This window comes from Natronoflexus pectinivorans (assembly GCF_004345615.1).
Lineage (GTDB): Bacteria > Bacteroidota > Bacteroidia > Bacteroidales > Marinilabiliaceae > Natronoflexus > Natronoflexus pectinivorans.
The window spans coordinates 1-57,671 of sequence record NZ_SLWK01000006.1 but is presented as its reverse complement, the minus strand read 5'-3'; the positions used below and the strand labels follow the sequence as shown (position 1 = coordinate 57,671).

The window sequence follows — 57,671 nt, the reverse complement described above, 5'->3', positions numbered from 1 at the left end:
GTTTCCATGTTTTATGTTTTTTGCAGCCGTAAAAATATTACTTTTTCAATAGTAATCAAACAGCTGGTTCTTCTATTTGTTTGACTTAAAAAAATAACGGTATAGTTATTGATATTACTGCCGCGACTATTTTTTGATACATGGAGCAATTGAATCAATAATTTGTCAACATTGCAGATTAATATTATACCAATAAAGTTTATACCTTTGTCTCTCTTAATATTTTGGCAGCATATATTGTGCCGTGATAATATTTTGTTTCCGTTTTCTTTAAAATGAGTACTAACTGTTTTCGTTATATCAGATGCTAAAGCACGGGATTGATTTTTTATACAGAAACATAATTGCAGGAATTATAAGCAAATACAGGGTTCCTTTCGCCTTGCTGGTTGTTTTTATATTAATCGTTTTCTTACCCGGTGGCTGTGCCAGCACCGGAATGCCAACTGGAGGCCCCCGCGATGAAGATCCCCCGGTTATGGTGAGATCTTTTCCACCTGAGAACTCCTTGAGTTTTACCGGACGTAATATTCGAATTGAGTTTGATGAATTGATTCAGGTTACAGATATCTTTCAAAAGTTAATGGTATCTCCACCGGTTAATCAGCAACCCACCGTTACAGCAAGAGCTAATGCTCTTGTGATTGAGTTTAACGAGGATCTTCAACCTAACACCACTTATACTCTTGACTTTGCCGATGCTGTAAGGGATAATAACGAAGGAAATATATTGCACGATTTCCGGTTCTCATTTTCAACCGGAGAGATCATTGACAGCCTTAAAATCAGTGGTCATTTATTTGATGCCACCAATTATGAACCTGTTTCAGGTGCATTGGTAATGGTACACAGCAATCATGCCGACTCAGCTTTTCGCAAACTGGTTCCCATCCGGGTAACCAAAACCAATCCTGATGGCAGGTTTACCATTCAAAATCTGGCCCCCGGTGAATACAGATTATTCGCTCTGGAAGATGCCAATAGAAATTTCAGATACGATCAACCAGGTGAGCGCATTGCCTTTTATTCAGACATCATTGTGCCTTATATCGGTTATCATGAAGTGATCGACTCCATCTCATCCGATTCTGCAATAGTTGTAAAACAGGAGGCATATCTCCCAGATAGTTTACAGTTGTTCCTTTTTCAGGAGGATAACATCCCGCAATATTTGAGGGATTATGAAAGACGAGCACGAAATCGCATCGATTTCGTGTTTGGCCGTACGCTTTTGGAACCAGTTAAGGTCGGTTTGGTAAACAGACAGGCGGAAGATTGGTTTTTATATGAGCATACTGCTGCTCACGATAGTGTCTATTTATGGTTGAAGGACACCACTCTGATAAACAGTGACACATTAAGGTTAAGTCTGGAATATCCCATGCTTGATTCACTAAGAGAAGTGACATGGAAAAAGGACACCATCAATCTCTACTATTTTGAGACAGGTGGAGGGCAAGGTCGTCGGAGACGAGGAGATGATGAGCCACCACCCACACCGGTGTTGCGACACGAGGGGTTAAAAGCCAATCTCGACATTTTGGAAGAATTGAGTCTGCGTTTCCCTACCCCTTTAAAGAATATAGATTACACAGGGTTGCGGATGTTTGAAATGGTAGACACCATCCCAAAAGCAATGGAGTTTGATCTTCGTCAGGATTCGGTGAGAATTCGCAGGTATGTATTTGAATTTAACAGGGAAGCCGGGGGGCGATATGTTTTAGAGGCTGACTCAGCAGCATTTACTGATATTTACGGTGTTTCAACCAATGCTTTTCGACAGGAGTTTTCCGTTCGGAAGGAAGATGATTACGGTATTTTCTATGTTGAGATAGAAAGTCCTGAGTCCACATGGTTAATTCAGCTAATGAACAGACAGGAAAGGGTAATCCGCCAAGCTCCGGTTCCACGAAATGGGCGGATAGCATTCAGGTATCTCCGCCCAGGGGAGTATATGTTGAGGATTGTTGACGATAAAAACGGCAATGGTAAATGGGATACCGGAGATTTGGAGAAGGAAATTCAGCCTGAGAGATTATTCTATTACCCCGAAGTTCTCAATGTAAGGGCCAATTGGAGCATCCATGTCCCCTGGAATCCCCATGAGTTTGACATCCATGAATTTGTGAAGACACATCGTCAGAGAACAGGTTCTCAAAGACAGCGACGATGATGTTAAGTGATAAAAATCTCTTTTTGCTTGAGGTATGTGTTGGAGAAAAATCCTGATTGTAGTTCTGCTATCTGCATATGTTCCTTTGTTTGGAGCCACCGGGTTTTGTGATACAGAAAATAACGCTTTTGGTCCCGGTGAAAAGGTTTACTACGATGCTTATTACAACTGGAAGTTTATCTGGTTGAATGCCGGGAAAGTCACATTTACTGTGGATGAGGCAAAATGGCGTGGAAAACCCGCTTATTTTATGAAAAGCATCGGAGTAACGGAGCGAGGATACGACAGACTATTCAGAGTTAGAGATACTTTTGAAGTTTATGTGGATCCTTTAAAATTAACTCCTTTTGAGTACCGTCAAATTACAAACGAAGGCTCCTATTCAGCATCCCATCATTACATTTTTAATGAGGATAACCGTTCGATACGCACCAATATAAGCAGGGAAAACAGCCCCTTTCAACTTTCATTTATTGATTGGCCCGAATGCACTTTCGATATTTTGTCAATGATATACAAAGCCCGGAATATAGATTTCTCCAAATACAAAAAGAACGACAAAATTCCAATCACCATGATTATTGACGGAGAAATTCATAATTTGTATATTAGATATTTGGGAAAAGAGGTGGCCAGAAACAGGGATGGCCGCAGATTCAATTGTCTTAAATTTTCTCCATTGCTGGTTGAAGGCACCATATTTTCTGCCGGAGAAGACATGACAGTCTGGGTTACCGATGACAAAAACCGGGTTCCAATAGTTGTGGAGGCCAAGATTTTGATTGGATCTGTTAAAGCTGTATTTACCCATGCTGACGGATTGAGACACCCTTTGACATCTGAAATTAAACGTTAGCAATCAAAGTAAAGGGGAGTCCTAAAAAACAAGTCGACAATATATTTTTTGATGAATCAGAAATTTTTTGTCAGGTGGAGAAAAACTTAATATATGCAATAGGAAAAGAGCAGTATGCTCTTTTCCTCGATAATTTCAACATGTCAATCCGGAAAGGGGAGTCTGAGTATATTCATCATTCCAGAGTGGCAATGAAAAGGCTGGTGGCCATAAAAGAATATCTTAATTATTCATGCTCTGACGATGCTAATGAAGCGCTCAACCAGATTGATCTTCCGGTAAAACCTGTGTACAAAGCTTCGGGTAAAGTCAGGAACCTGCAGGTTGCATTGTTAACCATCTCTGATTATATCAAAGCGAAACCACCTGCAGAGTTTATCGACTACATAATGCGAAAGCTTCAAAAACGAAAAAACAAATATTTTCAGGTTGCCAATGAAATTTCTCTTTTGGACGAAGATATGTTTAGCGCTTTTTTCTCCCAGCTGCTGAATCAGGCATACAAAGGAAACCGTGATCTGTTTTTCCAACATTTGGAAAGGAATGCAACTTTAGCAGGCAGCCTCATAGAAGCGCACCCACCGGGAAAAGAGTGGCACGATGCCAGAAGATGGTTTAAGCGGAACTATCTGTTGCTCCAGATGTTTGAATCCGATCTGTTGTCGCATCCTGAGACAGGTAAAGTTGTTTATTACCGTCACATAGAGCAATTGATCGGGCAATGGCATGATTTAATGTATCTTAAAAAAGTCACAGCAAAATTTGAAGCAAAATCGGGAGTTGAATCAAAGGAGTTGAAAAGTTTTAAAAATGAAATAGCGGATTCCATGCTTAAATTTGAACATGAAATCCGCCAATCTTTTTAAGAGAGAACTGTCCCTAAACGCTTATTCTTCTATTTGTTGGCTTCGTTATTGTTATTTCCGAGCCATTTTCACCAGCTTCATCCACATTTGTAAATGAATTCTGCAATGTTCTATTGCTGGATTTCCCGGGATAATTCATAAAAAGTTCATAGAACTTAACCTGTTCAAAATAGTTCAGTTTAATCTCTGTTGGACTCAGTAAGTATTTTCGTATCCAAAAGTTTGTTGTGTTACAAACGTTCATGCTCTGGAGCCCTTTTATTTTTATAAAATAGTCCAGAATCTGCTCATCGGAAAACCGGTGTTTCGTGAATTCATGAAACCTCTTCATAACATCTTTTTTCTGATCAGATCCATTTGGAAAAATAATGTTATAAAGAATAGCCTGTGCCTTCCTTTTGGTAATTACCGGCAGAAGATATTTGTAGAACCAAAGACTTACACCAACAATTATCACCAAAGGCAATAATATCCAATTCAACATGGTAATGTATTTAATATATTAGGTTGTTGATCACATTTACGATATTCCATCAAAAATGTTTCAATACGGTTAAGGCTGAACACCTTGATCCCTGTCAGCTTTTATATGTAGTTTGTGGCGAAAGGTTGTTTTTATTTGACCAAACTTCAAAAATTCATGACAAATGACTATTGGTCAGGGAATGGATAGTAGAACAGATTTAAGAATGTCATTCCTTTTAAACATGCGCTGATCGTTGATATTAATACTGTTTATGTATTTTTTGATATTTTTTGCATCAATCGCATTTTGTTTCACAACAAAATGACGAGGTCGATTATATTCAGAAAGGTATACTTGTTCAGTTTGCCCCGGTGTTGGAATCAGCAGTGCTGATTTGTTTACAAACCATAAATCCATGATGGTCGTATAGCCTGATCTGGTTATAATGTATGGAGTTTCCCTTATGAGTTGTTTTATTACATTTCGTGGTAGATGATTGATTCGTCGGATCAATGAATCCGACTCTGATTTTTCATCATCTGAGTGATTTTTTAATTCCGGTTCGCCTCTCAGAATAATGACTTTCATTTTAAGACTCTGTAGTAATGGATAGAGTCGCTTTTCCAACATTGTTTTTTGAGGTTCAGGCCCGGAAAGGATGACGAGAATATCGGTTTTCAATGTAGATTGATTCAATTCATCATCCTGAAACATGAAATCTGAAAGGACACCTGTAATCTTTGTCATTGCCGGAAGGGGATACTTAAAAGCGAGGTCGCCGGCGAAAGATGATCCGGGAGGATTATCGGGAATCCAGCACTCATTAAATTTCTCCACCAGAGATTTGATAAATCGGTGAACCGGGTACTCCATGAATCGACTCCAAACCGGCAATTTTAGCATCAACTGGTGCGTAATGATGATGCTCATCACTTTACTGTGACGAGCGCCATAACGGTTGTCTGAAATAATGCATTTGGGGTTGTGTTTATTTACCAGTTGCGCAATCAATTTACGCTCTGCAAAATACCATTTAATCCAGGTTGGGATTTGAAAAAGCAATTTTGGGATCAGTAGCCAACCATATTTTGTGTAGTTGATTTTTGGTCCGGGAAAATACTCAAATTCCAAATCCGGGAATTCCTGGCTTAAAAACTTTTCTATTTTAGGATCCGTGGCAACAATAACGCGGTGTCCGGCTTCTTTCAGAAGCCGGATTATTGGAATGTCGCGGGCGGCATGTCCCAATCCCCAATTGAGTGGGCAAACAATCACCGGTTTTTCCTGATTTTGCCTCATCTGGAAGTAAATTATTCGGAAACTTTTGTTTTTAAGCCGGCGGCTCTAACCATCTCAGCAATCTCGTTCAGTCTGCTTAACGGTACTTTCTCAAGGGTGTTCACCGGCGTGTCGCGGGCAATGGTGTACACCATGACTTCCGACGGAGCAATGAATTTTAATAGATTAATCCATGGGAAAACCTCTTCATCGGTGCTGTTATCAATGGCTGTGCCATTGAATGTTCCTTTTACAAACAGAGTCTGGATGATTACATGCCCGTTGAACTTTTTCAGGTTCTTTACCGTTTCTTCCAAGTCGAAGCGTCCCTGTGGCCGATCGAGTAGCCTGATGGTATCGCAATTGGCTGAATCCAATTTTTGTATGTTGTCTTCTATCTTTAAAAGTGCATTAAATACAGCCGGTGAGTGAATTCTGGTTGCATTGGATAAAACGGCAATTCGGGCATTGGGGCTATATTTGTCCCTGAGCAGAATGGTGTCATCTATTATTCCGGGAAAATGGGGGTGCAAAGTTGGTTCTCCGTTTCCGGCGAATGTGATAACATCCGGCGGATTGTTTTTAGAAATCATGTTCTTTAATTGCACTTCCAGTTCATCGTACACCTCATCCCGCGAAGGCAGCGTTGAAGCAGGAGCATCCTTCCCCGGATTAAAACCGCATTCACAATAAATGCAATCAAACGAGCACACTTTCCGGTTTCCCGGCAATAAGTTTATTCCTAACGAAACCCCTAGCCGGCGACTTTTTACAGGTCCAAATATGATATCATCAAAAAGAAAAGTAGGCATGATGCTTTTTGTACAAAGATACTGTTTTTGATAAGAACGGTTCTGAAATTTTAAAACAGGAGTGAATGGTTTATAGGGTTCATGGCATCAGGGGTGTTTCTGTTTCCAATAGGACTGTTTAAGTGAGTTGAAACCGGATGCGCCTGCATCCCGGATTCGGGAAATGGCCTCATCATTTGTTTTATCTCCTCTGTTACTATATCCGGTTTTACCCAATTCTTTTCATCATCCCGCGAAATTATAAGCGGCATACGTTTCTTGGTGTTATGAATATCTTCCATCATGGGATTGGCTGCGGTGGTAAGAATACTGAATGAGTGAATTATCTTGCCTTTGGGTTGTATGAAAACATCATAGAGACATCCAAGTGAGAACAGATACTGGTTTGAAGGGTAGATGTAGTAGGGATACTTCTTTTTATTGATGGTTTTCCATTCGTAAAATCCATCAATTCCCAACAGGCACCTTTGTGAGTTTAGGGCTTTTCTGAATGATGGCTTTTCAAATGCCGTTTCACTTTTGGCATTTAACGTCATTTTCATGATTTCCGGAATTTTGTTTTCATCTTTTACCCAATGGGGAATTAATCCCCATTGGCTGAAGTGCAAACCATCGTTTGCTATTACTGGCAAAACAGGATGCTCAAAACCGCTTACGAAATAGTAAACCGGCATGTCTTTCTCAACCAATTTGCTGCTGGGCAAATCTTGCGGCAGGAGGGGCTCATAACGTTTAATATAATTTGCCAACCTTTTTTGAAGAAATGCAATGTTGTAACACATGGAATGGCTTTTTATTTCGTCTTGTACAAGTATACTTATAAAACTACGTTTTACAATTGGGGAAATGGGCGGCAAATTGCGATACAAATTCCAGCAAGAGACTGTTTAAACTTATAATAAATCTACATTGAAGATTTTTAGTCCCGAATTACTCGGGATTAGACTGATAGACAAGATAAACAAAAAATAAGATTTATCTAATTATCTTTCTCAGCTACTTTATCTATCTAATCCCGAATGCCTCGGGATAACAGTCTTCGGGTCTACAACATGTTTTATAAAATAAATTTAAACAGTTACTAAACATACCAAACTTTTATTGGTTCCACTTGACGAGACACGTTTCATTTGCTAATATTTCAATAAAATGATATTACACCTTAGCTCAAATCAATCCACTTTTTTATCTGGGCTTGAAAACTTCTTCCGGAATATAGCTTTGTTCTAAACTTGTCATTCATGATAAACACATACTTGCAGTTAAAGTAATTTTGTAATTCTCTAACAGATTTTTTATTGACTATTATGGATCGATGTATTCTAATGAATGAGTTTGGCAGCTTTTCTGCCAATTCTTTTAACGGCTTTTCGGTAATATGATTTTCACCATGAACTGTTTGAATTTTTACATATCTCTCATCAGCTTGAAAATATGAAACATCATCCAGTTTTACAAAAAACAGCTTGTTCCCCTTTTTTATTGTTATTGAGGTTATTTCAGGCTCCTTTATTTGCTCTTCAAACTGTTTAATAAGATTCAACAATCCTTTGTGATCCGCTTTGGTTGTAAATCGCTTTAGTTTATCAACAGTCTTAGCGAATCGTTCTGAACTAACGGGTTTTAACAGATAGTCAAGGCTATTGGTTTCAAAGGCATCCAATGAATAGTGGTCATAAGCCGTGCAAAACACAATTGTTGGGATACTAACTAATTGCTTAATGAGCTCAAAGCCGTTCATTCCGGGCATTTGAATATCAAGAAACAGGAGATCGGGGTCTAAGCGGTGGATTAATTCCAAACCCCTTTTGCCATTTTCTGCTTCCCCAATTATTTCAAAAGTATTTGGATATACAGCCAATAGTTCTTTTAATCTTTGCCTTGCGGGTTCTTCATCATCGATGATAACGGTTTTCAATACTTTCTCCATAATTGCTTTTACTTATATCGTTGAATTAACTTCAATAGTAACCATTTTTTGGGGTTCATTTTGCCAACTAAATTCAGCTTTCCCTTTATAGTATAGTTGAATGATGTCCTGAACGCATTTTAATCCAAAACCACTGACTAATCCATCGGGAAAATCGGGGCCATTATCTTTTACACTAATTAAAAACCCACCATCAGATTTTTTGACTGATAAATATATCTCTCCAACTCCTTCTATTTTAGAAATACCATGTTTTACCGCATTTTCAACTAATGGCAGAATGAGGTTCCGAGGTATCTCTATGCTTTCCGTAACAGCATCAATGTGTATTGAATAATTTAATCGGTCGGTGAATCTTATTTCCTCAATTTCAAGATATGCCGAAGCCATTTCCACTTCTTCACGAATGGTGCTATATTGTTTTGAAGTTCGATCTATGTTATATTTGAATAAATCGGATAATGCCACTGCCATTTTTTCTGTTTTGTCGGGATTAATATGAGCCAATCCAGCAATTGAATTTAATGAATTGTATAAGAAATGAGGATTTATTTTGGCATTCAGTGACTGCATTTCAGCTTTAACCTTTAAGTCCTCAAGTTTTAGTAGCTCAACATCCTTTTGACGAATAGTAGAATCTCCTACCTCTTTTATATATAACAAAAACCCACGACCTAAAGCTACAACAAAACCAAATGTTATAAAATTTATCAACATGGCTGTGCTAAATCCGGGAATTGTAAATCTCAGAATGAAGGAAGGAATGCTTATAATTATAAAAAAGAAAATAACTTTTAAAAATGTCTTTGTATTAAAGGAGCTATATGGACGAATAAACAAAAATTCAGCACCATACAATATTGTAGCCAAAAGGACAGAAACAATCAGAAATGCTAATGAGATTATGATATTTGTACTTAATCTGTACACTCCTATTGATGCAATATGTTGAAGTATCCAATGTATTATTACAAAAGTAGCACCTAATATCAATGCTATATTGATGTAGCCAATATATTTGTATTTATAATTCCTGAAGAGTAATGTCTTATAAAACAATGCGATGACTAACAATGTTATTATGAGAGAGATGAGCGTTTTAATAGAATTATATTGATCCTTATAAAGGAAAGCTCTGTAATATCTGCGCGAATAATTATCGATTAGATAACGTTTAAACTTTTCATCAAAGTCCTTAGAATAGAGTTTTTGAATCAGGAACTTATCAACTTCAGAGAATTCTGTACCATAAGGCTCATAGTCAAACCCATTAAATACGGCATTAGGGAAAAAAGTACTTGCCTCTTTCGGCCTCCCTTTTATGGTGCATAACGACCGTAATACAGCAAATTCGATATATCTTTTTCGTTCTGCGAACGTTACTGAATCACTCAATTTAATATGGATGCCTTGCATGTATATTTCAGGTTGATATATTCCCTTAAATCCAGTATAGAAGATCTGGTTACCATTAATGTTTTTTGAACTTCTAAAATCACGATTTGAGAACATCGGAGCTTTATTAATTCCCAGAAATATTACTTCTTCTGCAATATTTATTTCGGGGTTCTCATATGTTGACCGTAAAAACTCAATTTTTCTGTCAGGAATTAGTTTTTGGAGTACTTTAATTAAATCATTCACAATAACACTATCATCGCTGCAATCGGTTGTAAGTTGTATATAAATGTTTTTCTGAAACTTTGATGCAATGTCATTTTGTCCATCAAACAAACGATCTTTAATAAATCTCCAATACGTCTTTTCGGTATGGGGATCTATCTCTAACATGCTTGCTTCGAGCTGAAAAAAGCAGGCAAATACTAATAGTACAGAAATTAGAGCTCTTGTTTTCATAATTTTCAAGTGTGAATTTAACCTTTTGTTTCATACACAAAAGAATATATTATTGTTTTTACATTAATATTAAATCGGATAAACTGCAAATGTCTGCGATGAATTGCATGAATCGACCTGTTCCATCCACCCCTTCTTACAAAAAGCAATCTCATCAATTCAAAAAACTTTCAAGATAGATGCGAATAAAATCTGATTTATAAAATAATTTTGTATTTTTGCACACGCAAAATGGTCGGTTGGCCGAGTGGCTAGGCAACGGTCTGCAAAACCGTCTACGGCGGTTCGAATCCGCCACCGACCTCCATAACAGGACACTTCGTAAGGAGTGTCCTGTTTTTGTTTGACGCACTCTTTTTTGTTCTCCCCTATCATTGACACGTTAAATCTCAATTTTATCTGCATAAACCGGGAAATTCTTTTATTTTTATGGCCGAAATTCTCAAACAGTAAAAAATAAACACAATGATATTTTTCTGGGTAGTAATAGGATACCTGATTGTATTAATGGGTATTTCCGTGTGGAAAAGCTTCATGGTGAAAAACCAGGAAGACTTCATGGTTGCGGGGCGCAAGGTTTCAACGCCTAAACTTGTTGGAACTCTTTTGTGTACATGGCTGGGCTCGGGGAGTCTTTTGGCCGGTGCAGGATTGGCCGCCAACGTTGGGTTTGCAGAATTGTGGATGGCCGCCGGTGCATGGCTTGGAATCATCATCGTTTTCTTCCTTGCCGGGAAGGTACGACGCATCGCTGAATTTACCGTTCCGGACATCCTGGAACTCAGATATAACAAATGGGCCAGAATTCTTGGAACCATGGTGATTGTGATTGCTTATACAACCATTGTAGGATATCAGTTCAGAGCGGGTGGTTTTGTTCTGGATCTGGTGGCCGGCATTCCCGAATGGCAGGGAGTGTTGTTAACAGCTGCCTTCATAGTTGTTTTTACCGCCTTTGCAGGAATGCTGTCCATTGTTTCGGTAGACATCATAAATGGAACGGTAATAACCATTGCCATTGTTATTGCGGCCCCCATTGTCTTTTTCAGCATTGGAGGCAGCGAACACCTCACTGCCACGCTCGATCCTTCACATTTCCAGATTTTCGGGGACAAAAGTTTTTTCTGGGCCATGGGGATTTTTCTCCCAACATTTTTCCTGTTACTCGGAGAATCCAATATGTACCAAAAGTTTTTCTCTGCAAAGAATGAAAAATCGGCAAAAAAAGCCGTAGTGTGGTGGGTAATAGGAACCATTATTGTTGAAACAGCTCTGGCCAGTCTGGCCATATTTGCATTTAGCCATTTCAACGCATTAGACGCCATGTCCGAATTTTTCCTCGGTAGTGAAAACTCAGAAAGAATCATCCTGCATACTGCTCGATACAGCACCGAAGTAGGCCTGCCTATTTGGGCTGGTCTTCTATTGATTATGGCATCTGTTGCCATTATCACTTCAACAGGAAACAGCTTTCTCCTTACCCCATCTACCAATCTGACACGGGATATTTACCAGAGATTTATCAATCCCAATGTTTCCGGACAAAGAATTATTTTGATGCAACGCATCATGGTGGTTTTGCTTGGGATAATGGCCTACCTCCTATTAACTCAATTCTCAACCATACTGGCCATGGCTTTAACAGCATACACCATGGTAGGCGCAGGATTGACCCCGGCTTTGCTGGCTGCATTTTTATGGAAACGGGTGACTGTAGCCGGCGGTGTCGCATCAATCGCCACCGGTATGGGTGTTACACTTTTTATCACCATTACCAATTCGGTTATGATGAGCCTAAGCGATACCCAGCTTCTCAATGAGCAGTACATCATTTTGCCAGCAGCAGCTCTTTCAATTACAGTATTGATTGTAGTATCATTGCTAACCCCTCCCGATCCGAAGAGTAAATGGGGAAGGTTTTATGAGAAGGGGGTGTGATGTCGGCTTCTAAGTTTCATGGCTAATTTCTGTGGACTTTTCATTCTCCTCTGGAGACCTGTTGAATGCCACAGAAATTAGTGTTCCGAGGAAATAAGCAAGGATTCCACTCTCCAGTACATTGGTAAAGATTCCATAAACAAAAATAAAAGTGGCCATCATCAATAAATTGATATAGATGTCGCTTTCTTTTAATTTAAATATCCTTCGAAGTAATATCGCCAATAAAACGATAAACGGAACACCAAATACAATGAGAACATATAAATAGAGATTATCAACCGGATTATAATTCTCCGGGTTATATATCATTGAAGCGACTCCAACATTACCGGCTCCCTTTCCGGTTATATAATCATTCCAATGAGCAAAATTTTCCATAGCCTCTGGCCAAACATCTGTGAGTCGCATCTCAAATGACAAGAAAATGACCCGCATCACGATGTCATACAGATCTAAATCATACATTACCCATAAAGTACTGATTGGCAATACAATCCCAACCATTAAAGACATGCCCAATGTGGCTTTGAAACCAAAATTAAATAAGAATCGGGACATCCACCCGGCAATAAACAACAAAGCTAAAACAATATATACCAACATCACTCCTTTCGTGGTGGAAAGGCTAACGACAAAGAACGAGGCAAGGAATAATAAAAAGTATGCAAAATGATTAATCCTGCCATATAAAAGAATTAAGAAACAGACCGTTAATATGGCAAAATTATAAGAAGTTCTGGCAAAACCTGATAACCGCTGGATACCCAAGGACGCCCAGCTTCTGCTTGCTTCAATTTCAACTCCTCCAATCTCGTATGAAAAGCCTTTCCATGGTAATTCACCCATCCACTCCATTATAACACCAGCTGATAAAATAAATATCATGATCAGTGCGAGTCTTTTGATCAGGATGCTTCTATAAACAAGGTCTCCGGTTTGTATGCCAAAAAAGAAAGGAAAAAAAACGTATATGGCAAATAAAGCAGGTGTTAGCTGCCCTAGGTTCAGGAATCCTACAACACTGGAAATTATTACCATAACAATTATCGCTATGGACGAGAAATATGGAGTGCGTTTCAGCTCTGCCCAAAAATTGAACACAACGTATATTACTATCAGAAAGATTGGGACATAAGTGAGCGCCACTAAATTAATCGATGCTAAATAATAGCGGATAATAGCATCCAGACTCTCCTTCAAAAGAAAAAGAGCCAGAATTATTATTCCTGCATTTTTAAAACTTAAATTCACCCTAGTATCTTTTTTATCATTTCCAAATATTGATTAGTAACAACATCCCTATCAAAATGATGTTTACACAATCTATAATCATCATCATTAAATTTCAGTTCTTGTTCTGCACATGTCTTTAATAACTTCTGCAGCGCACCTTCATCTGATGGATCATACAGAGAAAGATTCCCAAATTCGACAAGTTCAGTCATCCCTCCACTCTTCGCAGCTATCACATAAACCCCGTATTGCCATGCTTCAATTACAACCCGGCCAAATGCTTCTTCAAGTATTGATGGAACGATCAAATAATCAATCTTTTCATAAAACTTTTCGGAAGATACAAACCCTAAAAATTCTATGTTTGAATTCTTAACAGATGCCTTTATGGCTTTTACATATTGTGGTTCTCCATCTCCTCCAACCAATAGTTTATGTCGAACATTGCAATTAAATGCAGCATATTCCTCAATTAAATAACCCAAACCCTTCTCATCACAAAGTCGTCCAAAATAACCAAAAGTAATTGAATCTTTGGTTCTTTCTTTTACGTGATCTCCATTAAACGCAACGCTATTAGGAATTACTTTACATACTTTATGATGAATAAAATAATCAGCATTAAGATGTCGCTGTAAAATATAGTTACTGATGCCTATAACTCCGTTGATATTTTTACTTAAATTTTTCTTTGGCAAAGACATTAAACGACACCTCAAACATTGATTTACACAACGTTTACCATCGGTAAACATTGTTCCTTTGGGACAAAGTAATGCATGATCCCTTAAAACATGTATCACGGGGATCTTTTTCCTTTTAAAAAATTGCCACACCGAAACAGAAAAGCCAGGCAAATTATTGGATAAAACAACATCCGGGTTAAAGCCATCTATTATTTTTTTATAGGAGGTAAAATAAAACGGGTTAAACATGTCAATAAGGTGCCATATCATTCTAAGAATAGAAGGATATTTCTTTACCTCCAAAAAAGGGATGATATTTCGGGTTTTAAAATATCGAACATTAACACCATTTATAGTTGCCTGATTATTTAAATTACTGTTGGATAAAACCAACACCTCATGCCCACGGTTAAAAAACCCCTCGCAAAGTAACTGAACAGATTTTTCAGCGCCACCTTGAAAGTCCGGATAATACAATGTATTTACCACAAGTATTCTCATTCCTGATTTTTTACCTCATTTTGTCTGAAATCCTTTGCTTTATAAACGTACTCTTTCCGAGATATAAACGACCACATATGTTGACTCTGAAAATATAACTAAAGAAACCTTCTCTTTAGATAAATATATGGTTTAAACGTATTTAAATAATAACGCCATGAGCGTGATCTTTCGTATCTTTCACATAGCTCAAGCACGTTCTTTTTCTTCAGTTCATCAATAAAAGCAACATTCTCAAACAATTCATATAAAATAAGAGAATTTTTATTCCAATCGAGTTCTTCTACAGCGCGGTTACGCGCGTTGTTACCCATCTGCTTTACATGCTCCGGGTTTTCTGCAAATTCAGAAATGATCTCCGCCAAATGATTTTCATCGCATATGGATTGTGGCCAGTAATAACCATCACCTCTGTATTTCTCCTCTTTTACTCTAACTAAACTTCCAGTTTCATTACTTTTAACAAATTCTGACATTGGCCTTTCATTGGTAGTTATTACAGGCAAACCACATGACAAAGCTTCCGCAATGGTAAGGCCGATCCCCTCCAGGCGAGTAGGATATACATACACATCTCCCATATGATATAAACCGGGAGCTGAAACGGTTTTTTGAATGATTTCTAGCTTCCCATTATCAACTATCTTTTTGATGACCGGGGTTAATTTCGGGAAAAACTCTGACAGGTCAACCTGGGTATGAACGACTGCTTTAACGTACTCATTTTTCACCAAATCCATTGCCTTTATAAACAGATCAGTCCCTTTACGCAAGGGGTTCATACCTGCTGAGTGGAAAAAAATCATTTTCTCACTATCTTCCACCCGCTTTTTCAAAGGTTTGTATAATTCAACATCCGTTCCCCATGGAACGAAGTAACTTTGGGAATGGTTCTTAAAGACACTGAAATGTTTTTGGGTATTACAGATTAAGAAGTCGTAAGCAGAAAAAAACTCTGCTGTCTCTTTGGTATAATAATCTATATATGCACCGGCTGGAATCTTCATTTCATGACACCATAGAAGTGGAGTCCAAATCTGTTGTTCGTTGAACAACAGGCAGTCAATCCGATTCTCTTTAATCCAGCGCAAAAAATCATTTTTGTTTATTTTTGAAGAGACCAACATAGGGTTTCGTTTACCCCAATAAACATTCTCATGATTCCATTTAGGATCATTTTTGGCATATGCTTCACCACCACGTGCATATATGAAAACATTATGCTCCTTCTCGAGAACCTCCATAAACTGTCGGGACACATAAGCTGCTCCTCTTTCAAACCATGTGGTAACGATTCCTATGTTTCGCATCTTCTTATTTATCTCTTCTTAATTAAAGTTTTTTATAAACAGGATTAACTATGGTGTGTCTATCTTCGACTAAGGCTTCGTTGTACATACCAACTCTGCCATAAGGTGTGCAAAGCATAGGCAATAAGATGAGCCAGAGCCAACGCCATACTTCCATAACCACGCCACAGGAACAACTGCGCAAAAAACAAAAAGGCCAAAGCCCAACCAAAATTAAAAAACACTCCAAGCCAAACCTTCCCCTGACTGTTTAATGCCTGGCCTACTACACTGTTGACAGATGCCAAAATGCTCGATAACATCAAAACGACTAACACAAACTTGCCTGATACAAAGCTTTCACCATAAGTTTCCATGATCATGCCGCTCATTAATGAAATGATTAAAGCCACAATGGAAGCCACAGTAAAATTAATCGACACATTTAATTTTAAAATTTTATAGTAATCACTGAAGTTTTGGAGTGAATGGAGTCCGCTCAAAAACGGAAGTGATACCTGCGCGACAAGCGCAGGTATCATTAATACAAAATTTCTCCAGGTAAAAGCGGCGCTATAAATCCCCATTTCACCCGTTCCTGCGTATTCAATTAATAATGCATTGCCTAACCATGCTACGGGGACAATTAAAATCCCATTTACAGCAGCGGGAAGACTAAATTTGAAAAAAACACCCCGCAATTCGATGTAATCACGAATTCTGAAAACAAAAATTTCAAACCCATTTATTCTGGCATTACTTACGATTAACATCAACAAATTAATCACCAAACTAACCCCATACCCTGCTATTGCTCCGGACAAACCTGCATACCAGGCACCGACTACTTGCAGAACCAAAGAAAAAAAGGCTGTTCCGATGTTAATAAACGCCAATGGCCTGAATAGTTTTCTCCCCGTGAGAATTCCCTGAAAGCATCCATTCAGGGAACTTATAACAATAATCAACCCGGCTATTCTGACTTCATTTATGAGGGTTGTATCATTGCTGATAAAAGTTGAAAGAGGTCCGGCAAATACAAAAACAAGAAGTCCAAGCAGTAAGCCTGTAAAAAACGATGTATATATTGAAAACCTTGAAACCTGAAGAAGTTTCCCCTTAAGGTTTTCTGCCAGATACTGGCTGACAAATTTGGATGCCGTTAAACCGATGGCATCTCCCCCGAAAACGACAAACATCAGGATGGTAGACTTAATGAAGCCATATTCACCAAATGTCTCTTTTCCTAAAATGCGAGCAATTATTATGGAAGCCAACAGTAATGCAAAACGAGAAAATCCGCTGCCAAGGATTGTCCAGAAGGCCCCTTTTATCATTGGGACTGAATTTGATCCGGCAATATTCCTTATTCGATGAATTACGTTAACCACTTTTTTCTAAGTTGCTTTGCAATTATAAGTTCTTTTCAACAAACTCAACTATGCGTTGAGAGGCTTTTCCGTCTCCATAGGGGTTGTAACTGGTGCTCATTTGATGATACAATTCCTTATTGTCGAGGAGCTCTAAAACACCCGTCACTATTTTATCAACATCGGTTCCTACCAGTTTAACTGTGCCTGCATTTACCGCCTCTGGTCTCTCAGTGGTTTCACGCATAACCAATACCGGTTTCCCTAATGAAGGAGCCTCTTCCTGAATACCTCCACTGTCAGTCAGAATGATTTTTGATCTGTTCATCAGCCAAAGGAATGATTCGTATGGCAGAGGTTCTATCAAGACCACATTATCCAAACCACGCAAAGATTTATTTACCGGATCCTGAACATTGGGGTTTAAATGCACAGGATAGACTATTTTCCCCTTAAACTCAGATGATATTTCCTTTATTGCAGTACATATATCGTTAAAGCCTTGTCCAAAATTTTCCCTCCGGTGTCCGGTGATTAAGATCACATCACTGTCTCCTGTCAATTGCCTGAGGCGTCCTATGCCCGCATGGTTTTTAATGTTTTTAATGCGCTCAACACCTTCCATCAAAGCATCTATAACGGTATTGCCTGTAACGGATATGGCATGTTCTGAAACACCTTCTCTTAACAGGTTGTCTTTTGCTTTTTCAGTAGGGGAAAAGTGAAAATCGGCAAGCCGTCCGGTCAACTGCCGGTTCATCTCCTCAGGGAAAGGTGCATATTTATTGTAGGTGCGCAAGCCAGCTTCAACATGGCCCACTTTTGCTCCTGAGTAAAATGCTGAAAGCGCAGCAGCCGTAGAGGTTGATGTATCTCCATGCACCAATACCAAATCTGGCATAAAAACATCCATTACCTCCTTAACTCCGGTAATGATGGCACTGGTTAACGAATGAAGATTCTGACCCGGCTTCATTAGGTTGAGGTCAAAATCTACATCCAAATCAAAAAAAGAGATCACCTGATCGAGCATCTCCCTGTGCTGTCCCGTAACACAAACCTTCGTTGTATATGCGGAATGGCGCCTGAATGCTTTAACAACAGGCGCCATCTTTATAGCTTCAGGACGGGTTCCAAAAACAATTAGTATATTTTTTTTCATTCAAACATAATTAAGCTGTTCCAGATGCATCATCGTTTGCCCATAACTTTTTGAAGTTATAGTAAACAATAACTCCATAAAGAGTGATAAAACCAGCTGCACCGCCTAGCAATACAGAGACTATCATAATAACTGCCCGACGGGGAGAAGATTTCATAACCGGAACTTTTACAGGCTCAATAATTGAAAATGCAGGAGTCTCCTTTTTAACGGCAAGTCTGGATTGCTCAAGTTGCTGTGCAAGCCCTTGATGTACGGTTTTCATTAAAAGATATTCATCATTTAATTGGTGAAACCTTAAACTGATCCTCTCCTCTACAAAATTACGATGTGCATCACGAAATTGATATAATTCCTTTTGAATGTTGTTAAATTGCTCCTGTACCTCGTTAAAACGCATCTCGACAAATTTCAGATTTTCAGTGACCTGTTTTGTTTTGTATTCAACGATGTATTGCTGCAGTAATTCAACGGTTTTATTAGCGATTTGTGCTGATGCAAAAGGATCTTCATGGACAACACTAACATAAACCAACCCCGTCCTGGTACTTACTTCTACTGAGATATCCCCAAGCACTTCTTCCATGTGCTCAAGGGTTTCTTTCCCTACAAAAACAATCTCACCATCTGCTTCTGAGCTCTCTATATCATAGATGATTTCTTTGGGTGGGAATATTGCATCTTTTAGTGTCCAGGGTAAACGAACAGTATATCTTCGAATGAGTCGAATAACACCACGGTTTCCCTCCTCAATCTTATATTGATATAAATTTAAAGGTTCATCGTAATTCTTAAACCTGAATTTAGTGCTCATTAATTCATGAAGGAATGGGTAACTCCCTACTATATTGGGGTACAAATCAGGAGGAATTCCTGTAGCCTCACCAAACATCGACGCGAGATTTACCCCTGCCAAACTGGCTAAATTACTAAACTGTCCAAGCTCTTTTTGCCCTTCTACCTGTGGCAACAGAACTGCTCCTGAACTATATTTAACCGGAGAAAACAGTGCGATAAACAATCCAACTACGACAAAAAGAACCAATATAGAAAGTACAATCTTACGACCTAGCCAAACATTCTTAAAAAGGGCTAAAAGGTCAACTTTGTCTCCATTCATTACTTTTCGAAAGTGTGCTCCATCTGGCAGGTATCTTCTCATAATTTTATAAAGTAAGCTATATTTTAAATATAACCCATGAAAAGGGCTGATGAAAATTTAATAATGATATTAAACCAGCGAATATTTAACCTGGCGGTTTGCCAAAAAATTAATGGTCTCAATTGATGGATCGACAAGATAATTAGATTCCAGAGACTTTTCCATTAAAGGAAAATCGTCGTGGTGATCGGTTATTACAACATTTATACTGACACCTTTATTTGTCAGAAAATCTTTTACGTAACTTAACTTATTTTCCCGTATGTTCTCCTTCCACTCATCGATGTTTGATATGGCAGAATCTGTAGCACAAACCGCATCAAACCCAAAATATGTGCCGATTAATTTAGCATAATGAGCAGGCGCAGCAGTTGCCATGCAGGTGTAGTATCCCTTTAGCTTATAATTCTGATATAAACTTACAACTCGTTTATTGGTGTGTATCATCACATTATCAACAAACATCTGAATGTCACTTCTTCTTACAAACTTATTGCTTACACCAAGAACTTTTCTTTTAAAGGAAGAGTGACTTATGATACGAAATTTTCTTATGAGTAAGAGAAAACCAAGGTATACGGCATTTTTAATCCGTAAACGGATTAATGACAACCGAAACAAAAAGAAATAATATCTTTCAAATGTATTCGTAGTAAGAAATGTTCCATCCAAATCCACTACAACTCCTTTTAACTTCATACTAACGTCTCCTGTTAATACTATTTCTCCAATCTATAAACATATACCAAGTTACAAAGGTTCAGGTTACACCTCAGGACTCTTTTTTTTGGTATCGAAAGACCAGGGAAACCTAATTAAAACACGATTGTAAAGCAAATAATCGACATTTACCAACGGTTTTTTATGTGCTTTGGTGATGACGGCACAGCGCAAATTATGTTCAGGGCCATACTCACCGATAAAATAATCAATTATATACTTTAAAGTGGCACCGGTGTCAACACAATCATCAACAATCAGAATATTTTTTGGCCCACTCTCCAATAGCTCCCGTATTTCATGCCCCATCAGGATTTCTCCTTGTCGTTTTGGGATTCTGATTTTACTCATTAACTCCAGAACATGCACTTCCAAAACCCTTAAAAAATTAAGTACCGGATTTGGAAGTTTCCGAAGTATACTTTTTATATTTATTTTCCTCTTGATTTCTGTACTGCCTCTTGCGACCCGAACCTCACAGTAATGAACACTTATACGCTTACTTATTTCCTTGTAAACACGCTGTCCTACACATCCTCCTCCGGTGAGAACTCCTACTATTAAGTCCGGTTTGTAACCTTCCTCTATCAGGGAAGTTAACCTTATGCACTCTTTATCGAAATCATCTTCAAGTAGAGTTTTAACCTTCATCCAATACCTGTTTATATAATTTATACGTTTCATAGGCGCATTGCTCCCATGAAAATGCTTTTACTCTCTCTAGTCCTTTTTGTTGCATTGACGACAATTTTTCTTCATCATCAATCAGCTGATCCAATGCGGCAAAAATCTCTTCCTTGTCTCCCGGATTTACTTTAAATGCGGCATCTCCTCCTATCTCATCACAAGATGTGGTATTTGATGTAATTACCGGACACCCTGCAGCCATTGCCTCTAATATTGGTAATCCAAACCCTTCCCCATGACTGGCAAAATAGAACAGCCTGGCCCCATTGTAAAATAAATTTAATTCATCGTTACTCAAACCCTGAAAAACCCTGACTCCGGGATTGTTGTTTATCATCCCTGAAAGTCTTGCATTGGGAAATGCTGGATCTATTTTCCCCACTAAAACAAGATCAAGACCCTTTTGGTTGATCTCTCTGTCCAGGTACCATTCCAGTAAAACCTCAAGATTCTTCACGGGAGCAAATCTACCCACATACAAAAGATAATCTCTTTTAAGACTAAATTTCTCCAAGAGGTTGCTTTGTAACTCCTGTCGATTATTCAAAAAACTGTAATTGCCGGCTGCTGCCTCGTAAATAACCTTTATTCGCCCTTTTAAAAACGGGTAATACTTTTCAAGCTCACTCCTGGTATAATGACTTACTGTTATGATATGGTCTGCCTTTGGCAAACTAAACCGGGACAATGCATTAATTCCGGCTCTTAAACGACACGGAAAATATTTTTTATGAGTTTTAAAAAGTATATCATGTATGGTTATTACTTTTTTTGCTCTGCTCTTATAAACTGATGACAGATAATTAGTGTGTATGACATCGAGTTCATACTTTTTAGCTGCCTGATGATACCCCCACAAGACGTTTATCGGTGTAAAGTTCGATACAAGCCTGCCATGGTCAAAAACATCTCCCTGTTTAAAAAGTCCGGGCAATTGATTTTTATTGAGCAGTACAATCTTGTCATTCTCAATAAAAGGCTTCATTGCCTCCAGCAACTGTGATGTATAGCTGGCTGTTCCCTGCTCAATTTTTGTTAAAAACCTGGCATCAAAACCAATGACCATCCATATTCATTTTACCGGTTATACAAGAAAATCATTTACAAATAAATTGCTTAATCCATTGGTCAAATGAGTTTCGCAAAACAAAAACTCACAAATGTCCCGATGATTTCGGCATCGACCCCGTCTCCCGGAAAACAGGAAAGGAAGCTGATCTCTCACTCACGTGCATATCATCATTTTAAAGCCAAAGCACTTACATACAGGATCAGATAATTAAAGGCAAATCACAATATTTGCACGTAATTTAAACGCAAATCTTTATTATAAATTGTAGCCTTATTAAAAATTAATAATGACCCACATTCCCTCTCACAAAAAACCTCCTGCAAAAATGCAAGAGGTTCATAATGCTGTGCAAAAATAGCTAAAAGTTACTGTTAATTTGCTTCGACCTGGTACTTTCTTATCTAATAAAGAAAAAACCGGTAGTTTTCACATTGTTGTGTGCGGGAGGGTGAGAAATAATTATTCGAGATAGATTCTTGACAAGCTAAACGATAAAACAGAGCGGCATTGATTTTCAGAGACTAATATTATTGAGAATCTGTGTTAATCTGTGTCATCTGTGGTGAATAAGTACTCTCCCGTTGCAACAACAGACAAATCTACATGCGTACTTATTATCGACCTTATCTCCCGTAATACGACCATAAGAATTTGCCATACCGACAACCTCCAATCCAAACCCCTTTAAACTTTTTTACTATCTTTGACGAATCCATAAAAACAAAAAACGACTTGCTATCATGATCAATGGTTCATCCAAATCTCTAATATATTCAATCATTCTTCTGTTATTCTGCTCAGCTACACACTCACAGAGTTTCCCGGTAGTCATTAATGAAGTTATGTCTTCCAATTTAAACACCATTGCAGATGAGGATGGCGATTACGAAGATTGGATTGAGCTGCACAACAGAGGTGATGAACCTGTGAATTTAGAAGGCTGGGGTTTATCGGATGACGATTTCACCCCATATAAATGGGTATTTCCGGATGTAACCATTCATCCGGATGAGTATCTTATAATTTGGGCCTCGGGTAAGGATCGTACGGAGGGTGAGCTGCATACCAACTTTTCCATCTCCTCCGATGGAGAGCCCATTCTGTTCACACATCCTGAGCAAGGAGTCGTCCAGTTTGTTCCGGCGGTGCCGATACCCGGGCAAGTTTCTTATGGCTTAAACCCTAACCAGTCCGGATTCTTCTATTATAGTCAACCAACACCGGGAGCCCCAAACATCACCAAAGCTTACTCGCAATTATTGAATGCCGAACCCATTTTTTCTCACACCGGAGGATTTTATACCGAACCTTTTGAACTTACCATCTCCACCGATATTCCTGGCGCAAAAATCTACTATACGCTGGATGGCTCCGAACCTGATCCGGATAACCTGGAAGGAACTACCTATCAGTATAAGAATAGTTATCCGCATGGTGAATTGCTAACAAGAGAGGTTAAAACCTATTTGTATGAAGAACCACTATATATTTACGATCGGTCTGAGGAACCTTATGAATTGGCGGCGATTAATACACGATACCACACAACATTCACACCAACTGAGGCCACATTAAAGGGTACTCCCTTAAGAGTTGCCATAAGAAAAGAAGGCGTTTTAATCCCCAATTCATCAACTCAAACATACTTTGTAACACCCAATGGCCGAAATCGATTTAATCTACCAGTGCTATCTATTGTTACTGATGAAAGAAACTTATTTGATTATGAAAAAGGGATATATATTGCTGGGGAAAAAAGTGTGAATTGGTTCAATTCCAATCCTGATGCTTCCTGGCACTGGAGCGTGCCAGCCAATTATCATCAGAGAGGGCGTGAATGGGAAAGACCTGCCAGTATTGAAGTTTTTTATAATCCAAAAGAGAGATTCAACCAAAATATTGGTATTAGAATCCATGGCGGTGCAACCAGATCTCTACAAATGAAGTCCTTAAGACTCTATCCACGAAATGCCTACAGCACAAGCAACTTTTCATTAGACTTTCCTTTTTTCCCAAATTTGAAAGCACAAGGAGATTCGAACAAAAAAATTGAGTCTTTCGAAAGATTAATATTAAGAAACTCAGGGAATGACTTTAGTCGGACCCTATTTAGAGATGCACTAATGCAAGATTTGGTGAAACATTTACCTATTTCTACACAAGCTTATCAACCAACGGTACACTTTATAAATGGAGAGTTTTGGGGAATAATTAATATAAGAGAGCGATATGATGCTGACTACCTTAGCAGTCATTTTAATATAAAAAAAGAAGACATTGCTATCTTAGAAGCCTGGATTTCACAGGACACAGGGCCAGCTCAAGACAGACAGCAATTCTCAGCCATCCGCAATTATGCAGAGAACCACAACATGAATGAACAGTCTCATATTCAATGGGTGGAAAACCATATTGACATAGACAATCTTTTACATTATTATGCAGTTCAAATATATTTCAACAATACTGACTGGCCACAAAACAATGTAAAATATTGGAGAAAAAGGACATCAACAAATAACATAAATACTCCTCCCGGGCATGATGGAAAATGGCGCTGGATGCTTTACGACACAGATTTTGGAATGGGACATACCGGGAATTACACAAACAACAGCCTTTTACGTGTCTTACAAGAATCAACCAACGATCATGCAACCAGAGTTTTCAAAGCAATAATGAAAAACGATAGCATTAGATCTCGGTTTATTAATACTATTGCGGATCACTTAAATTCAACCTTTTTACCGGACAGGGTAATAACAAAAGTCGATGAATTTAACTCCAGAATACATGATGCAAGATTCGATCATTTCTTACGTTGGAATAGTGGAGATGATAAAGGTGATGTAATTAAAGAATTTGCTGATAAACGCCCCGGATATTTACGCAATTTTGTTATGGAGCAATTTGATGTTGAAGATCCTATATCCATTGAACTAAATAGAATAGGAAACGGAATTATTTCAATAAACACCTTAATAGTGGATAAAAAACTACCCGGGATATCTGATGAGTACAACTTATATCCATGGTTTGGCAAATATTTTAAAGATGTTCCAATTATCCTAAAAGCCATTGACCAACCCGGCTACAGTTTTTCTCATTGGGATGGAGTACCTGAATCATTAAAATCAAAACGCAAAATAGAAATCATACCTGAGAGTGACATTTCAATTACAGCCATTTTTGAAGAGGCACCATTAATTGAAACAATCCACCATTGGCACTTCAATCATCTCGAAAATGAGATATTTTACCAGATAAAATCCGATAACTCTAAGACTGAAAAACACGGAATAATTACCTACCCGGGTGAAGGTAACGGCTATATGGATATAGTTAAAGATGGCACCGCTATCAATTTGAGAGAAGAAACAGATACAGGAAATGCATTAAGGGTTCGAAACCCTTCAAAAGATAGAGAACTAATTTTTCAACTCCCCACTACCGCATATGAAGATGTTACCTTTAGTTATGCAACATCCCGAACCAGCAATGGAGCAGAGTTTCAGGACATTTATTATAGAACGACGGAAGATGGAGAGTGGAATCTAATAAAAGAGAGAAATCTCATCATTGAAAGCTATTATAGAATATCGGTTGACTTTACGGATATTAATGAGGTTAACAACAATCCTGAATTTGCTGTAAAAATTCGTTTTACTGGAGAAAAAGCAATGAATAGTTCAGGGAACAACCGATTTGATAATATTATGCTGGAAGGATTTCCTGTTAATCAGGAAGAAAACAAAGAACCTCCAACCAACATTACGAAGAATTTATCATTAACGAACGAACTCAATATCTATCCAAATCCGGCAAGTGAATATATCTATATAGAATCAGAAAATGAGATTCAGGAGATACACATAAAATGCCTAAATGGAATTATACTTGTTAAAAAGTACAACTTAAACCAAAAAGATATAAACTTTAACGTTTCAAGAATTCCTTCTGGGTTGTATTTCGTATCTGTAACTACCAAATTTGGAATAACTATTGAGAAGATTTCTGTAAAATAGCTTTTTCAGCGTGCTCCAGAAAAGGAAGTGCTAAATCTTTGTCGGAAATAATTTCTTTGTCTTTTGGAATCCCCCAATCAATATTCAATTCAGGATCAGTATACACAATCCCACTCTCCGACTCTTTATTATAATAGTTATCACATTTATAATGAAACAGGACTTCCTCACTAAGTACCGAAAACCCATGTGCAAAGCCTCGAGGGATATATAGTTGCAATCTGTTTGTTTCTGACAATTCAATGGAAAACACTTCTCCGTAAGATTTTGACCAAGGCCGCAGGTCTACAACGACATCAAGAACTCGCCCCTTCAATACTTGAACCAACTTAGCCTGAGCATGTTCCCCTTCCTGGTAATGTAATCCTCGGATAACACCATAAGATGATATGGAAATGTTATCTTGAACAAAAGAAGATTTAATTCCCTGCTTTAAAAAACTTTTAGCATTATAACTTTCAAAAAAACAACCTCGGTTGTCCTTGAATACGGATGGCTCAATCACCACTAAACCTTCTAGCATACTAATTATCTTTTAACATATAACAACCTTTAAGATACTGGGGCAGTTTTCTCAATATTTTGCAAAAAAGAGTTCGATACCCACTCAAATTATACTTTTGTATAATTTCTAAATCTTCAGCAGACTTCATCTTTTGCAGTTTTAAAGTAGTGCTTTTTCCACCCAACCTCATTTTCACAAGAAAACTATCCAAATAGTTCTTGGAAATTTTTTCATTTAAGAACCATCGAAGAGTGATTTCATAATCACTGGCAATTGAATAATTCGTGTCATACAACCCATATTTATCGAACACCTCTCTTTTTGCATAAATACATGTGTGAAGAGGAACCCAGCCATACTTTAATTTTGCATTCTTAAAAGGAGAACTCTTATATATCCGCCTGATTTGATTCAAATTACTTCTGCTCGTATAAACGCCATTTCCATATACAATATCTGAACGGGATTTTTTAAAAGTCTCAACGACTCTTGACAAAACATCAACATCATAAAATACATCGTCAGAATGAAGAATCCCAACAACATCGCCAGTAGCGTGAAGAACCCCCTTATTCAAAGCATCATACAACCCCTTATCCTTTTCAGATACAATTACATCAATCTTATCACTATAAGAATTAACAAGATTTAAAGTCCCATCAGATGACAGACCATCGATAAGTATATACTCTACATCAGAATATGTTTGAGCTAATACCGAATTAATGCAATCTTCTATAGTGTCTATATTATTATAGACTATGGTTATTATGGAAACTTTCACCTTGAATTAATATATAATTGATTTAATAAACCTTTCAACATTATCAATATAATCATTTTCCGCAAAATCATTCTTTATTCGTTCATAACCATTTATTCGGATTTTATTATAATTCTCCATTGAAGAAGTTAAATAATTTATAGACTTCTCAAAAGAAGAGTAATCATGAAATAAACATCCGGAATGATGATCTTTTATAATCTCAGAGGTTCCTGCATTATCAAATCCTATAACAGGCACCCCATAACTCATTGCTTCAACTGTAACACGCCCAAACCCCTCAGATTTTGAAAACATTAACAAGATATCGATGGAGTTGTATATTATGTCACTCTGAAAAACAAAACCGTGAAAAACAACCTTCCTTTCCAATCCGAGAGTCTTAATGAGTTGCTCAACCTTCTTTTTATAACCACAATCCTTATCTCCAAAAAGATGAAGTGTTGCATCAGGGTAAGTCTCTAATATTCTTGAAAAATATTCCACTGCAACATGTTGCCCCTTTGCTTCATCAAAAATACCAACCAATCCGAACCTAATGGATTTTAGATTTAAGTTTTCTTTTTCAGCTAAAGCCTTTGGCATCTTTATTCCATTGTATATTATTGAAAAAGGCTTTTGAAATGAACCAGAGCAAACATAATTTTTAACAGCATGCGAAACGAAAATTACCCCGTCACTTAAACCAATAAATCGTTTCTTAGCGCTTTCTCCAAATACAAATCGAGCATTATAATCCAATGACATAAACTCCCGTATGTGGCAGATATGTTTTTTACCCAACAAGCAAGCAATAAAGATTCCTACATTTTCTAATGACGAGTTAGAGTATATGACATCAGGCCTTACTCTCCACGCTTTAAATAAAACGATAGGAAATACGAAAATATTCAAAAAAAATAATGCGGGTATAATTATGTGTTTTAACAAAAACTTATAGTACAAAAATCCAGAGTAAAAAGGAACATAGATCACCTTCACTCCTGCATTTCTCAAACAAGTAAGCAACTCTCCTTTTCTTGGAACAAACACTGAAACGACATGCCCTTTATTTTGCAATTGTATTGCGAGAGATAGCAGAGACCTGTTAGAACCGTATAGATCCCCATAACTAGTAAAAAAAAGAACATTCATGAATTGCTAATTACAATAATAAAATTCAAAGTCAAAATACAATCTCCCTAAACCGATTTAAACATTACTAATCTGTGACAGAGTCTTCCTAACAAAAAGTGACCAATCATTATCTCTAAGAAAATGCTCTAATTTTCTGTAATTTATTTTTTTATTAGACTCAACCCTCTCACAAATTTCATCGTAAGTATTAAAAGTAAAACACAATTCTTGAATTCCCAAATCTTTAAAAGCCCCTTTATTTGGTCCAATGATATTACCTCTAAGCATTAATGTATCCATTAATGCCCCCGAACTTGATACCGAACTAGATAGATATGGAAATACGACAAATGAAGAAGATTCTACTAATTGGCTTAATTCTTCCTCAGGAATCCTTCTGTTTTCGAAAGAAACAAATCGGCAATGAGAGATGGCTTCTTGCAATTGCTTATCATAATCAGGATCTTTGCATCTCCCAACAATCTTAACTTTCCATTGGATTTTGTTTGTTGCAATATACCGTACAAATTCTAAAATCCCTTTATAGGGCTCAATAGCTCCCCAAATTAAGACATCAATTTCTTTCTTCCGACCAACCATTAATGGCTTAGGGCGATAATTAACAGGATGATGTTCAAAAAGAACCTTCCCGGATGCTAATTTTCCAGCAAATATTTGTGCTTCGCCGGAGTGAGCAACAATAAGGCTGGCATGTTTAAACATCATCTTTTTAATCAACCGGGACACCCAGTTCTCCCCATCGTGGGGATGAATATTATGCATAATCCATACAATGCGGACTTTTCTTATCTTGATTACAACAAAACAGATTAGGAAAAGAAAAAGCTGCAACTCTTTATATGGCTTTTTACTAATGTTTTCAATCCAATTAAATACAACGACGTCAAATCGAAATAAATGCTTTAATAAATTTAAAACTGCTGATGACGACTCTTTAGTATTTACAACTTTACATTTTTCACTCAGATGATTTCGAAAATTATCTGTATAAGGATTATAATTTACAGAACGTGTTTTTGGATATGGGGGAGGAAAAAAAAACAAACGCATATAAATGAAGTATTTACACATCAGTTAAGAGTAGTTTTGAGCTTCTTTCTTTTTCAGCGCCAAAATTAAAGCATAAGCCATTTCCTTTATTGACATTTTATATCTTTTTCTTCGTATGACCCAATAAATAAAATTTCTAAATACTCCTTTTGAATTATTGTATCCATGATACGCAATCGTTTCAAGACTCTTTTTTTTAAAATAAATTGGTAAACGTTTTTTTATATTTTCCTTTAAAAGCAAGTCCATTTCATTTTGCGGAATTTCAGTTTTTAAAAACTCTTCATACCATATTGCCTCCCTCTCAATAGCTTTTAGCTTTAATTCAACTGACCCGGAAGAGCTGATGGTTAGCGGACTTCGCCGATACTGAAAAAGGGGCTTATTAATATGAACAATTCCTTTCCCCTTCATTGCTATAAAACTTGTAATGTCATCAGATGCCCAAGCCAGTTTATTTTTAAAAAAACCTCCATTCATTTTAAGTGCACTTGTTTTATAAACGAAGTCGGAAACATACTGCTGCCTCCATTCATTCATTCGATGCCAAATGTTCTCAAAAACGGACTCAAATTCCGGTAATGATTGGTTAATCGAAATAGGATTAGACTTTTCATCGATCACGATGCTTCGACAATGAAACACATCAATAGCGGGATATTCTTTTATAAATATATCAAACTCTTCTAAGTAATTTGGATGTAATACATCATCATCCCCCATCAAAACAAAATAGTCTCCTTTAGCGTATGAAAGGCACTTATTCCAATTATCGACTACGTTCTCAGCGCCGGTATTTCGATCATTTTCATAATAACGAATCCTTTTATCAGAGAACCCTTCTACAATGTTTTTAATTTTCTCTGGGGAAGCATCGTTTACTATTATCAACTCAAAATTAGTATACGTTTGGTTTAATATAGTAGCTATACACTCTTTTAAATAAGATGCCTTAAAAGCGGGAATACCTATCGAAAACAATAAATTATGATTCATTTTTATATCTTAAATCTAGCTTTGAAGTATGTGCATTTATACCCACATTCGTATGCACTTTTTCAAGCATGAAAAACACAATTGAAATTGCGACAACGTTATGATAACTTAAAAAGTACCCTGACAAAATATTAGCAAATAGGACATATATCATAAACAGCTTTAAGTACAAATACTTAATATCGACCCTTAAAAAAAATGTCCTAATCATCAAAAACAGAGAAGCTAATAAACCTAGTATACCGAACAAACCATATATTTGCGCATACCCAACATCACTTAAATAAAGTTTCTGATCTGCATTTATAATGTTTGTATAGTAAGCACCGTATGTACTTGCCTCGTGGGGAACTCCATTACCAAAAAAAGCGTTGAAAGCATTAGGCGAAAAGTTGAAAGAAAAGTATTTGTACGCTGTGACCCTAATATCTTCTGTAGGTTTATCTGTTCCTATTTGAGTCTCTGTTAATAGAACTAAAGATTGTATAACATTTGAGTTTTCAATAACATAACCACCAATAAGTATTGCTGATAAAACGATCAGGACTTTTCTCCACCATGTAAGATTCCATAACAACGCAATTGCACTTATTACAAATGAGAATAGAATATATTGACGTATTACGTGCATTAAAATAACCGCAAAAAGGAATATAGAAAGATATAGCCATATAATCCGTCGATTATAAATATACCTCCCTACAGCAAAGAAAAATGAGAGAAAAAGAAATCCTCGACCTGGAATAAACAGCCGAAATACAGCTCGCATGTCATCAATACGTCTATCTGCAAAACTACCAAAATAGACTTCCGGCAGTAAGGACAAAGATAAAAAGTATATAAAGATATATGAAAATGAAAATACCCAAATAATCCTTTCTAAAAACTTGATTGATGGATTTATTGTTAGTAAATAAAAATAACTTATAAAACCAAGAAAAGGGAAAGTCGCTCTTAGTGTCAAAAGAGGACTTTGCCCCCAACTAATAAAAGCAGGAACCATTGAAAAAAATATGCTAAAGAGCAGAATCCTAAGGCCATTTGCAAATACAAGCTGTTCTTTGGTATATAGTAATTTTTTAACTGACAACAAAATAACACATGAGCATAACAGCCAATAAACTAACTTAAGCAATTCAGCACTAAAAAATACTGGCTCATAGAAATAGAATGAACTTAAGGTGAAAATCAGGAAAAAGAATGCTCCTAATGTTTTTAGATTTATAATCATAACATCCTTAACAAAATTTTAAAAGTACATATTGGAGTCGAAGCAATTCCAAGGATTATCTAAGAAATGATAGAAATACAACCTAAATCCGCTATATTCTAATAAAATTATTCTTGATATCACGAATGTCAATCACTCTAAACATAATCAACATTAATATATAGATAATCCCCCAAGTAAGGGAATTAATCAAAATCTGAATAATAAATGAACCTGTTTCTACCTCTAAAAAATGGACCAACCCAAACACAATAAACCCTAAACCTGTGGGTATAACAAATGATTTAAATACGTTCAATGATTTCAAACTCAGAACCCTGTTATTAAAATATAAATAATAAAACAATACTTGAATAATTATATAAACCAGATAACCAATTACGGCGGAACCAACACCATATTTACTCGCTAATATTGCATTAATAATCATCGATACAATGCACGCTATACCGGAACTAAAAACCAACATTTTTGTTTTTCCTGTAGCAAGCACCAGACTAGAGACCGGTGAGTTGTGTAAAGATAAGGTCAGCGTAAACACCCATAGAAACAGCCATTGAGTAAGATGGATGTATTCGACCCCCACATACAACGACAATAACTCCTGAACGTTTAACATAACAGGAAAACAGAGAAATGCCACTAAAATACTCGTATATTTAGTCCCTTCGTAGGCCATTTTTTCAATAGATGTTCTATCACCGCTTTGAATAGCTTTTGATGTTTTCGGAAGAAAAACACTTACCAACATCCCACCAATAGAAATAATAAAAAGCGGAAATACTTCCATCACTCGGTACTCTGCTAGTATTCCAACACCTTGGTCAGAAAATATACCTAATATTATCGGGCGCGATTGTACTGCCGTGAATTGGAATAGACTCATAGCCAATATGGCTAAGCCATATTTAAACACCACCAGAAATTCTTTCCAATAAAAAGCAGGAACAATGCTGCTGATTAAATTCCTTTTCTTGCATAGATATAAAAAAGGTAAAACAACAAAGGAATTTACAGCCAAAAAGGTGACAAAATATTGAATCAACGACCAATTGAATAAGATAGTTACCCCCACAGCAGCTAACCCCAATACACTTTTTACTGAGTACATTTGTTGGGTAAATGCTATTCTCTCATCCGCTATCAACAATTGATTAAACGTAAAATTTACCCAATTAACAATACTAAAGGCAGCCAAGATAAACAACAAATCTCGAAAGGTGCTGAACTCAGCAGGGGTAATTTGAAACACATCCCCTCCCCATATTCCTATGGCAACCAAAATAAAGCTATTTATTATACTAATAGCTAAATAAAAAGATATATTGGTCTGTGCAGTACGATGAAGCAAGTCATATTTGCCCGTAGCAATCCATTGTGAAAAGAATTTTACTGCTCCGGTATTCATGCCCATATTAAGCAGAGCCATATAGGCATTTGTAGCAATTGCTAAAGTCAATAAGCCATAATACTCTTTTCCGAAATAATTTAAAAGAATAGGAATAGTCAAAAACTTAATTCCTGCATCTACTATCTTGGAAATTGCTCCCCAAAAAAAAGAGCCGGCAATATACCTAACTGTTGATTTGGCCTTTCCCACGCAAGTTTATTTTCCTTTAATACTTACTACCTGTAAATTGTAAAACGACAATTATAGTATTTATCACTTAACTAAGATATCTGGTAAAACAATTACAAAAATAAATTACTGTTCAAAATTTCATTTTTCATGTTTTAATAATATTCGTTTAATAGTTCCACCAAACTCTCTGATAATACTTTTTAATGATTGAGAAAGAAGATTATTCCAAAGCCTAACTCCCTTAAAATTAAGCAACACCCCTTTTGCTATGTATACTGCCATGACACGTGCACCAACAGCCCTCCGCCTTACATACTGAAATGGTTGTATGCTTTTTAACTTTTCAACAGGTAATGAATTGATTGTTACACATTCATCTTTCTGCATCTTACGAAGTAACTCTAGGGCTTTAGTAGTCCTAATTAAAATGAGGCTTTGCCCATCCCGTTCCGTAAAATCAGGATATCCATCCTTTGTCTCCCAAGCATCACCAACTGCCATATCTGCCTGTAGTCCTATCCCATCAGGACAAATTTTGCATCGAAAATGGATCTTTTTTCCTAGTTTTTTGCCCCAAGAATCGTTGTACGACATTTGATGCCTATGCCCCGAAGCATCTAAAAAAGAAAAATATCCAGGCCAACCATTTCCTCTGTATGCCAATTCAGTTACAGGATATTTTACATTTTTGAAACTAGCTATCACATCCTGCGTTGCGTTAAATGAGGGGATTCCCGCACAAACAATCGACACAAAGAACTTAAATCTCTCTTTGTATTCAGGGTATTCATTTAAAAGGTTCTTGATCCCAGATATATCACATGGTTTTCCTATTAAAAGAAAAGAGTCACTACTTGCTCTTAATATATCGAGAATGTTTCGAAAAACAGCCGCAGGTGCATATCGAGAGGTTGCGCAACTTAAGACATCCTCCCTTGTTTTCGATTCTTTCAAACTATTTCGTCGAAAATCCTTGGAATTTCCTCCAACCTGTAAAACAGTATCTACAATACTATTTTCCAGAAGATAAATCGCAACAGCACTTATGATGCCTCCAGAAGAACCTTTAGTTCGAATTTCCTTATCTTCAGAATATCCGGAATATGATTCAATTACTTTACCCCATATTCTCTCATGCCTTACAAAAGGTTGATCATTTACAATATTTACTCCCGGGCAAATACGTGAAATTATTTTCTCTTCGTATATTTTATGATTCTGAATGGTAGGTTCTAAAAAACCATTACTTTGCAACTGCATGGTAAGGTTTTCTTGCCCAAAAACAGTTTCACACAGACCACATCCTATACACAAATCCCTTCTTACAATTCTTTCAATAGACCTCATTATAATTCCAAAAAAATTGACAATTCGTCTATTAACAAAGTATATCTATGGGATACAATATTCTTTTTAGACTGCTGAATAATCTCAGTTAACTCTATTCTATTCTCAAAAGCATATTCTAATCCTGTCATAAACTCATTAGAATTCTGATTAATTAAATCACCTAAATATGAATATTCTAAAGTTTCAACGAACAATCCGTTAAACTTACGACTATAAGCAATTGGATAAACAGGAACGCCTGAGGAAAAGGCTGCAATACATGCATGCATGCGAGCCCCTGTGAAGAAGTCTAATCCACTAATATAATTTTTAGCATCTATTGGATCAAGAAAGAATGGAGCCAATGTAATTTTTTCCGAAGCATACTCATCTTGGATAAAGCGTGCAACTTCATAATCGTTTTCAACATGGGAGTTAGCATTTACCACATGAGAAATCAGATGGATTTGGACATTCGCCTGCGTAAGAAAGAACTCTATGATGGCTCTCATTAGTTTCGGATAATCTTCCTTAAAACCAAATTGATTATTTTTGGTGTAGCCACCATGCCACATCAAAGAAGAAATATTTAAACCAACATTAATTTTCCCGTTTGAAAAATCCTTCTTATTGTAAGGCATAAAAAAGGCCATATCAGTCAATTCCTTTACCTTTTTCTGGGTAGTATTGTTTGTCACATAATCATAACTCATTCTGTCCCTGACCAACACGACATCACTTTTCTCTATGCTTTTTTTTGCCTCTTTCTTTATCTTTGCATCGTTAAAAGGGCCAATGGTTTGTGGCAACAATAAAATTTTCTTTCCTAGAAAACGAAATGTTTTTTTTGGGGCATTAATATTAATAAACCTTTGCTTCCCATATATATCTGAAAAACTATCTCCCTCTCCCATATCCATAACATATTTTGTCTTAAATAATATTTCTTTAGACAAAATCATTGTAAGAAAGAATTTTAGCACCCCTTTTAAACCATTTCCAGCATAAAAAGGAAATTGCTTAAATTGTATTATCGTATCACCTACTTTTATTCTGTTTTCAACAATATGTTTTGATTTCCCAACTAAGTAAATATTAATCTGCACATCATTTTCCTTAGATATTTTATCTAATACACTCATTACTGAATAAGCCAATGCACCTACTCCTCTATTCCCGCTGTATGGATTTACTCCAAGAATTATTACATTTTTTGTAGCTTTCATAGTCATAAACTAAGCCTCACTAGGCATCTCAAACAATTTCACTAATTAGTAGTTATAAGAAAATACCAAAACTGCCTCGAAGAAAATCGGAATAGATTCTCATTTTCGTTTTTCAATTAGTTTTCCCAAAATAGCTTTTGTCTGGTTTTTAGAATAAAAATCATACAAAAAGCAAAAATTAGGACTCCTTGGTATCAATCCTCGAATGCCTCGGAACGAAGCCTTGTATTTGATGCTTTCTGGTCAATATGTAGTTTTCTTGCTGACACTATATTCGATCAAAAACAGATATTAAAAGTTACAAAGCAGAATTAAATTCAAACAAAGCATCCAATACTTGCACATCAACCTTGCCAGGATTATTTTTTAATCTTTCATAGTTAATACCCTTTGCGATTTCTTTAAATAATTGTTTAGAAATCTTCAACTCCGAAAATTTAACCGATACCCCAAGTCTTTCGAAAAAGAGAAAAACTTCTCTACTTAAAGCTTCTGTCTGAACATCCAATAGAAACGCAATCCTGTCAATGACCTGTTTTACATGACCGGCACCTCTATTGTCATTGCATTCTGCCTCTTGAATTCCTGCATGGTACTTTATAAAAAAAGGTATGGATAACGCAACAGAATGCCCATGAGGTAAACCAAGAGCTTTCGTAAAACCATAAGAAAGAGCGTGGGGAGCTGTGGTTTTGGTTATGTTTATGGCTCGTCCTGCCAAATTTGCGCCAAGTGCTAATGCCCAGTGGGCATTTTCATCATTCTCTAAAACGGCCTTTTCGAGATTCAACCAAATTGTTTTAATCGCTTGTTCTGCATATTCCACAGACTCATCTGTTGAATGAACGTTCCATAAAGATTCAATGGCCTGCGCAAAAGCATCAATCCCGGAAACTGCTTTTTGATAAGGAGTTTGGCTGTAATGCAAAGTGGGGTCAATAATTGTCTGAACAGGCATTAATTTGGTGTCCGCGATGGAATGCTTAATATTTTGAACGTAGATCACCGCAAAATGTGTAGCCTCGCTACCGCTTCCTGCAGTAGTAGGAATGCAAATCAATGAAACTGGAGAAAACTCTTTGTTTTCTAAAGAGTTAGCACTCAAATCCTCTAAGGAGGAGTGATGGTAATAGTTAATAAGTTTGGCAACGTCAATAGCACTTCCACCACCTACAGCAATTATCACATCACAATTCTCTTTTTCAAACAATTTCACCCCTGCCTCGACATCCTCTAAATCCGGATTAACCTGAAACTCTTTAAATTCAACACAATTAAAATCAGAGAGTTGGTTTTCAATCTCACTTTTAGCACCGGAAAGAGCATAAGAGTTTCTTCCGGTAACAAGAAATACCTTCTGCGCACCTATCCTTTTTAAAATGAATCTTAATTCCCGTATCGCACCGGGATAGGTTATCGCATTATGCATCTTGCTTTAGAAATAATTGTATGCTTCTTTGTTTTCAATGGGGGTTGTGTTAACCACATAAGGCACATAAGGAGAGAATTAAAGCGAAAACTTCAAACCCCCTCTCCGGTTTCCGATTTCTCGCTCTCTCAACTTTACACTTCAATCAATCCTTTTCTCCACTTCCCAACATCCCCCATTAGCAGGCCCCACTCTCTTAATATATCCTAGCTCTTTTAATTTGCTAATATTTGTTTCAATTTTCCGTACCGAAATTCCGATTCTATCAGATAAATCTTTAGCTGAAACAAAGGAATCACTTATCATTAAATTAATAATTTTTATTTGATTCCCAGTGAGTCGATCACCGACCTTTTCACCGACCTTGGCCATCTCTTTATCGTAAATAGTGACCAAAAAACCGTCAGAAATATTTCTGAAATCAGGCTGAGGTAACTCAGCATCTTTAAAATACTCAATAACCCGTCTAATACCTGAACCATATTTCTCAATAAGTCCAAGACTTTTACAAAAGTCGGCAATCAGTTTGTTCCTTGGAGTGGACTTATATCTGTTAGAAAGCAAATCATCAACCGTTATACTATCAGGTAATCGTCCCGGATTATAAAATTCAATTCGATCATCATATACCTTAACAATAGAATCTGAAGCAGATCGATAATCACGATGAATAATCATATTCATAACAATTTCCCTAACAGCCTCCAATGGTTACTGCCATTTTTGCGTGTTTCTTGCCTCTCCTGTAATTATTATTTCTTTATTAAAATCTGTAGGGAATTTATCATAAAATTGATCGCTTAATTCCATTTTTTTGATCTGTTCCTTTTAAGGTTACTATCAAACCACTAACTATCAACTTCAAACTTTTTCATCCTCCGAAGCTTCAGCGTAGGAGGACAATCACGTCTCCCGTCTCCGATTTCCGGTTTCCGATCTCCCTTGCCCCTACCCATACTCCTCCATTTTCTTTCTCAAATTGACCCAAACCATAGATCCAAACAGAATTCCAAGTCCAATGAAGCCGCCCAGAAATACAGAAACAACCATTATCATTCCACGGCGTGGCGCACTTCTCTCTTTGGGTACAACAGCAGGTTCTAATACTTTCACGACTGGTGTTTCTTCCTGAAGCTTTAAACGGGATTCTTCCAACTGCCGAGCCAGTGTGTTATATACATTGAATGCCAGGTCGTATTCGCTTTGCAGGCGCTGCTCCTCTGTTTGCGCCATGGCTGTCATTTGTCCACGGCTGGCATCTCTGAAACGAGCCAGCTGCTCCTGTGCCTTTTCAAAACGGGCACCTGCTTCAATATGACGAGCCTCAACAAACTCTAAATCTTCTCTGGCCTTATCGGTTTTATACTCCAAAATATATTCAGACAACAAAGAAGTCACTTTATCCGCCATATCAGCGGCCAAAACAGGGTCTCCACTTTTTACTGTAATGGAAATAATCCCTTCCCTGTTTATCTCCAAAGAGATGTTATCCTTAAGACGCTCTAAAACCTCCCATTCATCCTCACTTAAGCGGGTAACATGGCTGCCGGAATCCACTGCTGATAATTCAGCATCCTTGCCCGCTCCCCTGATCCATCCAATGATGGTACGGGGTAGACCGATGGTATAGGCCTTGATATATGATAGAACCGAACCTCCTCCCGGCTCTGAGTAGTACTCAAACAGAGTCATTCTTTCGCCAACCTCAGGAATGTAGGTTTCATAGTTCATCAATGATTTCAGGAAAGGAAGGCTGTGTACAATCTCAGGATAATATTCAGTAGGGATGGAACCAGTCTCTGTTGCTGCTGAAATATTTCCAAGTCCAAACTGAGATGCCAGTCCGCCCAGGCTTCCCAAGCCTGTACGCTTACCGGTTTCAGGAATCAGTTTTACCCGGGAGGTATATTCTTCAGGAGAAGTTAATGCAATCACCAATCCCAACACCACAAACACGGCAACGGTCTTAATGATCAACATGCGGCCATTCCATATATGCAAACCCAGCGCCACCAGATCTATCTCATCATCCTTAATGATGGGTGGCGGATTTTTTTTAATCTTTTGATTTTCCATAAATCAATTACCAGTATATTTTAATGTTGAAGAAGCATTTCGCCCTTATATCCTCAGGAACAACTTCTAGCTAATTCTATTTATTCAAAATTTTGTATGTACAAAACCAAATTTAAACCTCCCCCCTTGGGGGGTCGGGGGGGCGAAACAAATCGAAATATTACAACTCTTATCAAAATGAATCTCACCCCTAAATCCCCCAAGGGGGACTGCATCAAGCAAACCCCATATAATCAAAACTCGTAAATTCAAAACCTTCTTAAACCTCCCCCCTTGGGGGGCCGGGGGGTGAAACCATCTCTTGGGGAGCCGGGGGGGGGGGGTGAAACCAACTTAATTTTCAAATGAATCTACATATTACAAATGAATTTCTCCCCTATATCCCCCAAGGGGGACTGCATCTAGCAAATCCCATATAATCAAAAACTCTTAAATTCAAAACTCTCTTAAACCTCCCCCCTTGGGGGGCCGGGGGGTGAAACCAACTCTCGGGGAGCCGAATGGGGTGAAAACCCCTTCATAAAGGTAATCCTTATCAAGAGACTTATGAAGGGGAAAACCTGTTTCAACCTGTATTCACTTGATATCAACCAGACTTAGAAGTTAAATCTTATTTCGATTAAGAAATTCTAAGCATTTATAATAATTTCATTCTGTTACTTACCTTTTCCTCAATTTTATTCAATACCTTCTCTAAATCAGTTTCCACCTCCTGATTCGTAAAACGAATCACTTCAACTCCAAATCTTTCCAATTCTGCAGTTCTGTTGATATCGTAATTCTCTTGATAATTATGTGTTTCTCCATCTACTTCAACAACAAGAAGAGCAGAGTAGCAGAAAAAATCAGCAATAAAAATATCGATGGGATGCTGTCTTCTGAAGCGAACATTACAAATTCTTTTGCCTTTTAATTGATTCCACAATAAGGTTTCAGAATTAGTCATTCGTTTACGTAATTCCTTAGCCTTATTAATCGTAGAAACACTAGCTCCAAAATACATTTGTTTATCAGTCTCAAACATAAATCAGATGACTCCGAGAGTTCATTTTTCAAGGTTAAGAAAAAATAACAACAAAGTTCTCAATCAGAAAGTATTTCACCCCTAAATCCCCCAAAAACAACTTCAAGCTAGTTCTATTTATTCAAAAACTTTCATGTACAAGAATCTCTCTTAACCTCCCCCCCTTGGGGGGTCGGGGGGTGAAACAAATTTAAACTTCAAATAATCAAAATACTACAACCATCCCCACAACCTTGAACCTCGAACATTAACTTCAACCCTTCACCTCCCAATGGCCGCCTTTAGCTGGGCCGATGCGATTAATCAGGCCTTTTTCTTTAAGTTTTGCGATATTCTCCTGAACTTTCCGATGTGACATTCCAATTTGAGAGGATATATCCAATGCAGTTACATATGGATTCCCTTCAATGATCATAAATATTTTTTGTTGGCTATCACTTAGTTTTTCTACGACCTTTTCTACGACCTTTTCTACGACCTTTTCTACGACCTTTCCGTTATAAACGGTTACCATAAAACCATCTGATATATTTTGAAACCGGGGCGCAGGCAAGTCTGCGTCTTTAAAATTCGCCATTACCCTTTGTATTCCTGACCCATACTTCTCGATCAAACCCATATCTTTACAAAGATCAGCTATCAACTTGTTTCTGGGTGTTGAACGATACCTGTTATTTAACAAATCGTCAACTGTAATATTTTCGGGCAAGCGACCGGGATTAAAAAACTCAATCCTGTCATCAAAAACCTTAACGATAGAATCTGAAGACAATCGATAATCGCGATGAATAATCATATTAATCACTATTTCCCGAATTGCATTCATTGGGTATTGCCATTTTTGAATATTTCTGGCTTCTCCTGTAATAATAACTTCCCGATTGATGTGCTTTTTTACAAAATCCAGTACTTGCTCTATCTCTTTCAATAAATCCTCTTTGGTTCTACTGGAATCCTTTATTGTGATTTCATCCTGAAATCGTCCCATCTCTATCGTAGTAAATGCCGAAACTTTATTCTTAAATAAAAGATAAGCTGCATTGGTAATGTCCTGCCCCCGTATCAAATCATACTTAAATAAAAACGAAAGAGGATCTTCGTTGATCGTTAAATTATTGACTTTCATACTTTCAATTACAGTCTGAACCTTCTCCAGATCAATATCATTTAAATCATGGACAGGGTCAATGACTGCATCCCAACTGGTATTTATTGATTTTAAATGTAAATCAACAACTTCAGAGGCTGTCAATATGTGATTTGAGTTTTTAACTCGTTTAAAATATCTCCCTTTAAATGAAACGGGCTTTAAAGGGTACTCATCAACAGAAAGTAGCACCACTGTTTTACCCGAAATGCAAAGTTCTTCAATATCGGGAATAATTATGGGGGCTGTTTTATTCTTAACTTCATTTACCCATACAGCCAAGGTTTCTTTTCCAACCTCAACACCTTTTATCTCTCTTCCATCCGTAACCCCTATATATACTGACCCTCCCTTGGTGTTAGCAAAAGCCACCAAAGAAGCGATGACTTCATCATTGAAAGTGGATTTAAACTCAACAACTTCACTTTCATTATCAGGAATATGTATTTTGGGGATATTTTTCATTAATTATGGGTGTTGGACTTTAATCCTAAATTAACAAATGTTATAAATGCAAGCCACAACCTTAAACCTCGAACTTTAAACTTTAAACCTTGAACCTCAAACATTAAACTCTAAACCCTAAAATCATCCATCCTCCATTTCATCCAAAGAAAAGAAATTCTGCTAAATCCAGGTTTCCGGTCTCCGATCTTCGGTCTCCTGTCTCCTATCAAAACCTACCAAACCCTCGTCATCGCCGTAATCACCACCGCCGTCATGGATACCACCGATGACATGATGGAAATTCTTTCTCCAGGCGTTAATCTTGGGCGTTCCTCTTTTTGTGGGATAATGATTTCTGCTCCTGGAGTGACTTCCGGGTTGGATCTGAAGAATATAAAGTTTCTTCTTGCAGCAACATCTCCATTGGCATAAACGACATAAGCATGTCGTTTGCGTGCGTTTTCTGCAAAACCACCCGATCGGTTAATATAATAGTTTAGGTTACGCCCATCTCTGTACCTGATTTCAGACTCTCGAAGAACCCCTCCACGAACGCTTACGGTTTGAAGTTCCGAAGGAATTCTGATCACATCCCCACTACGCAGGAACAGATCATCGGCTGTTCCTGGATTGGCAAGTATTCTGGTCAGATCAATTCCGATATACCTCTCGGTTACATTTTCAAGTTCAATCACGTCATCAGCGCCACCTTCAATTTCAACTTCTACGCGCTCCAGTTCAATGGTCTGACGCATCAAAGTAGCGCCTGGCACGAATGCTTCATGTGTAAGTCCCCCTGCTCGCTGTATTAAATCAGAAATGCGCTCATTTCTGCTGGTCAGCACATATTCACCGGGATATAAAACTTCCCCCTCAACGTTGATGGTCACCTGCTCACGGTAATCGGGTCGTGCCCTGACAAAAATCTGGTCAAAGGGCTTTAATTCAAAGGAGGCTGCCTCGCTTCGGATGTTCAAATCCCGATCAACAGCAAAAATAAAAGTTTCTGCCAATTGGTGCCCTCTCTGCAAAGGCGCTGCTTCACCAATCACTCTTCTGTTTACTTCAATACGCGCCTCCGATGCGGCTGATGTGAATCCGTTTGCCACCAGAATGAGATCTTCCAGCGTCATCCCTTCACGAAAATCATATGTGTTTGGAGTCTGAACGGCCCCCCTGATCACCACATTCCTACCTTCCCGCATTTCGTGAATGTCTTTAATGATCACCTCATCCTCGTTTTGAAGGGAGATGTCAAAAGCATCAGGATTGTTCAATACATTGTCCACATTAAATGCCAGAATGGTGAAATCAAAATTGTCGGTCAGCCGATTGATGATGGCTCTGGATCGAAAAGCATCGGGTTTCACCCCCTCTGCTTTCTGAAGCAATTCAGAAAGCATTAATCCCTCTTCACCTATTTCATATTCTCCCGGACGCCATACGGCTCCGGAAATGGAGACCCTATTTGAAAATCTGTCTAGAATCTGATCAACAATCACAACGTCGCCGTTGCGCATGGTAAAGTTTTCATATCGCTCACGATTTACACTTAAGATTTCTCTTTCAGTTTCAGTATTGCGATGAATTCGTATCTGCCTCATATAGGCAGAGTCGGTAAAACTGCCTGCATAATTAATTAATTGAGCCAAAGTCTCGCCAATTTTGACTTCATAAAGTCCCGGGCGTTTAACTTCACCTTTCATTTCAATGCGGTTGGCATAAGTTCCCACACGTACGATATCCTGATCCTGCAAGCGGATGTTTTGGCTCTGGTCTCCACTAATAAGGAAGTCATAAACATCCAGAACCGCCACCTGTCGGTTTTCTCTTATGACCTCAACATTTCTGAAAGAGCCTATCATGTTTGGACCACCTGCCTTATACAAAGCATTAAATACGGTGGCAAGAGATGATACAGTGTAATTACCCGGTGCATTGACCTCTCCCATTAAGGCCACCTGAATGCTTCTAACCCTGCCAAGACTGATGCGTGCAAATGTATTTTGACCTGAGTCTCCCGGACGTAAGCCACGATATATCTGCTTTAGCTTGTCCATTATTCGCTGTTCTGCTTCTTGTATGGTTAATCCATGAACGTACAACGGACCCAAATTATCTATGGAAATAGTTCCCTCGCTTGAAACTTCGAGCTGATAAAAATTTGTCGCTGCTCCCCAGATATCAATAACCAGTTCATCGCCCGGCCCAAGACGGTAATTTACCGGAGTTGGCACGTGCATGGAGGGTTCGAAACTGAGCATTCCTCTTTTGAAGATTCTGGCTCCAAAAATCTCAGGTTTATCACTCACATCTCTATGTACCATGCTCCATAAGTCCTGATCAAACAATCCTGACTCATCAGTTTCCACTCTTTCCCGTGCCCGTAATGCCGGTTGCTCCTGTGTAGTGCCCTGCATGGTGCGTACTCTGGCCATTAACTCCTGCACCACCGATGCAGGCATCCCTCGCTCCCGCGCCATCATCATAGCCTGCTCGGGGGAAATGCCCTGAGCTTCGCCTCGTGCAATAAAAGATCGCAATTGGGCATCGCTGATATCCTGTGATCTTACACCTGATAAATCATGCATATTAAGCCCTGATTGAGCGGCAACAGATTCCGATGTTAATCCTGAAAGCATCGTAAATAGCACAAAAGAAAAGATGGTCAGACTACTTTTGGAAGTCCTAAAAAATATACGCAACATAGATTATATTTTAATACAGAAATTTGATTGATCAAGTACGCAGAATGGTAAACCTTTATAATGATTACCGCGTTATTTGCAGAAACACTAAAAAACGTCAAATGAAGATAACAACGAAACGAAAAAACAAAGCTTCAGCAAATTGGTTTATAATAGAACTAGGCATTTATTCCCCAAATTCTACCCAATGCTATAGGACAGAAGCATTCTAATCTAATCAAAACAATAACATTCAACACATTACAAGAAATAACATTTCCCGATTAAACACACCTCCGGTATTGTGAGTCACACAAAAACGGCTGCGAAGTTACCATAAAATGCCCAAAAAAGGAAACCGTTCATCAACAAAAACAATCAATTCCCAATCTGATTTATCACAGTCACAATGGTCAATGCCAACGACGATACTCCACTACCTATTGCAATCCAACCTGTTGCAGGAATCGGCGTACGTGGTGGTTTCTGAGGAATCACAATTTGGCTACCCGGCATAACGGTTGGGTAAGAACTAAACAAAACATAATTTCTGGTTGCGGCAGCCGTGCCATTGGGATAGATGACATAGGCCTTTCTTCTTTTAGCCCGCAACCCAAAGCCCCCACTCTGGTCAATGTAGTACCGCAGACCTTTTCCTTCAATGTATGGCATGCTGATTGGGTTGAGCACTTCTCCCTCAACCTGCACAGTTTGTAATCTGCGGGGCACAACCAGTTCGTCACCATCCTGAAGATAAATATCATCGCGACTACCAGGTCGTCGCAATGCTGCTTCCAAATCAATTCCGATAACGCTAAAGTCCAAACCACTAAAGGAGACCCTTTCATCCGACTGCTCAAGAGATTGAGTCAATGCATCTGCTTTTCCCTTTCTCCGTTCACGGGTCAGCATGGCTCCGGGTAAATAAGCCTCAGGGGTTAAACCTCCGGCTCTTCGGATGACATCCGAAAGCCTCTCATTTCGGCTCACAAGCGCATATTCCCCTGCATACATAATTTCTCCGGAAATTCTGATACTGGACTCCTGAACAAATCCGGGTGCTCTACGAATAAAAATCTGATCGTATGGTTGCAGCATAAAAGATGCATCATCATTATGGAGAGTCAGCGAACGTGGAATGGTAAACTGAAACAGGTGTCCGGTTCTTTCGGAGGTTGAAGAAGCCTCTGTATAGGATAAACGGCGCATAACCTCAACATAGCTCTCAGATGCAGATTCTCTTAAACCACCGGCAAGTGCGATCGCGTCGCCAAGTGTCAAAGCCTCACGGAAATCCAATCGACCGGGTCTCTGTACTTCACCAAACACCCTAATGGAACGTTGTTCCCGCATTTCATCAATTGAAGAGATGGTAACCACATCCTCCCTGCGCAGTTCAATATCTTTATCACCATTGATTACAGCCTTCAAATCAAAGGCTACATTGGTATAACTCAAATTCTCGTTGAGTCGCAATATCATGCCCCGTTCCATGAAAGCATCTTCCCTGAGGCCATCAGCACGTTCAATCAACTGACTTAAGGTTAAGTCTCTTGTCAGTTCATAGGTACCCGGACGAAACACGGCACCGTCAATGGCCACCCTGTTTGCAAATCGGGATAAAATAGCTCCAACATAAAGACTGTCGCCATTCTGCGCATAAAAATCATCGTATTGATCTGCAAATACATCCCGCACTTCAAGCTCTCTGCCTGTATTTCGATGTAATTCTATCCTTCGGTTATAAGCCTTTTCATCAAACCCACCGGCGTATTTAATCAACTCATCAATGCTTTCACCCTCCAGGGTTTCAAACAAGCCGGTTCTAATGAGATGTCCTCCTATACGAACCCGGTTGCGAACTGTGGGAACCATAATGATATCACCGTCCATCAAATGGACGTTAACTTCGCTGTTACCATTTATCAGGTAATCATAAACATCAATTTTTTGAAGCACCTCTCCTTCTCTGATGACTCTGATCTCTCTGAACGATCCTCTCAGGTTGGGACCGCCGGCCAGATATAAAGCATTAAAAGCGGTGGATGCTCCCGGCAATGTAAAAGTTCCCGGTGCGAAAACCTCTCCCACAACATTAACGGTAATGGGTTTAATTTGACCTAACTGGATATTTACGAACGTACGTGGTTCGTCTGCCACCATATCCCGGTAAATCCTTGATAGTCGTCTGAATATTCGCTCTTCAGCCTCCTCAAGGGTAAAACCACCCACAGGTATCGGACCAACATTAGGAATGGTAATGTTTCCGGATCTGTCCACAAAGAGGAAGTAGGTCATCTCGGAAACTCCATATACGTCAATGATAAACTGATCACCCGGCCCTACAAGATATTTTCTTGTAACTGGGTAGTTAATTCCCGGCTCAAATGTAAGGTTATCGCTGTTAAAAAAATGAAATCCAAACAATCTTGTTTCCTGCTCCGAAGGGACAAAAAATGCTTTCTTTGAATAAATAACAGGTTGCTGATCAAAGCCCAAAGCAAAGTCCTCCATGGCCATCGACTCTCTGGTTTTCATCCGTTCATCGGAGATTGATCCCGCTCCCATTGTTCTGATGCGTTGACGCAACATGGATATCTGAGATTCGGGAACCCCTTGTGAGCGTGCGAGAGCAAGCGCCTGTTCTTCAGTTAGCCCTCGACGTTGCATTTCGTCCAACAAGCGTTGAACCTGTGCATCACTTAACGCAGAGACATCAACCGAAGCAGGGTCTATTTGTTGTGCTTCCACGTAATTCATCCCTATAAAAAGCAAAACAACAAAAAGTAAGATTCTATACATATCAAAAAATGGTTTTTAAGAGAAAATGCATGCCAAAATCAAAAACGCAATTTTTCATAAAAAATTGCCAAAGAATTCCGCAATATAACCTAATGTGACCCCAAAGTTTCAACAGCCAGTTTTATTCTTTCTGCACACTCCTTTTTTCCCAGAATTTCAATGATGGTAAAAAGATCAGGACCAAAAGCCCCTCCTACTAACGCAAGACGCAGTGCATTCATCACATTCCCAAAGTTCTGCTCCTGCTTGTTAATCTCTGCCGAAACCATCTCTTTTAAAGGTTCAGCATCCCAAAACTCTGAAGAGTCAAACAAATAGGCTAGTTTGAGGATAAATGCGGGAACGTCGCCTTTCCAGCGTTTTTTCACCACCTTCTCATCATATCCCTGCGGTTTCTGAAAGAAGAACCAGGTTTGTTCCCATAACTCTTCAACAAAATTCACCCGTTCTTTTACAAGACCGACGATTCTTTCTAAAAAATCCTTGTCTGCTTCAATACCTTTATCGGCCAAAACAGTTTTATAGAGGCTTGCCAATTCTGTATCTGACTTTTTAATCAGGTATTGATGATTGAACCATTTAGCTTTATCCGGATCGAATCTGGCGCCGGATTTGTTTACCCTTTCGAGGGTAAACAAGTTAATCAACTCATCAATGGAAAATAATTCCTGCTCCGTTCCGGGATTCCATCCCAATAAAACAAGCAGGTTATTAACAGCCTCCGGAAAATAACCCGACTCCCGATATCCCGCCGAAACATCACCATCTGGAGAAATATATTCCAATGGAAAAACCGGAAAGCCTTCCTTATCCCCATCTCTCTTACTCAGCTTGCCTTTCCCGCTGGGTTTTAAAATCAGTGGCAAATGAGCAAATTCAGGCATGGTTTTATCCCAGCCAAATGCCCGATATAACATAACATGCAACGGCAACGAAGGCAGCCATTCCTCTCCTCTGATTACATGGGTAATTTTCATTAAATGATCGTCGGTGACGTTGGCCAGATGATATGTTGGCAGCTGATCGGCAGACTTAAACAAGACTTTATCATCCAACGTACTTGTATTAAAGGTTACCTGACCACGTACAATATCCTTTACCGACACATCTACATTCTCAGGCATCTTGAAACGGATCACATATGGCTCTCCTGCCTCTATCCTTTTCAGGGTCTCTTGGGCTCCTAATTTTAAAGAATTATTTAGCCCCGAACGGTTGTTTACATCGTATGCAAATGTTTTTTTATCAGCCTCATATTGGCTTCTTAATGAATCAAGTTCTTCGGGTGTATCAAAGGCATAATATGCCCAGCCACTATCAATTAGCTGTTGTGCATATTGCCGGTATATATCTCTCCGTTCCGATTGTTTATAAGGTCCATATTCCCCTCCTTCACGAACGCCTTCATCAATTTTTAAACCCAACCAGCTTAACGACTCATTGATATACTCTTCCGCGCCAGGCACAAACCGGGTACTGTCTGTATCCTCAATTCTAAGTATAAATTTTCCGCCGTGCTTGCGTGCAAAAAGATAGTTAAACAGGGCAGTACGAACTCCTCCGATATGAAGAGGCCCTGTTGGACTTGGAGCAAACCTTACCCGAACATCTGTTTGATTCATGATTTCTTAATTTTGATTGCAAATATAATTAAATCTCCGACAGCGACTCGATATATTTAATGATATAGAACATCATTCAAATGGAAGTTAAATCACCCAAATTTTAATTTTTAATACATTTTTATTACTTTTATCTCAATATAAACGATACTTGAATACTGCCTGAATAGTTCAAGGGTCTCCTTTACACTACGATATTATAATCTGATATCCAATCTTCCCGACCAATTACATTTACAGTCACTGACAAATTAAATGATATGAATTCAGTTACAAAATACAATGTACTCCCCTATATTTTCATGTTGGCTATTTTCTTCCTTTTGCAGATACCAGCAAAGGGGCAAAATAGCGAGTTCACAATAGTTATTAATGAGTTGATGTCCTCAAATTCAAACACAATAGCCGACGAAGATGGCGATTTTGAAGATTGGATTGAAATTTACAATTATGGAGACGACCCGATTAACCTTAATGGATGGGGATTATCAGATGATGAGAATAATCTTTTTAGATGGGTTTTCCCTGATGTAACCATAGCACCGGGAGAGTATCGTATAATATGGGCTTCCGGAAAAGATCGCAGACCAAACGACGGAGCAGCCATCAATGGTTTGCGAAGAGATGTATATCAAAACATCAGTGGTTCGAGTGTTGATGACCTTATAAACAGTCCGGATTACCCTCACAACCCCTCTATTTCCGAAATAGTTACCGAATATTTTGAAGCTCCGGTAAATATTGACGACCGTTATGGACAGCGTATGCATGGCTTACTAAAACCACCTGCAACAGGAGATTATACATTCTGGATTGCCAGTGATGATAACTCAAGACTCTACATCAGTAGTCACACTGATCACAAAAACATGATGCGTATTGCTTCTGTTCCGGGATGGACCAGCAGTCGCCAGTGGGATAAATATCCGGAACAACAATCTGATCCGATACACCTTTTGGAGGGGGAATATTACTATGTTGTTGCTTTAATGAAAGAACACGAAGGTGGGGACAATTTGGCTGTGAGATGGCAACTACCTAATGTAACCATCGAGGAACCTATGCCGGCATCCCGATTCTACCTGATAAGTGATGAACTGCATACTAATTTCGCCATCTCTTCGGATGGAGAACCCATCATTTTAACAGAACCCGAAGGCGAAATTATTCATATGGTTCCCTCAACGCCTATACCAACTGATGTATCATTGGGATTGAACCCCAATGAAGATGGCTTTTTCTTTTATAATAACCCAACTCCGGGAAGTGCTAACACCTCCACCGCATTTTTAGAAATCATTACTGACACACCCGTTTTTTCACATGCAGGAGGTTTTTATAATGAATCATTCGATTTGCAGATAACCAGCTCTCACCCCGACGCAACCATCATATACACGCTGGACGGGTCGACTCCCGACCCGTTAAATGTTGGAGGAACCAGTTACCATTATAAGAACAGCTACCCAAATGGGAGTTTACTTACCAGAGAAACCAGATCCCATATATATGATGAACCGCTGAATATTTATAACCGCTCCTCTGAGCCATACCAGTTAGCTGGTATTAACACTCAATTTGAATCATCTCCAAGACTACCTAATTCTAATATATTTAAGGGAACTGTAGTGCGAGCTATGGTTTATAAAGAGAATGCCATAACAACAAAATCTGCTACCCACACATATTTTATATCTCCGCAAGGAACTGAAAGATATTCACTTCCTGTAATATCAATAGCTACCGATGAACCATACCTTTTCGATTATGATTCTGGAATTTATGTGGCTGGTAGAGTCGCCGATGAATGGTATGCTCAAAACCCCGGAGCTGGCTGGAACGGAGGACGTCCGGCCAATTACAACCAGAGAGGAATAGAGTGGGAGTATCCGGCTCATTTGGAGGTTTTTCCTGAAGACGAACAGCCTGTGTTTAGTCAAAACATTGGCATAAGAACCCATGGAGGTTGGAGCCGCGCCAACCCCATGAAATCGCTTCGGTTTTATGCCAGAAATCAGTATGATGATTCAAACACCTTGAATTATCCATTCTTTGGGAAGCTTCAGGCCAGAGGTAATCCGAATGCAACGGTTGATCAGTTTCGCCGGTTGATCATAAGAAATTCAGGCAACGATCATTACAGAACCATGTATCGGGATGCTCTTATGCAAGAACTGGTTAAACACCTTCCGTTCACCATACAGGCATATCAGCCTGCGATACATTTTATAAACGGTGAATTTTGGGGCATCATAAATATCCGTGAACGATATGATCAGCACTACTTACATTCTCATTACGGGGTTGATCCGGAAGATGTTGTAGTTCTTGATGCATGGGGTTCGGTTGACATAGGATTGCCGGCCGACAGTGATCAGTTTTATGAAATTCTCAACTATGCTGAGAATTTCAATCTTAATTTCCCAGCTCGATATCAGTGGGTTAAAGAGAGGGTAGATATTGAAAGTCTCGCGCATTACTACGCAACTCAAATCTATTTTTACAATACTGACTGGCCACAAAACAATATGACTTTCTGGAGGAAACGTGTTGACTTTTATCAACCCGATGCAGCATATGGACACGATGGACGGTGGAGATGGATGATGTACGATGTCGATTTTGGAATGAACCTTTATGGGAATCATACTGCGTCGAATGGCCTCAGCAGGGTTATGAGTAGTAATGCAAGTGATCCATCATCTCGGTTATTTAGACAACTTATACAAAACAGCGAATTCCGAGACTATTTTATTAATATCATAGCCGATCATCTTAACACCTGTTTTCAACCCGATCGAATCCACAATCTGGTGGATGAATTCAATGCAGCACTGGCTCCACACCGCAGCGAACACTGGAACAGATGGAGGCATGGTAACGATACCGGTAACGACATTAAAACATTTGCAACGGGTAGGCCCAACTATATGCGTTCTCATCTTCGTTCGCAATTCGGGCTGGAACAACCGACAAATCTCACCATAAACAGAACCGGAGGAGGTGTTGTAAAAGTTAATTCGGTTATAATTGATGCAAATACTCCCGGCCTTGAAAACGCCCCCTCTCCTTATCCATGGTCGGGCATCTATTTCAGAAATACACCCATCCAACTATCAGCCATTGATAAGCCCGGTTACAGATTTTTACGATGGGAAGGAAACATTCAACCCAGCCAGGCTAATTCACGAGAGATTCAACTCACCATTGCGCCTGATGAGAATGCTGTATCGGTTACAGCTGTATTTGAACAAATACCTGAACCAACTCTCATTCATCTGTGGCACTTCAATTCTCTCTCAGATGATATATTCGAATCAGTGCCATCTGACCTATCAGAAACCGAATCTCCCGGAAGAATTTTATACTCTGGTGAGAGTGATGGATACATGGACAGGGTAACTGATGGCTCTTTAATCAACCTGCCTGAGGAAATACATCCGGGTTATGCTCTGAGAGTCAGGAATCCATCCAATACCCGAGAGTTGATTTTAGAAGCATCCACGGACGGTTTTAAAGAAATAATATTAAAATATGCCGTAAAGAGAACCGCTAATGGTGCAACGATGCAAAAAATCTGTTATCGCACTTCGGAGAATGGAACCTGGACAACCATTGCAGACAATATTTCTGTTCTGGAAGATTACAGGCTTGTAACGGTAGACTTTTCTGAAATATCAGGAGTCAACAACAACCCGGAGTTTGCTGTAAGAATTACATTCCCGGACGAAGCTGCCGGAAATGATTCCGGAAACAACCGATTTGATAACATCACCTTTTCTGCAAGAGATATTTCAACCAACTTAAATGGCAGCTTAAAAACCAATAGTTTTAATGTTTTTCCGAACCCGGCTTCAGATTTCATCAACATCATATCAGCTGACCCAATCAAAACGGTTGCCATTTATGATGTTAATGGTCGGGTTTTGAAATCTTTTAGCGAATTGAACTTCAGCAATCAGAGAAGAATCAATCTCGATGGATTAGCAAATGGGATATACCTCTTGGAGATAGTCACAACAAAAGAGAAAACAACAGAGAAATTAATCATCCGGTAAGTTCTTTTGAAGAGATAACCCCTAACAATGGATTATACGAAAAAGGGACTGCCGATTGGCAGTCCCTTTTCCTTTATATATGGCACATCAAATCATCCACATTTAGAGGATCCACAATCCTGGCAAATCAGGCATCCTTCCTGGTAAACAAGATTATCGGAACTACAGTTCTCACAATGACCTTTTCTGGCCTTGGTTCCATTAGGTATGTATTTTTTCAAGGCTCTTTCAACACCGTTTTTCCAATTGTTGATGTTCTCATTATCCAGTTGCAATCCGGCAACCAAATGAAGGACATCCTCAATTTGCATACCATGTCTTAATACTCCGGAAATGAGTTTTGCATAGTTCCAGAACTCCTTGTTAAATTTATGCGACAGACCTTCAATGGTCGTTTTATAACCTCTTTTGTTGACGTATTGAAAATCGTAGCGAGAGGTTTCATCCTCCTCAATATTCTTAATTATACTACCCTTAAGCACCGATTTCGGTAATAGAATCCCATCTTCGTCATCAGCCAAACCAGTGAAAATTTCGTAGGGACGACCATCCAAAAGACCTACAAAAGCGATCCACTTTTCTTTGTTGTTTTGAAAGCGAACCACGTCTGCCTCTAACACCTGAGGACGCTTTTTAGGGAATTTGGAAAGATCGTCTTCCTTTTTCTCCTTGTTTGAAACCAAAACTCCTGCACGAGAACCATCACGATAAACAGTAACACCTTTACAGCCACTTCGCCATGCTTCCACATACAAATTGCCAACAAGCTCTTCAGACGCATCAGATGGCAAGTTAATGGTCACACTGATGGAATGGTCAACCCATTTTTGAACCTGACCCTGCATTTTTACTTTGCTGAGCCAATCCACATCATTAGATGTGGCTTTATAGTATGGAGACAAAGCTACAAGCTCATCAAGCTCTTCCTGCGTATAGTTTTTGTTGGTTTCATAACCACTTACCTCCATCCATGTTAAAAACTTATGATGGAAAACAGCGTACTCTTCCCAGCTATCACCTACTTCATCAACAAAATCGACCCTCACCTGAGGATCGTTGGGGTTTACTTTTCGGCGTCTTTTATAAACAGGGAGGAAAACAGGCTCTATACCACTGGTTGTTTGCGTCATCAAACTAGTTGTCCCGGTGGGTGCAATGGTTAATAAGGCTATGTTTCTGCGTCCTTGTTTTGCCATTTTTTCATACAAAGCAGGATCGGCTTCTTTTATGCGCTGGATGAATGGATTGTTTTTTTCTCTCTCTGTATTATAAATGGGAAAACTTCCTCTTTCGCCGGCAAGTTCAACCGATGCACCATAAGCAGCCAAAGCAAGTGCTTTATGCACCTCGATAGAAAAGTCAACCGCGATATCGCTTCCATATCTAAGTCCTAAACCAGCAAGCATATCACCTTCGCCTGTAATTCCAACTCCGGTACGACGTCCTTCAGTGGCTTTTCTACGGATATTTGCCCAAAGATTACGTTCTACAGCCTTTACTTCTTCAGTTTCCGGATCATTGTCGATTTTTTCCAGGATGGCATCAATTTTCTCTAACTCCAGGTCAATGATATCGTCCATTATTCGCTGCGCATATCCAACATGTTTACGGAACAGATCGAAGTTAAATTTGGCCTCTTCTGTGAATGGACGCTCCACGTAAGAATAGAGGTTGATAGCGATTAAACGGCAACTATCATAAGGACACAAAGGAATTTCTCCACATGGATTCGTGCTGACAGTGCGATATCCCAAATCGGCATAACTGTCGGGCACCGATTCTCTGGTTATGGTGTCCCAGAACAAAATTCCTGGTTCTGCTGATTTCCATGCGTTGTGGACGATTTTATTCCACAGTTGTTGTGCATTTACTTCTTTGCTGTATTTTGGATTTTTTGCATCAACAGGGTATTGTTGAATATAAGGCTTCTCCTCCACAACGGATCGCATAAAATCATCATCAATTTTCACCGAAACATTGGCACCTGTAATTTTACCCGGCTCCATTTTTGCATCGATAAACTTCTCCGAGTCCGGATGCTTTATTGATACGCTTAACATCAATGCACCCCGGCGTCCATCCTGGGCTACTTCTCTGGTTGAATTTGAAAATCGTTCCATAAACGGCACGATACCTGTTGAGGTCAATGCAGAGTTCTTTACGGGCGACCCTTTAGGCCGAATGTGCGACAAATCATGTCCAACTCCCCCTCTTCTTTTCATCAACTGTACTTGTTCCTGATCTATTTTCATTATTCCACCATAGGAATCAGAATCTCCTTCATTTCCAATAACAAAACAGTTGGACAAAGATGCAATTTGAAACTCATTACCTATTCCGGCCATTGGTCCTCCCTGAGGAATGATGTAAGTGAAATTTTTAAAAAGTCCGTAAATTTGCTCTTCAGTCATCGGATTAGGATAGCGCTTCTCTATTCGGGCTACTTCTCGCGTTAAACGCCAATGCATTTCATCCGGAGTCAATTCATATAAATTGCCATCTGAATCCTTTAAGGCATATTTATTGACCCAAACCCTGGCAGCCAGTTCGTCTCCTTTAAAATATTTCAAAGCCGATTGAAAGGCCTCTTCATTGGTGTAGATTTTCGCAGTACCCGAATCAGTACTTTGGCGCATTTCTTTTACTTCCATGATGACTTGTTTTTTATAATCGTCTGTTAAGATGTTGGTTAACTTTTGTGTTTTTGAAAATAATCGTGATGGCAAGTTAGGAAAGGTTATCCCTTTTGGCAAATTTTTTTTATCAACAACCACATAAAGTTATCCGTTTCAAAACCCTTTCTATCTGTTTTTCTGTTCTTTATGATTTTTAAAAGATCGAAATGTTTTCCAAAATTAAAACTTTGCAATATTTATGCTTTTTTTATTTCCATATATTGGAAATAACTACTGTCTTGATAAAACGACTTATACATTGATAAAATCACTCTTCACAACCCTGAGATTAAATTGCAAGAGGTCGCTTTTCCATAAAATGGAAAGCTATTAACAATGACTTCTAATTAAGGTTATAAACTACAATAAAATGTGCTACAATTACAACCAATATACTCAATTATCTCCCTCATCTACTGACACATTAGCTTGTTTGAATTCATTCGACAATGTCAATAATTGCTTATGCTCCCAGAAATTGACATTACCTATCGGGATATTGTGCCTAAGGTTCTGTTTGTACCCCGTTATCCACATTTTAAGATTGGCTATTTCTCAGAGTTCTTTCACCACATAAGGGCAAAATAAAAGGGAGGCAGGAGATCGGAGACAGGAAACCAGAACGAGTTCCCGTGATGGAAATTAATTCATAATTAGGTATTTAAAAACATAATAGAAACCGATGGGAATGTCACCGTAGGTGTGCAATTTAAACCACATAAGGCACATAAGGTTTCAACCACAATGGACACCATGTATTACCATATAAGGCATATAAGAAATAAAAAATCCCTTTGCGACTCTGCGTCTTCGCGTTTAACAATAACATAAAAAAAGCCGACTAACTTCTAAATCGGCTTTCTTTCTAAGGTCAGCGGCGACCGGATTGGAGCGAAGCGGAATACCAAGTCAAAAATGTTACAAGGAGGGACACGGAGAAAACACGGAGATGCACAGAGTTTTTATTACCATATAAGGCATATAAGAAATATTAAAACGCTTTGCGACTCTGCGTCTTTGCGTTTAGCCATAACACAAAAAAGCCGACTCATTTCTGAATTGGCTTCTTTCTAAGGTCGGCGGCGACCGGATTGGAGCGAAGCGGAATACCAAGTCAAAAATGTTACACGGAGGGAAACAGAGAAAACACGGAGATGCACAGAGTTTTTATTACCATATAAGGCATATAAGAAATATAAAATCCCTTTGCGACTCTGCGTCTTTGCGTTTAGCCATAAACACAAAAAAGCCGACTAACTTCTAAATCGGCTTTCTTTCTAAGGTCGGCGGCGACCGGATTGGAGCGAAGCGCAATCCCGAGACTTCGGGAATACCACTTTTACGCAGTACATTCCTTATTTAAACAAAACATTTTGGACATAAAAAAAGGCCAACAGTATAAAACTGTTGGCCTTTCTAAGGTCGGCGGCGACCTACTCTCCCACTTTTACGCAGTACCATCGGCGCTGCAGGGCTTAACTTCTCTGTTCGGAATGGGAAGAGGTGGAACCCCTGCGCTATAACCACCTGAATGTTGGTTAGACTCTTAGATTTTTAGATTTTAGATCTTTAGAAAACTTAAAAACAGATTCTTTAACCAAAATCTAACATTCTTAAATCTATTAATCTTATATCTAATTATCTTATATCTAATTATCTTATATCTAAGATCCAATAATATCTTTAACATATTGACCATATCGAAAAATAAAACACCACAATAATACTTGCTCAGAAAGCTTCGGGTAATTAGTACTGCTCGGCTTTGATGTCACCAT

General features: G+C 38.5%; 41 protein-coding genes, 1 tRNA gene and 1 rRNA gene (1 of these 43 running past the window's edge). 8 read left to right on the top strand and 35 right to left on the bottom strand.

What is annotated here, in order from left to right; all coding sequences use genetic code 11:
- Window positions 1-8, bottom strand: the 5' portion of a protein-coding gene (locus EV194_RS09500; RefSeq protein WP_132433807.1) for a hypothetical protein. It extends 880 nt beyond the left edge of the window; 8 of the gene's 888 nt are visible here — the first part of the coding sequence; the start codon lies at window positions 6-8; its stop codon lies beyond the left edge, outside the window.
- A gap of 296 nt (window positions 9-304) precedes the next feature.
- Here EV194_RS09500 and EV194_RS09495 point away from each other — a divergent pair, with 296 nt between their 5' ends.
- The 3 genes from EV194_RS09495 (at window position 305) to EV194_RS09485 (ending at window position 3,895) form a co-directional block, all read left to right on the top strand.
- Window positions 305-2,173, top strand: coding sequence for an Ig-like domain-containing protein (locus EV194_RS09495; RefSeq protein ID WP_132433806.1), 1,869 nt, complete (start codon window positions 305-307; stop codon window positions 2,171-2,173).
- Between the two features lie 34 nt (window positions 2,174-2,207).
- Window positions 2,208-3,029, top strand: a complete 822-nt coding sequence (locus EV194_RS09490) for a DUF3108 domain-containing protein (protein ID WP_132433805.1) — start codon at window positions 2,208-2,210, stop codon at window positions 3,027-3,029.
- 74 nt (window positions 3,030-3,103) lie between these two features.
- Complete coding sequence (locus EV194_RS09485; protein WP_132433804.1) at window positions 3,104-3,895, top strand: CHAD domain-containing protein; 792 nt, start codon at window positions 3,104-3,106, stop codon at window positions 3,893-3,895.
- 13 nt (window positions 3,896-3,908) lie between these two features.
- Here the strand turns inward: EV194_RS09485 and EV194_RS09480 are convergent, their stop codons facing one another.
- The 6 genes from EV194_RS09480 to EV194_RS09455 all read right to left on the bottom strand — a co-directional run bounded on the left by EV194_RS09480 (window position 3,909) and on the right by EV194_RS09455 (window position 10,238).
- On the bottom strand, window positions 3,909-4,379 hold the full coding sequence (locus EV194_RS09480) for a hypothetical protein (protein ID WP_132433803.1): 471 nt from the start codon (window positions 4,377-4,379) through the stop codon (window positions 3,909-3,911).
- 174 nt (window positions 4,380-4,553) lie between these two features.
- Complete coding sequence (locus EV194_RS09475; RefSeq protein ID WP_132433802.1) at window positions 4,554-5,660, bottom strand: glycosyltransferase; 1,107 nt, start codon at window positions 5,658-5,660, stop codon at window positions 4,554-4,556.
- A gap of 11 nt (window positions 5,661-5,671) precedes the next feature.
- The gene (locus tag EV194_RS09470; protein ID WP_132433801.1) at window positions 5,672-6,451 is read right to left on the bottom strand and encodes a radical SAM protein; all 780 of its coding nucleotides are present in this window, start codon (window positions 6,449-6,451) and stop codon (window positions 5,672-5,674) included.
- A 50-nt stretch (window positions 6,452-6,501) separates the two neighbouring features.
- On the bottom strand, window positions 6,502-7,233 hold the full coding sequence (locus tag EV194_RS09465; RefSeq protein ID WP_132433800.1) for an SOS response-associated peptidase: 732 nt from the start codon (window positions 7,231-7,233) through the stop codon (window positions 6,502-6,504).
- 380 nt (window positions 7,234-7,613) lie between these two features.
- Window positions 7,614-8,381, bottom strand: a complete 768-nt coding sequence (locus tag EV194_RS09460) for a LytR/AlgR family response regulator transcription factor (RefSeq protein WP_132433799.1) — start codon at window positions 8,379-8,381, stop codon at window positions 7,614-7,616.
- A 12-nt stretch (window positions 8,382-8,393) separates the two neighbouring features.
- Entirely contained in the window at window positions 8,394-10,238 is a 1,845-nt protein-coding gene (locus tag EV194_RS09455) for a sensor histidine kinase (RefSeq protein WP_132433798.1), read from the bottom strand.
- A 233-nt stretch (window positions 10,239-10,471) separates the two neighbouring features.
- Here EV194_RS09455 and EV194_RS09450 point away from each other — a divergent pair.
- Window positions 10,472-10,545: transfer RNA gene (locus EV194_RS09450), tRNA-Cys, on the top strand.
- Between the two features lie 158 nt (window positions 10,546-10,703).
- Entirely contained in the window at window positions 10,704-12,176 is a 1,473-nt protein-coding gene (locus tag EV194_RS09445) for a sodium:solute symporter family protein (RefSeq protein WP_132433797.1), read from the top strand.
- 9 nt (window positions 12,177-12,185) lie between these two features.
- On the opposite strand, the gene EV194_RS09440 is transcribed toward EV194_RS09445, so the two are convergent.
- The 9 genes from EV194_RS09440 to EV194_RS09400 all read right to left on the bottom strand — a co-directional run bounded on the left by EV194_RS09440 (window position 12,186) and on the right by EV194_RS09400 (window position 22,055).
- Complete coding sequence (locus tag EV194_RS09440; RefSeq protein WP_132433796.1) at window positions 12,186-13,430, bottom strand: hypothetical protein; 1,245 nt, start codon at window positions 13,428-13,430, stop codon at window positions 12,186-12,188.
- A complete protein-coding gene (locus EV194_RS09435) occupies window positions 13,427-14,599 on the bottom strand; it encodes a glycosyltransferase (RefSeq protein WP_132433795.1) in 1,173 nt (390 codons plus the stop codon). Before EV194_RS09435 ends, EV194_RS09440 begins: the two co-directional genes overlap by 4 nt.
- A gap of 98 nt (window positions 14,600-14,697) precedes the next feature.
- Window positions 14,698-15,909 (bottom strand): glycosyltransferase family 4 protein, encoded by a 1,212-nt coding sequence (locus EV194_RS09430; RefSeq protein WP_132433794.1) that lies wholly within the window; start codon window positions 15,907-15,909, stop codon window positions 14,698-14,700.
- Window positions 15,910-15,968: 59 nt separating this feature from the next.
- Entirely contained in the window at window positions 15,969-17,225 is a 1,257-nt protein-coding gene (locus EV194_RS09425) for an oligosaccharide flippase family protein (RefSeq protein WP_132433793.1), read from the bottom strand.
- 76 nt (window positions 17,226-17,301) lie between these two features.
- A complete protein-coding gene (wecB, locus tag EV194_RS09420) occupies window positions 17,302-18,420 on the bottom strand; it encodes a non-hydrolyzing UDP-N-acetylglucosamine 2-epimerase (protein ID WP_132433792.1) in 1,119 nt (372 codons plus the stop codon).
- A 10-nt stretch (window positions 18,421-18,430) separates the two neighbouring features.
- Window positions 18,431-19,582: a Wzz/FepE/Etk N-terminal domain-containing protein gene (locus EV194_RS09415; protein WP_132433791.1), complete on the bottom strand. Its 1,152-nt coding sequence runs from the start codon at window positions 19,580-19,582 to the stop codon at window positions 18,431-18,433.
- A 69-nt stretch (window positions 19,583-19,651) separates the two neighbouring features.
- The gene (locus EV194_RS09410) at window positions 19,652-20,281 is read right to left on the bottom strand and encodes an HAD family hydrolase (RefSeq protein WP_132433790.1); all 630 of its coding nucleotides are present in this window, start codon (window positions 20,279-20,281) and stop codon (window positions 19,652-19,654) included.
- A gap of 66 nt (window positions 20,282-20,347) precedes the next feature.
- Window positions 20,348-20,953 (bottom strand): phosphoribosyltransferase, encoded by a 606-nt coding sequence (locus EV194_RS09405; protein ID WP_165921849.1) that lies wholly within the window; start codon window positions 20,951-20,953, stop codon window positions 20,348-20,350.
- Window positions 20,943-22,055, bottom strand: a complete 1,113-nt coding sequence (locus tag EV194_RS09400) for a glycosyltransferase family 4 protein (protein WP_132433788.1) — start codon at window positions 22,053-22,055, stop codon at window positions 20,943-20,945. The genes EV194_RS09405 and EV194_RS09400 overlap by 11 nt, the downstream gene beginning before the upstream one ends.
- Before the next feature lie 66 nt (window positions 22,056-22,121).
- Here EV194_RS09400 and EV194_RS16900 point away from each other — a divergent pair, with 66 nt between their 5' ends.
- Together EV194_RS16900 and EV194_RS09395 are read left to right on the top strand one after the other, a co-directional pair.
- Window positions 22,122-22,268: a hypothetical protein gene (locus tag EV194_RS16900; RefSeq protein ID WP_165921848.1), complete on the top strand. Its 147-nt coding sequence runs from the start codon at window positions 22,122-22,124 to the stop codon at window positions 22,266-22,268.
- 533 nt (window positions 22,269-22,801) lie between these two features.
- On the top strand, window positions 22,802-26,086 hold the full coding sequence (locus tag EV194_RS09395) for a CotH kinase family protein (RefSeq protein WP_132433787.1): 3,285 nt from the start codon (window positions 22,802-22,804) through the stop codon (window positions 26,084-26,086).
- Here EV194_RS09395 and rfbC read toward each other — a convergent pair.
- The 17 genes from rfbC to gltX form a co-directional block, all read right to left on the bottom strand.
- The gene (rfbC, locus tag EV194_RS09390; RefSeq protein WP_132433786.1) at window positions 26,061-26,609 is read right to left on the bottom strand and encodes a dTDP-4-dehydrorhamnose 3,5-epimerase; all 549 of its coding nucleotides are present in this window, start codon (window positions 26,607-26,609) and stop codon (window positions 26,061-26,063) included. The genes EV194_RS09395 and rfbC overlap by 26 nt on opposite strands.
- 1 nt (window position 26,610) lies before the next feature.
- The gene (locus EV194_RS09385; RefSeq protein ID WP_132433785.1) at window positions 26,611-27,375 is read right to left on the bottom strand and encodes a glycosyltransferase family 2 protein; all 765 of its coding nucleotides are present in this window, start codon (window positions 27,373-27,375) and stop codon (window positions 26,611-26,613) included.
- A 6-nt stretch (window positions 27,376-27,381) separates the two neighbouring features.
- Window positions 27,382-28,509 (bottom strand): glycosyltransferase family 4 protein, encoded by a 1,128-nt coding sequence (locus tag EV194_RS09380; protein WP_132433784.1) that lies wholly within the window; start codon window positions 28,507-28,509, stop codon window positions 27,382-27,384.
- Between the two features lie 57 nt (window positions 28,510-28,566).
- Window positions 28,567-29,562, bottom strand: coding sequence for a glycosyltransferase family protein (locus EV194_RS09375; RefSeq protein WP_132433783.1), 996 nt, complete (start codon window positions 29,560-29,562; stop codon window positions 28,567-28,569).
- A gap of 24 nt (window positions 29,563-29,586) precedes the next feature.
- The gene (locus EV194_RS09370) at window positions 29,587-30,558 is read right to left on the bottom strand and encodes a glycosyltransferase family A protein (protein ID WP_132433782.1); all 972 of its coding nucleotides are present in this window, start codon (window positions 30,556-30,558) and stop codon (window positions 29,587-29,589) included.
- Window positions 30,548-31,789 carry a hypothetical protein gene (locus EV194_RS09365; protein WP_132433781.1) on the bottom strand — a complete coding sequence of 414 codons (1,242 nt, stop codon included), beginning with the start codon at window positions 31,787-31,789 and terminating at the stop codon, window positions 30,548-30,550. Before EV194_RS09365 ends, EV194_RS09370 begins: the two co-directional genes overlap by 11 nt.
- A gap of 91 nt (window positions 31,790-31,880) precedes the next feature.
- Window positions 31,881-33,389 carry a lipopolysaccharide biosynthesis protein gene (locus tag EV194_RS09360; protein ID WP_132433780.1) on the bottom strand — a complete coding sequence of 503 codons (1,509 nt, stop codon included), beginning with the start codon at window positions 33,387-33,389 and terminating at the stop codon, window positions 31,881-31,883.
- A gap of 120 nt (window positions 33,390-33,509) precedes the next feature.
- Complete coding sequence (locus EV194_RS09355) at window positions 33,510-34,718, bottom strand: Coenzyme F420 hydrogenase/dehydrogenase, beta subunit C-terminal domain (RefSeq protein WP_132433779.1); 1,209 nt, start codon at window positions 34,716-34,718, stop codon at window positions 33,510-33,512.
- A complete protein-coding gene (locus EV194_RS09350) occupies window positions 34,718-35,926 on the bottom strand; it encodes a polysaccharide pyruvyl transferase family protein (RefSeq protein ID WP_165921846.1) in 1,209 nt (402 codons plus the stop codon). Before EV194_RS09350 ends, EV194_RS09355 begins: the two co-directional genes overlap by 1 nt.
- A 298-nt stretch (window positions 35,927-36,224) precedes the next feature.
- On the bottom strand, window positions 36,225-37,355 hold the full coding sequence (locus EV194_RS09345) for a phosphonoacetaldehyde reductase (RefSeq protein WP_132433777.1): 1,131 nt from the start codon (window positions 37,353-37,355) through the stop codon (window positions 36,225-36,227).
- 141 nt (window positions 37,356-37,496) lie between these two features.
- On the bottom strand, window positions 37,497-38,033 hold the full coding sequence (locus EV194_RS09340; RefSeq protein WP_165921845.1) for an ATP-binding protein: 537 nt from the start codon (window positions 38,031-38,033) through the stop codon (window positions 37,497-37,499).
- Between the two features lie 270 nt (window positions 38,034-38,303).
- Window positions 38,304-39,431: a GNVR domain-containing protein gene (locus tag EV194_RS09335; protein WP_132433775.1), complete on the bottom strand. Its 1,128-nt coding sequence runs from the start codon at window positions 39,429-39,431 to the stop codon at window positions 38,304-38,306.
- Window positions 39,432-40,068: 637 nt separating this feature from the next.
- Window positions 40,069-40,434, bottom strand: coding sequence for an endonuclease domain-containing protein (locus EV194_RS09330; RefSeq protein ID WP_262708659.1), 366 nt, complete (start codon window positions 40,432-40,434; stop codon window positions 40,069-40,071).
- A gap of 274 nt (window positions 40,435-40,708) precedes the next feature.
- Window positions 40,709-42,067: an ATP-binding protein gene (locus tag EV194_RS09325; RefSeq protein ID WP_132433773.1), complete on the bottom strand. Its 1,359-nt coding sequence runs from the start codon at window positions 42,065-42,067 to the stop codon at window positions 40,709-40,711.
- A gap of 215 nt (window positions 42,068-42,282) precedes the next feature.
- The gene (locus tag EV194_RS09320; RefSeq protein WP_132433772.1) at window positions 42,283-44,757 is read right to left on the bottom strand and encodes an SLBB domain-containing protein; all 2,475 of its coding nucleotides are present in this window, start codon (window positions 44,755-44,757) and stop codon (window positions 42,283-42,285) included.
- A gap of 357 nt (window positions 44,758-45,114) precedes the next feature.
- Window positions 45,115-47,538 carry an SLBB domain-containing protein gene (locus EV194_RS09315; RefSeq protein ID WP_132433771.1) on the bottom strand — a complete coding sequence of 808 codons (2,424 nt, stop codon included), beginning with the start codon at window positions 47,536-47,538 and terminating at the stop codon, window positions 45,115-45,117.
- Between the two features lie 89 nt (window positions 47,539-47,627).
- Window positions 47,628-49,160, bottom strand: coding sequence for a glutamate--tRNA ligase (gltX, locus tag EV194_RS09310; RefSeq protein WP_243699373.1), 1,533 nt, complete (start codon window positions 49,158-49,160; stop codon window positions 47,628-47,630).
- A gap of 260 nt (window positions 49,161-49,420) precedes the next feature.
- On the opposite strand from gltX, the gene EV194_RS09305 reads away from it, so the two are divergent.
- Complete coding sequence (locus EV194_RS09305; protein WP_132433769.1) at window positions 49,421-53,218, top strand: CotH kinase family protein; 3,798 nt, start codon at window positions 49,421-49,423, stop codon at window positions 53,216-53,218.
- 92 nt (window positions 53,219-53,310) lie between these two features.
- Here the strand turns inward: EV194_RS09305 and EV194_RS09300 are convergent, their stop codons facing one another.
- Window positions 53,311-55,869 carry an adenosylcobalamin-dependent ribonucleoside-diphosphate reductase gene (locus tag EV194_RS09300; RefSeq protein WP_207915985.1) on the bottom strand — a complete coding sequence of 853 codons (2,559 nt, stop codon included), beginning with the start codon at window positions 55,867-55,869 and terminating at the stop codon, window positions 53,311-53,313.
- Between the two features lie 1,444 nt (window positions 55,870-57,313).
- A 5S ribosomal RNA gene (gene rrf / locus EV194_RS09295) occupies window positions 57,314-57,424 on the bottom strand.
- Window positions 57,425-57,671 lie beyond the last annotated feature (247 nt).

Bases quoted from the DNA above. Each gene is read 5' to 3' on its own strand.
- EV194_RS09495 (WP_132433806.1), top strand. From the start codon at position 305: ATGCTAAAGCACGGGATTGATTTTTTATACAGAAACATAATTGCAGGA.
- EV194_RS09490 (WP_132433805.1), top strand. From the start codon at position 2,208: ATGTGTTGGAGAAAAATCCTGATTGTAGTTCTGCTATCTGCATATGTT.
- EV194_RS09480 (WP_132433803.1), bottom strand. From the start codon at position 4,379: ATGTTGAATTGGATATTATTGCCTTTGGTGATAATTGTTGGTGTAAGT.
- EV194_RS09475 (WP_132433802.1), bottom strand. From the start codon at position 5,660: ATGAGGCAAAATCAGGAAAAACCGGTGATTGTTTGCCCACTCAATTGG.
- EV194_RS09470 (WP_132433801.1), bottom strand. From the start codon at position 6,451: ATGCCTACTTTTCTTTTTGATGATATCATATTTGGACCTGTAAAAAGT.
- EV194_RS09465 (WP_132433800.1), bottom strand. From the start codon at position 7,233: ATGTGTTACAACATTGCATTTCTTCAAAAAAGGTTGGCAAATTATATT.
- EV194_RS09460 (WP_132433799.1), bottom strand. From the start codon at position 8,381: ATGGAGAAAGTATTGAAAACCGTTATCATCGATGATGAAGAACCCGCA.
- EV194_RS09455 (WP_132433798.1), bottom strand. From the start codon at position 10,238: ATGAAAACAAGAGCTCTAATTTCTGTACTATTAGTATTTGCCTGCTTT.
- EV194_RS09445 (WP_132433797.1), top strand. From the start codon at position 10,704: ATGATATTTTTCTGGGTAGTAATAGGATACCTGATTGTATTAATGGGT.
- EV194_RS09435 (WP_132433795.1), bottom strand. From the start codon at position 14,599: ATGAGAATACTTGTGGTAAATACATTGTATTATCCGGACTTTCAAGGT.
- EV194_RS09430 (WP_132433794.1), bottom strand. From the start codon at position 15,909: ATGCGAAACATAGGAATCGTTACCACATGGTTTGAAAGAGGAGCAGCT.
- EV194_RS09425 (WP_132433793.1), bottom strand. From the start codon at position 17,225: ATGATAAAAGGGGCCTTCTGGACAATCCTTGGCAGCGGATTTTCTCGT.
- wecB (WP_132433792.1), bottom strand. From the start codon at position 18,420: ATGAAAAAAAATATACTAATTGTTTTTGGAACCCGTCCTGAAGCTATA.
- EV194_RS09415 (WP_132433791.1), bottom strand. From the start codon at position 19,582: ATGAGAAGATACCTGCCAGATGGAGCACACTTTCGAAAAGTAATGAAT.
- EV194_RS09410 (WP_132433790.1), bottom strand. From the start codon at position 20,281: ATGAAGTTAAAAGGAGTTGTAGTGGATTTGGATGGAACATTTCTTACT.
- EV194_RS09405 (WP_165921849.1), bottom strand. From the start codon at position 20,953: ATGAAGGTTAAAACTCTACTTGAAGATGATTTCGATAAAGAGTGCATA.
- EV194_RS09400 (WP_132433788.1), bottom strand. From the start codon at position 22,055: ATGGTCATTGGTTTTGATGCCAGGTTTTTAACAAAAATTGAGCAGGGA.
- EV194_RS16900 (WP_165921848.1), top strand. From the start codon at position 22,122: ATGAGTTTCGCAAAACAAAAACTCACAAATGTCCCGATGATTTCGGCA.
- EV194_RS09395 (WP_132433787.1), top strand. From the start codon at position 22,802: ATGATCAATGGTTCATCCAAATCTCTAATATATTCAATCATTCTTCTG.
- rfbC (WP_132433786.1), bottom strand. From the start codon at position 26,609: ATGCTAGAAGGTTTAGTGGTGATTGAGCCATCCGTATTCAAGGACAAC.
- EV194_RS09380 (WP_132433784.1), bottom strand. From the start codon at position 28,509: ATGAATGTTCTTTTTTTTACTAGTTATGGGGATCTATACGGTTCTAAC.
- EV194_RS09375 (WP_132433783.1), bottom strand. From the start codon at position 29,562: ATGCGTTTGTTTTTTTTTCCTCCCCCATATCCAAAAACACGTTCTGTA.
- EV194_RS09370 (WP_132433782.1), bottom strand. From the start codon at position 30,558: ATGAATCATAATTTATTGTTTTCGATAGGTATTCCCGCTTTTAAGGCA.
- EV194_RS09365 (WP_132433781.1), bottom strand. From the start codon at position 31,789: ATGATTATAAATCTAAAAACATTAGGAGCATTCTTTTTCCTGATTTTC.
- EV194_RS09355 (WP_132433779.1), bottom strand. From the start codon at position 34,718: ATGAGGTCTATTGAAAGAATTGTAAGAAGGGATTTGTGTATAGGATGT.
- EV194_RS09350 (WP_165921846.1), bottom strand. From the start codon at position 35,926: ATGAAAGCTACAAAAAATGTAATAATTCTTGGAGTAAATCCATACAGC.
- EV194_RS09345 (WP_132433777.1), bottom strand. From the start codon at position 37,355: ATGCATAATGCGATAACCTATCCCGGTGCGATACGGGAATTAAGATTC.
- EV194_RS09340 (WP_165921845.1), bottom strand. From the start codon at position 38,033: ATGATTATTCATCGTGATTATCGATCTGCTTCAGATTCTATTGTTAAG.
- EV194_RS09335 (WP_132433775.1), bottom strand. From the start codon at position 39,431: ATGGAAAATCAAAAGATTAAAAAAAATCCGCCACCCATCATTAAGGAT.
- EV194_RS09330 (WP_262708659.1), bottom strand. From the start codon at position 40,434: ATGTATTTTGGAGCTAGTGTTTCTACGATTAATAAGGCTAAGGAATTA.
- EV194_RS09325 (WP_132433773.1), bottom strand. From the start codon at position 42,067: ATGAAAAATATCCCCAAAATACATATTCCTGATAATGAAAGTGAAGTT.
- EV194_RS09320 (WP_132433772.1), bottom strand. From the start codon at position 44,757: ATGTTGCGTATATTTTTTAGGACTTCCAAAAGTAGTCTGACCATCTTT.
- EV194_RS09315 (WP_132433771.1), bottom strand. From the start codon at position 47,538: ATGTATAGAATCTTACTTTTTGTTGTTTTGCTTTTTATAGGGATGAAT.
- gltX (WP_243699373.1), bottom strand. From the start codon at position 49,160: ATGAATCAAACAGATGTTCGGGTAAGGTTTGCTCCAAGTCCAACAGGG.
- EV194_RS09305 (WP_132433769.1), top strand. From the start codon at position 49,421: ATGAATTCAGTTACAAAATACAATGTACTCCCCTATATTTTCATGTTG.
- EV194_RS09300 (WP_207915985.1), bottom strand. From the start codon at position 55,869: ATGGAAGTAAAAGAAATGCGCCAAAGTACTGATTCGGGTACTGCGAAA.